Source organism: Bradyrhizobium elkanii USDA 76 (genome assembly GCF_023278185.1).
In the GTDB taxonomy this organism is placed as follows: domain Bacteria; phylum Pseudomonadota; class Alphaproteobacteria; order Rhizobiales; family Xanthobacteraceae; genus Bradyrhizobium; species Bradyrhizobium elkanii.
Genome location: NZ_CP066356.1, coordinates 8,535,429 through 8,590,916, shown reverse-complemented (window position 1 = coordinate 8,590,916; position 55,488 = coordinate 8,535,429). Strand labels below are relative to the sequence as shown.

Sequence of the window (55,488 nt, the reverse complement as noted above, 5' to 3'; positions counted from 1 at the left end):
GAATGATCTCGCCCTTGGCGTCCTTGACGAAGCCGGAATCCATCGGATGCTGGATCAGCGCCTGCACCTCGGTGGTGTCGCCGTTTGACGTGGCGCGCACGCGAATGCTCGATGCCATCTGGTTTATCCCTATTGTTTGCGCATGATCTTGTCGGGAAACCGGTTCCCACTTTTCCGGATCATGCGTGCTCAGCCGCCGCAGCCGCCGACGGTGACCTTGATTTCCTTCTTGGCGCTGTAGAGCTTGCCGCCGGCCTCGACGATCACGGTGACGTTGCTGGTCTTGGCCATCTTGATGCGGTTGGCGATGGTCGGCAGCGTGCCCGCCGGAATCCTGTATGAGGCGACCAGCGAGATCGGATTCTCGCTCACCAGAAACGAGATCGAGGTGACGTCGGCCAGCGTCGTGGTGGCGGAGATCGGCACGACAGCGCCGTTCTCGGCGATCTCCGGCGCATCCATCTTGACCTTGTCCGACGGCTCGGCGGTCTTGCCATAGAGTGCCTTGATCGCGTCGGCCTCGGTTTTCTGCTTGAATGCGTCTTCGGGATATTTGTCGTTGGCGGCGGCGAGCGCCTGCGGCACGTCGAACGGAATGACCCCGAGGCCGATCAGCGCGGCGACGCCCGCGCCCTTCAGCACCATGCGGCGCGCCTTGAAAAATTCGCTGGTCGTGATGTTCATCGAAAAAAATCTCCTCAAGCGACGGTCGCGGCGTCACAGCGTCTGCAGGAAGTCCACCACCGCGTCGATTTCCTTTTCGCTCAATATCCGGTTTCGGCCGAACGGCGGCATCACCGTCTGCGGATTGCGCTTGGTCTCGTCGGTCACGATCGCGATCAGCTCGTCGCGGCTGTATTTGGCCTTCAGGCCGGTCAGCTCGGGGCCGATCGTGCCGGGCAGGTCGCCGCCCTTGATGGCGTGGCAGGTCAGGCAATTGCCCTTGCCGCGGTCGAACGCGAGCTTTTGTCCCTCGGCGGCGGATTGGGCCCGCGCGGGCGCGGCCATGGCGGTGCCTGCCAGCAGCGCCAGGACGAAGGCTGGCTTGGAGAAAGTGGCGATCAAGGACGTTTCCCGGGCTTCAATCTCGATGATCCCATCGCAATATAAAGAGTGGAAAGCACAAAGGCCATCGGCTGGCAACACGGAGAATAGGCGCGTCGCGGCGGGGTTAATGACAGGGCAGCACTCTGCAAAGACGAGATCAAACCCGTCACCCTGAGGAGCGCGAAGCGCGTCTCAAAGGGTCGACGGCCCGACTGTGGCCGATTCATCCTTCGAGGCTCGCAAGGGCTCGCACCTCAGGATGACGGGTTGGGCGGTCTCGCGATGCTAGTTCCGCATTTGCCGGTTGCGGCGGTGCGGTTTACATGCAGCTAACAGGAGAAGCGCGGTGGCGGAATTCGTGGTGGAGTTCGGCAAGGACGGCCAGCCGGTCGAGGCGGACGGTCGGCTCGATGCGGCGGCGTACCATCGCAACCATCAGCCGATCTGGACCGTCCTGAAGGACCACCTCGCCGGCCAATCCGGCGACGTGCTGGAAGCCGGCAGCGGCACCGGCCAGCATGTCGTCTATTTCGCCGGTCAGACGCCCGACATCACCTGGTGGCCGAGCGACCTCCATGCGGCGCACCTGCGCAGCATCGAGGCTTGGCGCGTGCATGCCGGCCTCGCCAATATCCGGCCGCCGCAACCGATCGATCTGTCCGACCCGGCCTGGTCGCCGGCGCCGTCGGACGGCAAAGGTCCGGACCAACTGCTCGCGATCTTCTGCGCCAATGTGATCCACATCGCGCCGTGGCGCGTCGCCGAGGGCCTGTTCGCCGGCGCCGCGCGGCACCTGCGCGCCGACGGCCGGCTGATCCTCTACGGCCCGTTCAAGCGCGGCGGCAAGCATACCGCGCTCAGCAATGCCGTATTCGACACGTCGCTGCGCGAACGCGACGCCGAATGGGGGGTGCGCGATATCGCCGATCTCGAGACGCTTGCGGAAAGCGTCGGGCTCAAGCTCGCCGGCACCTTCGAGATGCCGGCCAACAACATGATTTTGGTTTTTGCCCGCAAGTAGCCGCGCTCAATCGTAAGCCAGGCACCAGCCTGGCCCGCGCGGCGGCCAGGATCTGCCTGGCATAGGCCGCGCGGACGATGCGGAGTTCGGCTTGCGGGTCCATTGTCGCACGCTCCCACGATGTCGCGTGTTGTGTGATTTGACACACAAGTGTGTGTGAAATAGCATACTCCGACGACGGAGGCCAGAATGAAGAGACGGCTTTATCCGGCCGTGCTGGAGCGCGGTCCGCGCGGCGCGTTCGGGGCGTGGTTTCCGGATTTTCCCGGCTGCGTTGCCGCGGGACGATCGCAGGAAGACGCGATCGAGCGCGCCGAGCAAACGCTGGCGCAAACCGTCGACGGCTGGGTCGAGCAGGGCAAGCCATTGCCGGAGCCGACCCCGATCGAGCGCATCGTGGCGCCGAAGGGCTCGGACGTCGCGGCCTTCTTCATGGTCGGCGTCGATCCGCCCGACCCGTCCGAGCGCGTCAACGTCTATTTGCCGAAGAGCCTCATCACACGGATCGACAAGCATGCCGCCGGACTCGGCATGAGTCGTTCGAGCTTTTTCGGTTTCGCCGCGACGCTCGCGCTTGAATGGCACGTTCACAAGCCGCACTTCGTCGGGCCGCGCTCCAAGGTGCACAAGACCGGCGCGCTGCGCGCCGAGAAGCGGCCCGGCAAGAAGCCGGCGCGGTAGAAAGTCTGTCGTCACACCATTGTTCAGCTCTATCACCGTCACCCTGAGGAGGCCGCAACGCGGCCGTCTCGAAGGGTCGACGGCCCGGCTGGTGGCCGTGCATCCTTCGAGACGCGCTACGCGCTCCTCAGGATGACGGTACTGATAGAAGTGCCGGGCTGCTGTGACGTCACTCTGTGAGAGCAAGCGATCCCGTGTGCGCCTCCCGCATGGCCTCGGTCCGTTTGCGCCGGTTGATCCGCCGCGACCCGCTCTCCATAGTGCGCCCGATTGGAGGCTCCCGCCGGGGCTTCGAGGCGGGACGACCGATGATCGACGTGACAGCTGCGGATGAGGCGAGCGACGACGCGCGGGCGCGCAGCAATGTGTGGCGGCTTGCGGCGGCGCAGGCGTTGACCGGCGCCAATTCGGCGGTGATCTTCGCCACCGGCTCGATCGTCGGCGCGACGCTGGCACCCGACGTCTCGCTCGCGACGGTGCCGCTCTCGATGTATGTGCTCGGGCTTGCCGCCGGCACGCTGCCGACCGGCGCGATCTCGCGCGCCTATGGACGACGCGTCGCCTTCATCATCGGCACCTTCTGCGGCACGCTCACCGGCGCGCTCGGCGCCTGGGCGATCCTGCACTCATCGTTCTGGCTGTTCTGCGGCGCGACCTTCCTCGGCGGGCTCTACGGCGCCGTCGCGCAGTCCTACCGCTTTGCCGCCGCCGATGGCGCCAGTGTCGCGTTCCGGCCCAAGGCGGTGTCCTGGGTGATGGCCGGCGGCGTGTTCGCCGGCGTGCTCGGGCCGCAGCTCGTGCAGTGGACCATGGACATCTGGCCGCCCTATCTGTTCGCGTTCTCCTTCGTGATGCAGGCGCTGGTCGCACTGGTGGCGATGGCGGTGCTCTCGGGCGTCGACGCGCCGAAGCCTGCGGCTGCGGACCTGCATGGCGGCCGCCCGCTGCTCGAAATCGCGAAGCAGCCGCGCTTCATCGCCGCGGCGCTGTGCGGCGTGATCGCCTATCCCATGATGAATCTGGTGATGACCTCGGCGCCGCTCGCCATGAAGATGTGCGGGCTGTCGGTCAGCGATTCCAATTTCGGCATTCAATGGCACATCGTTGCGATGTACGGCCCGAGCTTCTTCACAGGCTCGCTGATCGCGCGGTTTGGCGCACCTCGCATTGTCGCGCTCGGGCTGGCGCTCGAGGCGCTGGCCGCCATGATCGGACTGTCAGGCATATCAGTGCCGCACTTCTGGGCGACGTTGTTCGTGCTCGGGATCGGCTGGAACTTCGCATTCGTCGGCGCCTCCGCGCTGGTGCTGGAAACGCACCGGCCGCAGGAGCGTAACAAGGTGCAGGCGTTCAACGATTTCCTGGTGTTCGGCATGATGGCGATCGGCTCGTTCTCGTCGGGACAGCTGCTGGCGCATTACGGCTGGAATGCCGTCAACATGGTGGTGTTTCCGCCGGTGCTGCTCGGCCTTGCCGTGCTGTCAATGGCTTCATTCGCCAAGCGGCGCACGAAATTGCGTGCGGTGGAAGAAATCCCGGATCCCAGCATCTGAACCTTCCCGTTTGAGCGTGGTCTTTTCGGAAAACCGCTTCGCACTTTTCCGGACCATGCTGCTGCCAATTGCTGACACTTCGATCCGTTTCGAAGTGACCGGCTTGCACGGCTCCTTACATCGTGAGAACGGATAGATCCGGTCCTGACGATGTGAGAAGCAAGAGCAAGAAATGGACGCATCCTCACCCACGCTGCATGACGAATCCTCGCTAGGCTATGAGGGCTGGCGCATCGTCGTCGTCTGCTTCCTGCTCGCGACCTTCGGCTGGGGACTGGGCTTCTACGGCCAGAGCGTCTACGTCGCTGAGTTGCACAAGCTGCACGGCTGGCCGGCGTCGCTGATCTCGTCGGGCACGACCTTCTTCTATCTGTTCGGCGCGGCGCTGGTTGCCTTCGTCAGCGAGGCGATCAAGGCGTTCGGCGCGCGCAGCTGCCTGATCGCCGGCACCTTCGCGATGGCGATCGCAGCCGTTGCGATCGGCGAGGTGCGCGAGCCCTGGCAGCTCTATCTCGCCAATGCGCTGCTGGCGTTCGGCTGGGCCGGCACCAGCCTCGGCATCATTACCAACACGCTCGGCCTGTGGTTCGACAAGAAGCGCGGCATGGCGATCAGCCTGGCGCTGAACGGCGCGAGCTTCGGCGGCATCGTCGGCGTGCCGCTGCTGGTGGCGGGGATCGGCACCTTCGGCTTCTCCGGCGCGATGATCGCGGCCGCGCTGCTGCTGATCGTGGTGATGGTGCCGGTCATCCTGATCCTTGTCGGGCGGCCGCCGGCGCATCTGCACGCGGTCACGGCGGCGGCGGCGGCGGACGCGCCGTCGGCGACCCAGGTGCGGGCGCGAGCGCTTCGCGACATCCGTTTCCTCTCGGTCTCGATTGCCTTCGCGCTGGTGCTATTCGCCCAGGTCGGCTTCATCGTGCATCTGATCGCCCATCTCGATCAGGTGATCGGCCGCGAGCGCGCGACGGTGGCGATGGCGCTCTTGACCGCGATGGCCGTGGTCGGCCGCGTCTCGTTCTCCTTCGTGATCGACCGGCTCAACCAGCGGCTGGCATCGGCGCTGTCCTTTGTCAGCCAGGCGATCGCGCTCGCCGTCATCATCAATGTGCACAATGACGTGGCGCAGATCGCCGCCTGCGCGCTGTTCGGCTTCTCGGTCGGCAATCTGATCACGCTGCCGGCGCTGATCGTGCAGCGCGAGTTCGATCCGCGTGCGTTCGGCGTGCTGGTCAGCCTGCTCACCGCGATCAATCAGATCACCTACGCCTTCGGTCCCGGCGTGGTCGGGCTGCTGCGCGATCTCTCCGGCAGCTATTCGCTGCCGTTCTATGGCTGCATTGGCCTGGAGCTGATCGCGGCGGTGACGATCATGACGAAGGGGAAGTAGATTTCCACCTCCCCACCTCCCCTTGAAAAGGGGAGGTCGCTTTGCTCGTAGAGCAAAGCGGGTGGGGATCCGCTCCCTCCACTTGCAGCAGAGCCCGCGGCTGACCCCCATCCCGACCTTCCCCCTTTCAGGGGGAAGGGGAAAAGGGGGGGAGCCTTAGCTGGAACGCGGCGAAGCGCGATCCAGGTTACGAAATGATCCGCGTTGCGGAATTACCCCGCCCGCTGCTTCAGCAGGTCCTCAACGTCCAGCCGTCGCGTGAACATCGCGAGCTTGCCGTCCGCGCTGCGCGGCCATTCGGCCTCGGGGCGATCCCAATAGAGCTCGACGCCGTTCTCGTCGGGATCGCGCAGGTACAGCGCCTGGCTGACGCCGTGGTCGCTGGCGCCGTCGAGCTGGATGCCGGCCGACAGCACCCGGTGCAGCGCGTCGGCGAGCGCCGGGCGGGTCGGATAGAGGATAGCGGTGTGGAACAGGCCGGTGGTGCCCGGCGGCGGCGGATGGCCGCCCTTGCTTTCCCAGGTGTTGAGGCCGATGTGGTGGTGATAGCCGCCGGCCGAGATGAAGGCCGCGTCCGCGCCCAGCCGCTGCTGCAGCTCGAAGCCGAGCACGCCGCAATAGAAGCCGAGCGCCCGGTCGAGATCGGCCACCTTGAGGTGGACATGTCCAATCCGGGTGCCCGCGATGATGGGGGGATTCTGCGGCATAGTCCGGCTCCGTTCGGGTCAGCGCCCTGCATGACGGGCAAGGCTTCTGCCGTTGATATAGTCCGGATTTGCCGAGGACAGAGCGACCGATCCGGAAACGCAAGGTTTCCGGACGCGCCACGCTCGGCGGGGGCCTAGCAGAGCTCCGACAGCTCGCCGCCGGGCAGCTGGAACTCGAACGTGTTCAGCGTCATCGACACCATGGTATAGTAGCCGCACAGGCCGATCACCTCGACCAGCCCGCGTTGGCTCAGCACCTCGATCGCCTCGTCATACAGTGCCTTCGGCAGGCCGTGACCTTCGTGCAGCGCCCTGGCGACGTCGTAGATCACCCTGGCCTTGGGATCGTCGAAGGTCGGCGTCCGGCGCACGCGAATGTCCTCGATGATCTTCGGGTCGAGGCCGCCCTTCAGCGCCAGGCGCTTGTGGGCATACCACTCGTAATGCGCAGTCCAGTGCCGCGCGGTGACGAGGATCGCGATCTCCGACAGTTTTGGGGGAAAGATCGTGTCGAAGCGCAGCACCTCGCCGAGCCGCGTGGCATGCCGTGCCATCTCCGGGCTGTTCAGCCAGGCCATCATCGGCGCCGGTGGCGCGCCGCGCTTGCCGGCGATCGACTCGTCGTAGGTTTCTTTCTGGGCGGCGTTCATTTCGCTAGGCGAAAGCAGTTTCAGCCGCATGTCGGTTTCCTTTTGTTTTTCAATCGTTACGCCATTTCGGCGATACACCCGATCGCGCGCAGTGAGTAGCGACGCCAGAGCATGGCGCGGCCGCGAGGCATATTGAATTCGGCGGCTGCGTAGGTCTAAGGTCGAATCCAATTCGTCGAATTTGACTGGAAACGCACCATGGCTGACCTCGAGAAATTCCGCGCAGAGACCCGCGCCTGGCTGGAGCAGAACTGTCCGGCGGAGATGCGCAAGCCGATGGCCTCGGATGGCGACACTTTCTGGGGTGGCCGCAACACGAAATTCTCGTCTGAAGCGCAGCGCGTCTGGTTCGAGCGGATGCGCGACAAGGGCTGGACGGTGCCGCATTGGCCGAAGGAATATGGCGGCGGAGGCCTCGACGGCGAGGAGGCCAAGATCGTGCGCCAGGAGATGGCTGCGATCGGCGCGCGTCAGCCGCTGACCTCGTTCGGCATCTCGATGCTCGGACCGGCGCTGCTGAAATACGGCACCGAGGAGCAGAAGAAGGAGCATCTGCCGAAGATCACCGCGGGCCTGATCCGCTGGTGCCAGGGCTATTCCGAGCCGAATGCCGGCTCCGACCTCGCCTCGCTGCAGACCCGCGCGGTCGGCGACGGCGACGACTACATCATCAACGGCCAGAAGATCTGGACGTCCTATGCCAACTACGCCGACTGGATCTTCTGCCTGGTGCGCACCGATCCGGCGGCCAAGAAGCATGACGGCATCAGTTTTATTCTCTTCGATATGACGTCGAAGGGCGTGTCCACAAAACCGATCCTCCTGATCTCGGGCTATTCGCCGTTCTGCGAAACCTTCTTCGACAATGTCCGCGTGCCGAAGTCGCATGTCGTGGGGTCAGTCAATCGCGGCTGGGATGTCGCGAAATACCTGCTGCAGCACGAGCGCGCGATGATCTCCGGCATGGGCGAGCGCGGCGTCGGCCGTCCGCTCGGCCAGATCGCCGCCGACTCGGTCGGTGCGGACGCGCAAGGCAAGCTCGACGACGCGCAGCTGCGCAGCCAGATCGCGAGCTTCGAGGTCGACGAGGCCGCGCTCGCCGCCGCCGCGGAGCGCGCGGTCGATCTCGCCAAGGCCGGGCAATCGCATCCGGCGTTCTCCTCGGCGATGAAATATTACGGCACCGAGCTGAACAAGCGCCGCTACGAGATCCTGATGTCGGCCGGCGGCATCGACGCGCTGGAATGGGAGAGCGACCGCTCCAAGGGCGGCGCCCGCCCGCGCGCCTGGCTGCGCACCAAGGCCAATTCGATCGAGGGCGGCACCTCGGAGGTGATGCTCGGCATCGTCGCCAAGCGCATCCTCGATTTGCCGGGTGCGTGAAATCTATCCGCCGTCATGGCCGGGCTTGACCCGGCCATCCACGTCTTTGTCGCAGCTGGCTCAAGACGTGGATGCCCGGCACAAGGCCGGGCATGACGACACTTTAAAGTTCAGCTGAACGACAAACAGTAGATTTATCGGAATCCATCCATGGCCCTCGTCCTCACCGAAGAACAATCCATGCTGCGCGACAGTGCGCGCGGTCTCATCAGCGACAAGGCGCCGGTGGCGCATCTGCGGTCCTTGCGCGATGCCAAGGATGCCACCGGCTTCTCGCGCGACCTCTGGAAGACTTTTGCAGAGATGGGCTTCTCAGGCCTCCTGGTGCCGGACCAGTTCGGCGGCAGCGGTCTCGGCTGCGTCGAGGCCGGCATCGTCATGGAGGAGATCGGCCGCACCTTGATGCCGTCGCCGTTCCTCGCGACCTCGGTGCTCGCCGCCTCGGCGCTGTCGCGCGGCGGCAGCGAGGCGCAGAAGGCGCAGCATCTGCCGAAAATCGCCGACGGCTCGCTGCTGGCGGCGCTCGCGATCGATGAGGGCGCCAAGCATCGCCCGCTGCAGACGAAGTTGCAGGCCACGCGCTCCGGCAACGGCTTCAAGCTGTCGGGCGATAAGGCCTTCGTGGTCGATGGCCACACCGCCGATCTCTTGATCGTCGCCGCCCGCACGGCCGGCAGCGCCGGCGACAAGAACGGGCTGACGCTGTTCCTGGTCGATCCGAAGGCCGGGGGGCTCGCGGTCGAGCGCACCGCGATGGTCGATTCGCACAACGCGGCGCGCATCGTGTTCGACAATGTCGAGGTCAATGCCGACAGCGTGCTCGGCGAGGTCGATCAGGGCTTTGGGCTGCTCGAGGGGGTGCTCAATATCGGCCGCGGCGCGGTGGCGTCCGAAATGGTCGGTCTCTCCGACGAGGTGTTCGGCCGCACCGTGGCCTATCTGAAGGAGCGCAAGCAGTTCGGCAAGGCGATCGGCGAATTCCAGGCGCTGCAGCACCGTGCCGCGCAGCTCTATATCGATATCGAGATCACCCGCGCCGCGGTGTTGAAGGCGCTGCAGGCGCTCGATACGGATGTCGACAAGGCCGCAACCACGGTCGCGGTGGCAAAAGCCCGCGCCGGCACCACCGCGACGCTGGCCGTGCAGGAGGGCGTGCAGATGCATGGCGGCATGGGCATGACCGACCAGTTCGACATCGGCTTCTTCATGAAGCGCGCCCGCGTCTGCCAGGAGCTGTTCGGCGACAGCAATTTCCACACCGACCAGCTGGCGAGCGGCAAGGGTTACTGAGCCGCCGCATCGTCGTCGTCGCATAACGCGGCGTCGCCGCCACGCAACACGCTGTCATCGCTCGGCTCGACCGAGCGATCCAGTATTCCAGAGACAGTCGTGCTTGAGCGGAGAGGCCGCGGCGTACTGGATGCCCCGCTTTCGCGGGGCATGACAGTTGAGGATGCGGTGGCGGCTGTGGCCTAGCTGCGCGACGTTAGCGGATCGGCGGCGCGTACTGGACGCCGCCGGCGTTCCAGAGCTGGTTCATGCCGCGCGGGATCTTCAGCTTGGAGTCGGCGCCGACGTTGCGGTCGTAGACTTCGCCGTAATTGCCGACATGGCGGATGATGCGCACCGCCCAGTCCTTGGTCAGACCGAGATCCTCGCCATAGGCGCCCTCGGTGCCGACCAACCGCATCACCTCCGGCTTCTTCGACTTCAGCGCCTCGTCGATATTCTTCGAGGTGATGCCGAGTTCTTCGGCGTTGATCATGGCGTACAGCGTCCACTTCACGATCATCATCCAGTCGTCGTCGCGCAAACGCACCACCGGCGCCAGCGGCTCCTTGGAAATGATATCGGCGAGGATCGTGTGGTCGCTCGGCTTGGCGAGGTTGAGCCGCAGCGCATAGAGCTGCGAGGCGTCCGATGTCAGCGTATCGCACTGGCCGGAGTTGTAGGCCTTCACGACGTCGTCCAGCTTGTCGAACTTCATCTCCGTGTACTTCATGTTGTTGGCACGGAAATAGTCGGCGAGATTGAGCTGTGTCGTGGTGTTGGCCTGCACGCAGACCTTGCTGCCGTTCAGGTCGAGCGCGGAATCGATGTTGCGCGAGCGCGGCAGCATGAAGCCCTGGCCGTCATAATAGGCGACCGCGGGGAAATAGAGGTCGTAATTGGTCTCGCGCGACATGCTCCAGGTGGAGTTGCGCGAGAGGATGTCGACCTTGCGGTTCTGCAGCTCCTTGAAGCGCTCGCTGGCGTCGAGCGGCACGAACTTCGCCTTCGACGGGTCGTCGAAGATCGCCGACGCGACCGCGCGGCAGAAGTCGACGTCGAAGCCGGTCCAGTTACCCTTGTCGTCCGGGATCGAGAAGCCCGGCAGGCCCTTGTTGACGCCGCACAGCACGTCGCCGCGGCGGACGGTGCGCTTCAGCGTGCGGGTGTCGTAACGCTCATAGGTGAAGGCGGCTGCCGCAACCAGCACGGCGACCGCGAGCCCGATCGTCAGGCCGCCTCGAAATGTACGCATGGGTTTTCTCTCGCGAATGATCGGGGGAAAGCAGGTCGGATGTGGAAAGCAGGCTGGAGGCTACAGTTCGGGCTTCTGCCGGATGATCACCTTGGTGCCGACCGGAACGCGGTTGTAGAGATCGGCGACGTCGTTGTTGACCAGGCGGAAGCAGCCGGAAGAGATGGCGGTGCCGATGGTGTCGGGCCGGTTGGTGCCGTGGATGCGGTACACCGTGGTGCCGAGATACATTGCGCGCGCGCCGAGCGGATTGCCCGGGCCGCCCGCCATGAAGCGCGGCAGATAGGGCTGGCGCGCGATCATCTCCGGCGGCGGCGTCCAATCCGGCCACTCGGCCTTGCGGGTGATGGTCACCAGCCCCTGCCACTGGAAACCATCGCGGCCGACGCCGATGCCGTAGCGGAGCGCGCGGCCATTACCCTGCACCAAATAAAGATGGCGCTCGGCGGTCGCGACGATGATGGTGCCCGGCGCCTCGTTGGTCCGGTAATATACGACCTGCTTCTGCCATTCCGGGTCGAGCTCGTAGCTGTCGTCAGCAACAAGGCCGGGCTCGTCGGCGTCCGGGCGGTTCTGGGCAAAACCCTGCGACGTCGACAGCACGAGCGCCCCCGTCGCGATCAACATCCAGACCAGGTGACGAAACTTCGTCATTGAAAGCTCTCCTTGTTGGCACGCGGCCAAATGGTTGCTCCACCCAAATCGCGCGAACATCAAATCTCAGTGACAGCTTGATGGCAAGTTTAGGGCGAGCCTTGATCTAGATCACTGTAATGGTTCTGTTTTTTATCGCGATGAATAGTCGACGGATGGGCCGGCCACCTCATTTCGGCGCGATCCAGAGTCGCAAGGCGAACGAGATCAGCGCCACGGTGCCGACGCCGCCGAGCCACAGCGCCGCGAACCACAGCAGGCGCTGGCCGAGCGGCCGCTGATTCGGCGCGAGAGCCATTCCCGTTCCGATGGAATCGGAACGGGGCTCTCGATTCTCTTTTTGACGCGTTTTCTTAACGCGAACCGGGATCCACTTCGCTGGAAAACGCTCTGGCGGCATCAGTGGTATCCGTGGCCGGGGCGCACCTTGCCGCGGAACACCCAATAGGCCCAGGCGGTGTAGCCGAGGATCAGCGGCACCAGGATCGAGACGCCGACCAGCATGAAGATCTGGCTGTTGGCCGGCGCCGCCGCCTGCCAGATCGTGATGCTCTGCGGCACGATGTACGGATACATGCTGATGCCGAGCCCGGCATAGGACAGCGCGAACAGCGCCAGCGTCAGGAAGAACGGCTGGTGGTCGTTCTTGTCGCTGAGCGCGCGCAGCAGCAGCGCGGTGACGGCGGCGACCGCGATCGGCACCGGCGCGGTGAGGATGATGTTGGGCCAGGCGAACCAGCGCTGGGTGTACTGCACGCTGAGGAACGGGGTCGCGATGCTGACGGCGCCGATCGCGCACAGCATCGCGACCAACAACATCCAGCTCAGATGGTAGGCGCGGTCGCGCAGCTCGCCCTCGGTCTTCATCACCAGCCAGGTCGCGCCGAGCAGCGCATAGCCGATCACCAGCGCGACGCCGGTCAGGACGCTGAACGGCGTCAGCCAATCCCACCAGCCGCCGGCGTATTGGCGTCCCTCGACATGGATGCCCTGCAGGATGGCGCCGAGCGCGATCCCCTGCGCCAGCGTCGCAAGCAGCGAGCCGCCGGCGAAAGCGAGATCCCATTTGTTGCGCGCCTTCTGGGTCCGCCAGCGGAATTCGAAGGCGACGCCGCGGAACACGAGGCCGAGCAGCATCGCGATCATCGGCGTGTAGAGCGCCGGCATCAGCACCGCATAGGCCAGCGGAAACGCCGCCATCATGCCGCCGCCGCCGAGCACCAGCCAGGTCTCGTTGCCGTCCCACACCGGCGCCACCGTATTCATGATGACGTCGCGGTCGGCCTTTTGCGGAAACAGCGGAAACAGGATGCCGAGGCCGAGATCGAAGCCGTCCATCACGACATAGACGAACACGGCAAAGGCGATGATGAAGGCCCAGATCGTGGCGAGATCGATCATCGCGCGCCCTCCACGGCTGCACCTGCCGCCGGCGTGATGCCGGCGGCGCGGGCGGGAAGATCTTTCGTCGGGCCTTGCTCGCCGGGATGCGGCGGTTGCGCCATCAGCCGCAGGATGTAGATCACGCCCGCGGTGAACACGGCGAAATAGACGATGATGAAGGCGATCAGCGACGAGCCCACCGCCGGCGCCGCCAGCGGCGACACTGAGTCCGCCGTGCGCAGCAGCCCGTAGACCGTGAACGGTTGCCGCCCGGTCTCCGTGGTGATCCAGCCCGCGAGCACCGCGATGAAGCCGGCGGGGCCCATCAGCACCGCGAAGCGATGCAGCAGCGGCGACTGGTACATCATCCCCCGCCAGCGCATCAAAAGGCTGAACAGGCCGAGCCCCATGATCAGGAAGCCGAGGCCGACCATGATGCGGAACGACCAGAAGGTGATCGGCACCGGCGGCCAGTTCTCGCGCGGCACGGTGTCGAGGCCGGCCAGCGGCGCGTCGAGCGAATGCTTCAGGATCAGCGACGACAGTTTCGGCACCTCGATCGCATACTTCACTTTCGCTTCGGCCTGGTCAGGCCAGCCGAACAGGATCAGCGGCGCGCCGTCCGTGTGGCTCTGGTAATGGCCTTCCATCGCCATCACCTTGGCGGGCTGGTGCTCCAGCGTGTTGAGGCCGTGCTGGTCGCCGGCGAGGATCTGGATCGGCGCCACCAGCGTCGCCATCCACATCGCCATCGAGAACATCACGCGCGCTCCCGCCAGATGCTGGTCGCGCAGCAGATGCCAGGCCCCGACCGCGCCGACCACCAGCGAGGTGGTGAGATATGCCGCCAGCACCATGTGCACGAGGCGGTAGGGGAACGACGGATTGAAGATCACCTTGAGCCAGTCGGCGGCGACGAACTGGCCGTCGGCGTTGACGGCATGGCCGGTCGGTGTCTGCATCCACGAATTGGCCGACAGAATCCAGAACGCCGAGATCAGCGTGCCGATCGCGACCATCAGCGTCGCCACGAAGTGCAGCCTGGGGCCGACGCGTTCGAGCCCGAACAGCATGACGCCGAGAAAGCCGGCCTCGAGGAAGAATGCGGTCAGCACCTCATAGGCCATCATCGGGCCGATCACCGGCCCGGTCTTGTCGGCAAAGGCCGACCAGTTGGTGCCGAACTGGTAGGACATCACGATGCCCGAGACCACGCCCATGCCGAACGCGACCGCGAAGATCTTCAGCCAGTAATTGAACAGATTGATGTAGACCTCGCGCTTGGTGGCAAGCCACAGCGCTTCCAGCACCGCGAGATAGCTCGCAAGCCCGATCGAGAATGCGGGAAACACGATGTGGAACGACATCGTGAAAGCGAATTGCGCGCGGGCGAGTACGACCGCATCCCAGCCTTCGAACATCACGCACCATCCATCGTCGACCTGGCGTGGACCTTACCACGTCAGCTGTGACGACAAAGAGGGCGGATTGTCCGACTGAGGCGGGTTGAGTGATCGGCTTGGCGCGGTCTCGGCTCACCCCTCCCCGTTGCGCAGAGGTGAGCTTTCGACGCCGTTCCAGCTCAACCTGATCTCAGGCTTTAGCTGTCGGCATCGAGCAGCCGCGCGACGGTGCGGTCGATCTCGTCGTATTGTCCCTCGCCGGCGTGCTGGAACACGATCTTGCCGTTCTGGTCGATGACGTATTGCGCCGGCCAATACTGGTTGCGGTAGGCGTTCCAGGTCTGCGAATTGTTGTCCTGCGCCACCGGATAGAGGATGCCATGCCGCTTCAGCGCCGCCTGCACGTTGGAGGCCGAATGCTCGAACGGGAATTCCGGCGTGTGGACACCGATCACGACGAGGCCGCGATCCCGGTACTTTGAATAAAGCTGGGTGACGTGCGGCAGCGTGTTGACGCAGTTGACGCAGCCATAGGTCCAGAAATCCACCAGCACGACCTTGCCGCGCAGGTCGGCCAGCTTCAGCGGCTTCGAATTGAACCAGTTGCTGATGCCGGCGAATTCGGGCGCGGTCTGGCTCTGTTCGGTTGTCATGGCGATCGCCCGCGGCACCGGCTGGGCCGGCGCGTCTGACTCGGTGCAGAGGCCGGGAATGACGGCGCCGCCGAGGCCAAGGCCCGCCACCAGGGTGGATACGGCAATCAAGCGCAGGGACATCGATATCTCCTTTGGGCTTACAGGCCGATCTGGCCGTTTGGATAGAACTGGGTCAGCCACGCCACGATCAGCGTGTCGTATTGCAGGTAGGACAGCGCGGCGAATGCGACGATCACGACGCCGAAGCCCTGCTGCAGGCGCGGCGCGATCGGCGCCATGCTGCGCACGCGTGTGGTGACGGCCTGTCCGCCATAGGCAATCGCAAGCATCGGGATCGCGGCGCCGATCGCGTAGGTGACGAGCTGCAGGCTCGCCCACGCCGTGTCCTTCGAGGTCGCGACGATGGTCAGGATCGAGCCGAGCACGGGGCCGGCGCATGGCGTCCACACCAGGCCGAGCGTAGAGCCGAGCACGAAGCCGCCGAACAGGCCCTGCGACGGCGCCGCCCGACCGAGGCCGCCGGCCGCACCCGTGAGCCGTATCGCCAGCCACTCGAACGGCGCCGGCCAGATCATCAGGAGGCCGAAGCCCGCGAGCAGCACGGCCGCGCCGGTCCGCAGCACGTTCGGATCGAAATCGAAGGCGCGCGTGATCGCGCTCAGCAGCAATGCCACCGCAGAGAATGACATCACGAAGCCGAGCGCGATCATCGCGGGCCGCGCCTTGTCGGTCTGACCTATCGATACCCCAAGCAGGATCGGCAGCATCGGCAGGGTGCAAGGGGCGGCGACGGTGGCGACGCCGGCAAGCAGGGCAAGGGCAAGGCTGAGCATCGTCGTCCGTCCATCAGAAGTCCCGGCGCGCCAGAGGGCCGTGTCGGGTACGCCTGATGTTCTTCGCGAGGACGGTTGGGCCGTTACGGCCGCCCGAGCGCCGACGACGTCACGTCAGCGTGAGGCCAATGTCATCCGCTCCGCGGCTCGCGCCACCCAATCGGTGTCATCGCCCGGTCAAGCCGGGCGACGACAGTCATTTTGAGGCCGCAAGTTGCCACGCCAAAAACAGAGCGACCCGGCTGGGGGGCATCCCGGCCGGGTCGTTGGAGGCTACTTGGGAGGTTAGAACGAAGAAGTATCGAAACCGGTTCACTGAAATGGGGTTGGGGTTGCGTCGTTGGATGTAGGTATAGAGGTCGCGTTTTTCCGGGTGATGTCGTCGATTGTTTCAATTGTTTCGTCGCCTGAATTTTTCGGCTTCGTGGACAATTGCCTGAATCGCGCGATCTCCAATCAAGCTATTGAATTTGCTATCCTTTATGCAGCGACGCTGTCCACGCCGGCGCCCCGCAGGAGGTCGGCGAGCTGCTTGCGGGCATAGAACATGCGGGTCTTCACCGTGCTCTGCGGGATCCCGATGATCTCGCCGGCCTCCTCGACCGACTTCTCATGGTAGTAGACCAGATTGATGATCTCGCGGTGGGCCGGCGACAGCTTGGCCACGCAGGCGCGCAGGATCTCGCTGGTGGTGGCGCGATCGAGCGAGGTTTCCGGCGTGTCGGCGCCGTCGGCGATCTCCAGCACGTCGTCCTGGTCGATGTCCTCATGCTTGCGCTGGCGCAGCGCGGTCAGCGCCTTGAAGCGGGCGATCGAGAGCAGCCAGGTCGAGACCTGCGAGCGGCCCTCGAACTGGGCCGCGGTGCGCCAGACGTCCAGGAACACCTGGCTGACCAGGTCCTCGGCCATGGTGGTGTCGCGCACCATGCGGAGCACGAAGCGGTAGACCCGGACGTTGTGACGGGCATAGAGCGTGTGCATCGAGGTGCGGTCATTCTTGGCGATACGCGCGAGCAGCGTTTCATCCGAGGTCGCGCGAGCAGCGTCGATATGCTTCGTGGCTGCAGCGTTGATGGCGATGACGTTCGGCATGACAGGCTCCCAGTTCGCCGTTGGGCGGCGGTTCGTTGGGAGAAACGTTAGTTACGGCCCGTTTCCGGATGTCTGCGCGAAAAGCGGAAAATGGTTTCGTGAACGGGAGAATTGTTTCGTCGCCGGCCGGACGACGAAACATTCGGGACCAAAAAGCCAATAATTTCAATGTGTGGAAAATTCGAACGGCCGGATTCCCGCCGTCGGAACGAATCCGGCGGTCATGACTTCTGGCACTGTCGGGGCTTATTCGGCCGCCTGCAACGAGGGCGTCGCCTTCTTCGGGGCAATCCAGAACGCATCGGGCCGCTCGAACAGGAAATCGGCCCGCGCCGCCAGCGCCAGCCGCCAGATCACGAGCGAACCGGCGACGCCGACCGCGGTCACGATCAGCGAGATCAGGCCGATGTCGTGGATGATGCCGAAGCGCAGCAGAAGGACGCGCGTCGCCGCCATCGGCAGGAAGAAGGCGAGATAGATCACGATCGAATGCTCGCCGCAGAAGCGCAGGAAGCCAAGCCAGTGCGCGCGCGCCAGCAGTGTGCCGGTCACGATGATCGCGCCGGCGCCGGCAAAGCCGAGTGCGAGCGAGACGGCCGGCCATTCGCTCACCTCGAGCGCAACCAGGCCGCCATTGATCAGCGCCCAGAGTCCAAGCCCGAGCAGGGCCAGCGCAGGCCGCGCCCGCGCGCGGTCCGACAGCGCGAACACGTAATCGGCGAGGACATAGCCGGTGTAGAAGTAGACGAAGCGGGAGCAGAATTCGTCGATCACGGTCCAGCCGGTCGCGACATGCGCGCTCTCCAGCGCTGCCGCGATCAGCCAGATCACCAGCGGGTGGACATTGCGCGTGAGCTTGGTGACGACGAAGAAGATCGGCAGCAGATAGATGAACCACAGCGTGCCGAACGGCTCGATGAAGGACTCGAGGTATTGCAGCCCAACCTGGGCCCAGCCGGTCTCGGCGGCCAGCGACGGCGCCTTGAAGCCGAACTGAATCGTCACCCAGAGCACGTAGAAATAGGCGAAATGCATCACCTTGCGGTCGAGATAGGTGCGCCAGTCGCGATCGATCACGACCGACAGGAACAGGCCCGAGATCAGGAAGAAGTCCGGCATCCGGAACGGCTTCGCGAACATCACGACATAATGCATGAATCCGGTCTGCTCGGCGGCCTTCTCGACCCCCAGCACCGAATGCATCATCACGACCATGATGATGCAGATGCCCTTGGCATAGTCGAGCCAATCGACGCGACCGCTCGCGCGCGGGGCGGAACGATCTGTCGCAGCGGCTGTGCCGTTTGTGGTCATCTTTGTCCAGTTCCGGCGTGATCGTGCCCATCATCGGCCCGATCGGTTGCTTTCTCCTTTATTCATACAAATGATGTGCCGGCGAACCTGGGCCTTTCAGCGGGTTTCCCGTAGCCGGCGAATGGTCTAAGAGGCCGGGAAATCCAAGAGAAGAGACCGTTTGTTAACCATGGGACGCACCGGCCCGAGCGCCGTTGCGGTGATGAAAAGTCCTTGCCTCGCCAATTCGATAGTCCGCTGCCGATCGACGCCGTGCTCGACGAGCTCGACCGCACGCTCGAGGGGCACAACGCCGCAGTGCTGGTGGCGCCGCCGGGCGCCGGCAAGACCACGCGCGTGCCGCTGGCGTTGCTCGATGCGCCCTGGGCGAGGGGCAAGAAGATCATCGTGCTGGAGCCGCGCCGCATCGCCGCGCGCGCCAGCGCCGAGCGGATGGCGAAGACGCTCGGCGAGCGTGCCGGCGAGACCGTCGGCTATCGCGTGCGCTTCGGCTCGAAGGTGTCGCGGGCGACGCGGATCGAGGTCGTCACCGAGGGCATCTTCTCGCGCCAGATCCTCGACGATCCCGAGCTGAACGGCGTCGCCGCGGTGCTGTTCGACGAATTCCACGAGCGCTCGCTCGATGCCGATCTCGGGCTGGCGCTGGCGCGCGACGCGCAGACCGGCCTGCGCGAGGACCTGCGGATCCTCGTGATGTCGGCAACGCTCGACGGCGCACGCGTCGGAAAACTGCTCGGCGACGCGCCGGTGGTCGAAAGCGAGGGGCGCGCCTTTCCGGTCGAGACCCGTTACGTCGGCCGCAAGGTCGACGCGCCGCTGGAGCGGCAGATGGCCGAGACGATCGCGGCCGCGCTGCGCGCCGATGCCGGCTCGGTGCTCGCCTTCCTGCCGGGCGCCGCCGAGATCCGCCGCACCCAAACTTTTTTGGCCGAGCGCGTGCACGACGCCGCGGTCGAGATCGTGCCGCTGTTCGGCGCGCTCGATGCCGCCGTGCAGGATCGCGCCATCGCGCCGGCGCCGAAGGGTACCCGCAAGGTGGTGCTGGCGACCTCGATCGCCGAGACCTCGCTGACCATCGAGGGCGTCCGCATTGTGGTGGACTCCGGCCTCGCGCGGGTGCCGCGCTACGAGCCTGACATTGCGCTGACCCGGCTCGAGACGGTGCGCGCCTCGCGCGCCGCGGTGGATCAGCGGCGCGGCCGTGCCGGCCGTACCGAGCCCGGCGTCTGCTACCGGCTCTGGGACGAGCCGCAGACCGCGTCGCTGCCGGCCTACACCGCGCCCGAGATCCTGTCCGCCGATCTGTCCTCGCTGGTGCTCGACCTCGCGCAATGGGGCGTCAGCGATCCCGCGGGCCTTGCCTTCCTCGATCCGCCGCCGGGCCCCGCGCTGAAGGAAGCCAGATCGCTGCTGTCCGAGCTCGGGGCGCTCGACGGCGATGGTCGCATTACAGAGGAAGGACAGAGCCTGCGCGCGCTGGCGCTGCCGCCGCGGCTGGCGCGCATGATCGTGGATTCCGCCCGCTTCGGTATGGGCGAGGAGGCGGCCGAGATCGCCGCGGTTCTGACCGAGCGCGGGCTCGGCGGCGACAGTGTCGATCTCGACGTCAGGCTCGACCAGTTCCGCCGCGACCGCTCGCAGCGCGCATCGAGCGCCCGCAGCATGGCGGCGCGCTGGGCCGCGCAGGTGAAGTCGGCGGCCGGCGAAGCGAGGGATCTCTCCACCGGCGTCATGCTGGCCTTCGCGTTTCCGGATCGCGTCGCCAGGAATCGCGGCAACGGCAGCTTCGTGCTGGCCAATGGCCGCGGTGCCGCCGTCGAGCAGACTGCGGCGCTGGCGCGGCTGCCCTATATCGCGGTTGCCGAACTGACCGGCACGGCCGCGAGCGGCCGCATCCTGCTGGCGGCGCCGATCACCCAGGAGGAGATCGAGCAGCGCTTCGCCGACCAGATCGAGAACGTGGAAGAGGTGACGTTCGACCGCGGCGCGATGGCGCTGCGCGCCCGCCGCAGGCGTTCGTTGCACGCGATCACGCTGTCGGAGGCACCGATGCCGCTACAGCCTTCGGCCGAGACCGCGCGCGTCTTCGCCGACGGCCTGATCGCCGCCGGGCTCGACCGGTTGCCGTGGTCGAAGCACTCCAAGCAATGGCGCGACCGCGTCATGTTCCTGCGCAAGGCCGAGGACGAGAGCTGGCCCGATCTGTCGGACACGGCACTTGCCGCGCGCGCCGACGACTGGCTGGTGGGCGCGCTCTACGACAAGACCGCGCTGAAGGATCTATCCGCCGGTGACCTGTCAGACGCGCTGATGGCATTGCTGCCGTGGGAATTGCGCGCGCGGCTCGATCGCGAGGCGCCGACGCATTTCGAGGCGCCGACCGGAACGCAGCTCGCGATCGATTACGAGGCCGAGCAGGGCCCGACCATTGCGGTGCGGCTGCAGGAGCTGTTCGGGCTCAACACCCATCCCTCGATCGCCAAGGGCGCGGTGCCGCTGGTTCTGGAACTGCTGTCGCCGGCGCAGCGGCCGGTGCAGGTGACGCGCGATCTGCCCGGTTTTTGGCGCGGCAGCTACGCTGCCGTCCGTTCCGACCTGCGCGGCCGCTATCCGCGCCATCCCTGGCCGGAAGATCCCGCCAGCGCGATGCCGACCAGGCGCGTGAAACCGCGCGGGACCTGAAAGCCCGAGAGCAAACGGCATATCGAGAATTGACACGAGTCCGTCATGGCCGGGCTCGTCCCGGCCATCCACGTCTTCCTCTGCTCGAGGGATGCATAGACGTGGATGCCCGGCACAAGGCCGGGCATGACGAACCGAATGTGCTTCTCGCGCTGGCGAGCGCCGGCAAACGGTGGTTAGATTTGCACGCTGGGATGGGATCACGGGCTCGCACATTGGGGAGGCCGCCGTGGAGATCAAGAATCTGGAGATCAAGAACGCATCGCCGTCGCTGTACAACGATGACCTGGCGCCGGCCAGGGAACGCAACTGGGGCGCGTTCAGCATCTTCAACGTCTGGACTTCCGACGTCCACAGCCTCTGGGGCTATTATCTCGCCGCCAGCCTGTTCCTGCTCTGCGGCAGCTTCGTCAATTTCATCCTCGCGATCGGCGTCGGCTCGCTGGTGATCTTCGTGCTGATGAGCCTGATCGGCAATGCCGGCGTGAAGACCGGCGTGCCCTATCCGGTGCTGGCGCGCGCCTCGTTCGGGGTCTGGGGCGCCAACATTCCGGCGCTGGTCCGCGCCGTCGTCGCCTGCTTCTGGTACGGCGCGCAGACCGCGGCGGCCTCGGGCGCGATCGTCGCGCTGCTGACGCGCATCGACAGCTTCAAGGCGTTCCACCAGTCCAGCCATATGCTCGGCCATTCCACGCTCGAGGTGATCTGCTTCGTCGTGATCTGGGCGCTGCAACTGCTGATCATCCAGCGCGGCATGGAAACGGTGCGGCGCTTCCAGGACTGGGCGGGTCCTGCGGTATGGCTGATGATGCTGATCCTCGCGATCTATCTCTGCATCGCGGCCGGCGGCATCTCGCTCACCGCGCCGATCCCGCAGGATGTGCTGCTGGAGAAGACCAAGGAAGCCGGCGTGCCCGGCGTGCCCGGCTCGTTCCCGGCGCTGTGCGCCGTCGCCGCCACCTGGATCACCTATTTTGCCGCGCTCTATCTCAACTTCTGCGACTTCTCGCGCTATGCGCCCGACGTGAGAGCGCTGCGCAAGGGCAATATCTGGGGCCTGCCGGTCAATCTGATCCTGTTCTCGCTGGTCGCCGGCGTCACCACGATCGCAGCGTTCAACGTCTATCACGAGGTGCTGCTGCATCCCGACCAGATCTCGGCGAAGTTCGACAGCTGGTTCCTGGCGCTGCTCGCGGCGGTCACCTTCGCGGTGGCGACGCTCGGCATCAACGTCGTCGCCAATTTCGTCTCGCCGGCGTTCGATTTCTCGAACGTGTTTCCGCGCCATATCGACTTCAAGAAGGGCGGCTACATCGCGGCGCTGATCGCGCTCGCGCTGTATCCGTTCGCCCCCTGGGAGGGCAGCGCCGCCTCGTTCGTCGGACTGATCGGCGCGACCATGGGGCCGATCTTCGGGATCATGATGGTCGATTATTATCTGATCGCCAAAGGTCGCGTGAACGTGCCGGCGCTGTACCAGGAGGACGGCGAATATCGCTTCCAGAACGGCTGGAACGTCAGCGCGCTGATCGCGGCCGCGATCGGCGCCCTGTTCTCGTCGGTGCTGCCGAACTTCACCTCGATCCTGCCGGCCTGGTGGGCGGTCTATGGCTGGTTCTTCGGCGTCGGGATCGCGGGCGCGGTCTATTACGCACTGCGCGTTGCGATGCCGAGCCCGGTCGCCAGGACAGCCTGAGAAGACAGCCTGAGAAGACGGCCTGCAGGCCGGCAGATTGCTGCCCGGGCAGGCGGCCGATGTCATTCGGCCGCTTCTGTGGGCTCACATTAACGCTTCGCTCATCCTTTTCGCCAAAATGGCAGGCTCGTGCCGCCGCCCTCGCTCGCGGCGGGGCGGGCGGCGTGGTGAAATTGCGTGTTCGGTTTTCCGAGTATGGTGTCATGCGTAACCTGATGATTTTCGCGGCCATCCTGATCGGGCTGGGCACCTTCATGGCCCAGATGGCCAGCAAGATGTCGCCTGCCGCCGCGACCACCACAAGGCAGACCGTCGCCCCAGCCGTCACGGCGGCGCAGGCCGGCGCCCGCGCGTTCAGCATTGCGCCCGATCCTCGCGGTCATTTCGCGACCGACGGGCGGATCGACGGTCAGCGCATCAACTTCATGGTCGACACCGGCGCCTCGGTGGTTGCGCTGAACGAGGCCTCGGCTGCGCGCTTCGGCCTGCGTCCGGTGCCGGGCGATTACACCTCGCGCGTGACCACTGCGAACGGCACCATCAAGGCCGCGCGCGCCCGCATCGCCATGATCGAGATCGGCGGCCTCACCGTGCGCGACGTCGACGCCCTGGTGCTGCCGGACGAGGCGCTGTCGGAAAACCTGCTCGGCCTGTCCTTCCTGTCGAAGCTGAAACGCTTCGAATACGCCAACGGCAAATTGTTGCTGGAGCAGTAAATCCAGCCGTTTCGGGGTATCCGCGGCGACGCGATATCGCCGCCATTTCCGCCGTATTTGTCGGCCCCCAGCCCCAGTCTCACCTTTCGCTCGGCCTGCGCATTCGCTAAAGGCTGCGGCGATGTCTTTCTGCATGCGACCATAAGGCCGACCCATGTTTCCGAAGCCGAAATCCGCGCTGGTCCCGAACACCTATGCCTTCGAATCCGAGCCGATGGTGAAGCCGACCGGGTTTCGCGAGTACGACGCGCGCTGGCTGTTCAACAAGGAAATCAACCTGATGGGCGTGCAGGCGCTGGGCATGGGGCTCGGCGCGCTGATCGCTGAGCTCGGCGTCCGCCAAGAGATCGTCACCGGTCACGATTTCCGCGGCTATTCCGCTTCGATCAAATACGCGCTGATCTCAGGCCTGATGGCGGCGGGCTGCAAGGTGCACGACATCGGGCTCGCGGTGACGCCGATGGCCTATTTCGCGCAGTTCGATCTCGACGTGCCCTGCGTCGCCATGGTCACCGCCTCGCACAACGACAATGGCTGGACCGGCGTCAAGATGGGCGCCAACCGTCCGCTCACCTTCGGTCCCGACGAGATGTCGCGGCTGAAGGCAATCGTGCTCAACGCCGAATTCAACAACAAGGCCGGCGGCTCCTATCAATTCCACGAGAATTATCCGGCGCGCTACATCGCCGACCTCACCAGCCGGCCGAAGCTGAAGCGCAGGCTGAAGGTCGTCGCGGCCTGCGGCAACGGCACCGCGGGCGCGTTCGCGCCGCAGGTGCTGGAGGCGATCGGTTGCGATGTGATCCCGCTCGACACCGAGCTCGATCACACCTTCCCGAAATACAATCCGAATCCGGAAGACATGGAGATGCTGCACGCGATCCGCGATGCGGTGCTGGCGCACAAGGCCGATGTCGGCCTCGGCTTCGACGGCGACGGCGACCGCTGCGGCGTGGTCGACAACACCGGCGAGGAGATCTTCGCCGACAAGGTCGGCGTCATGCTGGCGCGCGACATGTCGGCGATCAACGCCAACGCGCAGTTCGTCGTCGACGTGAAGTCGACCGGGCTGTTCGTGACCGATCCGGTATTGCAGAAGCAGGGTGCGAAGACGGTCTACTGGAAGACCGGGCATTCCTACATGAAGCGGCGCACCAATGAGCTGGGCGCGCTCGCCGGCTTCGAGAAGTCGGGCCACTTCTTCTTCAACAAGCCGTTCGGCCGCGGTTATGACGACGGCCTGGTGTCGGCGATCGCGATCTGCGAAATGCTCGATCGCGCCCCCGGCAGGTCGATGGCCGACCTGAAGAACGCGTTGCCGAAGACCTGGTCGTCGCCGACCATGTCGCCGCATTGCGCCGACGAGGCGAAGTACGGCGTCGTCGACGCCGTCGTGAAGCACTTCGAGGCGTTGCAGCAGAACGGCGGGAAGGTCGCGGGCCAGAACATCCGCGACCTCGTCACCGTCAACGGCGTGCGCGTCACGGTCGAGGACGGCAGCTGGGGCCTGGTGCGCGCGTCCTCGAACAAGCCGGAGCTCGTGGTCGTGGTGGAAAGTCCGGTCAGCGAGCGGCGCATGCACGACATGTTCGAGGCGATGGATTCGGTGCTCCGCACGCACCCCGAAGTCGGCGAATACAATCAGAAGATCTGAGCTGGGTGCTTGCCGCGAAGAATGGTGTCATCACCCGCGAAAGCGGGTGATCCAGTATTCCAGAGACGGTCGTGATTGAGCCGAGAGGCCGCGGCGTACTGGATCGCCCGGTCAAGCGGGGCGATGACAGCTGGGAGGTGGCGCTGATGACAGTTGCGGCGCGCTTACGCCGCGGGCACCGGCAGCGCCGTCACCGACTTGATCTTCTCCATCGCGAAGCGCGAGGTGACGTTCTTCAGCGGCACGGCGCTGATCAGCTTCTTGTAGAACACGTCATAGGCCTGCATGTCCGCGACCACGACGCGCAGCATGTAGTCGACGTCGCCGGCCATCCGGTAGAACTCCATCACCTCGGGCATGGCGCTGACGGCGTCGGCGAATTTGCGCAGCCAGGCTTCCGAATGGTCGGCGCTCTCGACCGAGACGAACACCGAAATCCCGAGGCCGATCTTGTTCTGGTCGACCAGCGCCACGCGGCGCAGGATCACGCCGTCGGCCTCGAGCCGCTGGATGCGCTTCCAGCACGGCGTCGACGACAGTCCGACCCGGTCGCCGATCTCGGCGACGGAAAGCGACGCATCCTCCTGCAACACGGTCAGAATCTTGCGATCGATCGCATCGAGGCGGCGGCTGTTGTCATGAAGCTGAATGGCGACATCGGTCATAGAAGAAAGTTCCATATGAAGGTTCAATATCCCTCATATAGAGAAGAATCTTCCAAATCAAGCGATTCGTGGCGGCTCAGGCCGGCTTGGCGTCGGCGTGCTGACCCAAAAACTCTTCAACTTCAGTACGTTGCGGTGCGGCATAAGCACCCCCGAAGCGGGTGCATTTCAGCGCTGCAGCGGCCGAGGCGAAGCGCAGCGCGTCGCGCAGCGGCTGTTTCTCGGTGATGGCAAGGGCAAACGCCCCGTGGAAGACGTCGCCGGCCCCGAGCGTGTCGACGGTATGGACCGGGAAGGCCGGGGTTTCCTCGAGCTCGCCGTTCTCGTTGAGCCAGATCGTGCCCATCGGCCCGCGGGTGCCGGCCAGGAAGGAGGGGGTGAGCTTGGCGAGCTTGTGCAGCGCCTGGCCGTCGTCGGTGACGTCGGCGGTCTCCTGCAGCGGCTCGCTGGAGAACACCAGATGGGACGAGGCGGTGAGCAGCCCCTCCCGCATCGACATCGCGCGGTCGACGTCGACCACCACCGGAATGCCGCGTTTGACCGCCTCCGCGCAAAGCTCGGTGCAGAACGGCGCGCAGCGGCTCTCGGTCAGGATCGCCGCGCAATCCTCCAGCAACAGCTCGGTCGGCGGCAGCTTGACCTTCCAGAGCTCGGGATCGCGGAAGGTGACGATGGTGCGCTCGCCGCTGTCGTCGATCATGATCGCCGAGATCGGGGTGACCAGGTTCGGCATGTGGATCAGATGATTGGTCTCGATGCCTTCCTGGGCGAGCTTGTCGAAGATGTAGCGGCTCGAGGTCTCCTGCGAATCGCCCATCGGTCCGCAGATCGAAGCGCGGCCGCCCAGCCGGACGATGCCGATCGCGGCGTTCAGCGCATTGCCGCCGCAGATCTCGTCGAAATGCGTCGCGTTCTCCTTGGAGCCGCGCGCCGGGACGCTGACGCGAAAGGTCAGGTCGCGCACCGGCAGGCCGATGCAGAGGATGCGGGGCGGGACTTTCGGGGCGCCGTCCTGAAAATTCATGCGGGGATCCGTCGCAATGGTTCCGTTACTGCCAGACCTATTGTCCAGCTTTAATCGGCAGAACGATGTCCGGTTCCCGCTATTTGTCCAACGGGTTCTGGTGGTGCACCCAGCGGCCGAGCAGATGATGGGCAATCGCGAACGGATGCGGGCCGGCGAGCCCGTCGGGATGCTGGCGCTTCAGCATCAGCGACGCCTCGGCATGGTCGAACCAGCGCGCGTCCTCCAGCTCGGTGCGGTCGACCACGATGTCCTCGTTGGTCGCGCGCGCGGTGCAGCCGATCATCAGCGATGATGGATAGGGCCAGGGTTGCGTCATGTAGTAATTGACGTCGGTGCAGCGGATGCCGGACTCCTCGAAAATCTCGCGCCGCACGGCGTCCTCGATGGTCTCGGCGGCTTCCACGAACCCGGCGAGGCAGGAATACATGCCGGGCATGAACTGCTTCTGTCGTCCCAGCAGCACCTTGTCGCCGTAGGTGACCAGCATGATCACGACCGGGTCGGTGCGCGGAAAGTGCTCGGCCTTGCAGCTCGGGCATTCGCGCTTCCAGCCGCCATCCTTCATCGCCGTGCGGGTGCCGCAATTGGCGCAGAAGCCGTGGCGCTGATGCCAGGTCACCATCGATTTCGCCATTGCGATGGCCGAGAGCTGCTCGGGCGGCACCACGCCCTGCATCGCCATGCCGCGCAATTCGGTGATCGCGACGTCGCTGCGTCCGACCAGCTTCTCGGCCGCCTGCGGCGCGATCCCCATGCCGAAGATCGGCGCGGCGTCGCGCAGCCCCAGGAAAATCGTGCCGGGATTGGCGCCAAAGCTGCGGGCTTCCTCCAGCGAGAGCAGTGCGCGGGCGCCACCGTCCTCCTGCTTCACGACCAGCGAGTCGCGATAAATCACATAGGCTCTAGCTTCGCGGTGCCCTTCCAGCGCGAACAGCTTCTCGTCATTGCTGCGCAGATGCGCGGCGCGGTCCAGCACGTGGGTGACGAAGGCCGGCTGGCCGAGCGGAAATGAATCGAATGCGGACATTGAATCTCAACCCAACCAGATCTTGCGGCGAAGCGCGCTGATGAAATTCTGCACTTCCTCGGCGTCATGCGCCAGCGGCGGCATCACGCCCCAAACGGGACGCGGCCATGCAGCGTCGCTGGTGCGGCGCGCGATGACGTGGACGTGGAGCTGCGGGACGAGGTTGCCGAGCGCGGCGACATTCAGCTTGTCGCACTTGGTGACCTCTTTCAGGGCCCGCGAGACGCGGGTGATTTCCGTCATCAGCTGCGCCTGCGCGACTTCGTCGAGGTCGATGATCTCGACCGCGCCGTCGCGCCGCGGCACCAGCAGCAGCCACGGATAATGCGCATCCTTGATGACCAGCACCTTGCACAGCGGCAGGTCGCCGATGTCGATGGTGTCTTTCTTGAGCTGCGAATGCAGCGACCAGTTGGAGGCGGACATGGGGGGCAAATAATGCCTTTCCGTGTTCCCAGACAAGCCCCGCAAAGCCAGCCTTACAAAGCCGGGTCAGGCCGCTTGCTTTCCGGCGGTTTTGGCCCCAAATAGGGACCGGGAGATTGGCGGTGGACGAGCCACTCGCCAACCGGGTCAGGTCCGGAAGGAAGCAGCCCTAACGAGGTCCGGATCGGGTCGCTCGTCAGTCTCCTACCTGTTTTTCCGAGCGAATCGCGCTGGAATGGCGGTCTCCGCGCCCGGCGCTCGATTTTGGCTCCTAATCCGCACGCCGGCTGCAAGAGAAATCCAAGTTGCGGATCGACGCATGAACGACGCTGGCGCCCCCTCCGATAAGCCCGACGGCGCAGGCCAGAGCGGCCTCGACCTTGGCGGCGCGTCCGACGCTGCAAAACCCTACCGCGTTCTCGCCCGCAAATACCGCCCCTCCAGCTTCGAGGATCTGATCGGCCAGGAGGCCATGGTGCGCACGGTCTCGAACGCGTTCGAGACCGGGCGGATTCCGCAGGCCTGGATCCTGACCGGCGTCCGCGGGGTCGGCAAGACCACCACCGCGCGCATCCTCGCCCGCGCGCTGAACTACGCCAAGCCGGACGGCTCGGTGCAGGGGCCGACCATCCACATGCCCGATCTCGGCATCCACTGCCAGGCGATCATGGAAAGCCGGCACATGGACGTGCTGGAGATGGACGCCGCCTCCCACACCGGCGTCGACGATGTCCGCCAGATCAACGACAGCGTGCGCTACGCGCCGGCCAGCGCGCGCTACAAGGTCTACATCATCGACGAAGTCCACATGCTGTCGACGGCGGCGTTCAACGCCTTCCTCAAGACGCTGGAGGAGCCGCCGGAGCACGCCAAGTTCGTGTTCGCCACCACCGAAATCCGCAAGGTTCCGATCACGGTGCTGTCGCGCTGCCAGCGCTTCGACCTGCGCCGCGTCGAAGCCGACGTGCTGATGAAGCATCTCGGCAACATCGCGGCCAAGGAAGGCGTCGAGGTCGAGCCCGAGGCGCTCGGCATCATCGCGCGCGCGGCCGAAGGATCGGTGCGCGACTCGCTGTCGCTGTTCGACCAGGCGATCGCGCATGCCGCGGGCAATGTGAAGGCCGACGCGGTCAGGCAGATGCTCGGCCTCGCCGACCGCACCCGCGTGATCGACCTGTTCGAACAGCTGGCGCGCGGCGATCTCGCCGGCGCCTTCGCCGAATTCCGCGCGCAATATGACGTCGGCGCCGATCCGGTGGTGGTGCTGTCCGACCTGGCCGAGTTCGTCAATTTCGTCACCCGCGTGAAGGTCGTGCCGGGGACGGCAGACAATGTCGCGTTCGGCGAGACCGAGCGGGTGCGCGCGCGTGAATTCGCCGCCAAGCTGTCGATGCGGGTGCTGTCGCGGATGTGGCAGATGCTGCTCAAGGGCATCGCCGAGGTGCAGACCGCGACGCGTCCGGCCGCGGCCGCCGAGATGGTGCTGGTGCGGATTGCCTATGTCGCCGACCTGCCGACGCCGGATGAAGCGATCCGGATGATCGAGCAGAATGGCGGCGGCGCTGCGCCCGCGGCGTCGGGATCCGCCGCCTCGCAACCGTCGCGCGGCACACCATCCTCGGCAATGCCTGCGATGTCATCCCCACCGGTGCGCGCGCCGCAGGCCGCGCCGCGCGCCGATTTCGCCGCGCGTCCGCAGATGGTGGCGCCCGCCGGCGATGCCGCGCCGGCGCTCCGGATATCAAGCTTTCCGCAGCTGATCGCGCTCGCCGGCGAGAAGCGCGACATCATGATGAAGAGCGCGCTGGAGGCCGATGTGCGGCTGGTGCGTATCGAGGACGGCCAGCTCGAGATCGCCCTCGAGCCGAAGGCGCAACGCGCGCTCGTCACCGATCTGTCGCGCAAGCTCGAACTATGGACCGGGCGGCGCTGGACCGTGATCATCTCCAACGAGGCCGGCCAGCCCACGGTGCGCTCGCAGAACGAATTGGCGCGCAGCGAGCACCAGCGCACTGCGGAAGCCGATCCGCGCGTGCAGGAGGTACTGGCGCGCTTCCCCGGCACCAAGGTGGTCGAGGTCCGCCGCCTTGCCGCCGAGGTTCCGGTCGCGGATGCCACCGGCGAAGACCCGATTGAAACTTCCGACAGCGACGACGATTGATATTTGGCGATAGGAACGCAGGCATGGCTGATTTTCTCGGCATGATGAAGCAGGCAGCGCAGCTGCAATCCAAGATGCAGGAGATGCAGGAACAACTCGGCAATGTCGAGGTCGAAGGCATCTCCGGCGGTGGCCTGGTCGCGGTGCGCATGACCGCGAAGATGGAAGTGAAGGGCATCAAGATCGATCCGTCGCTGATGAAGCCGGAGGAACGCGAGGTGCTCGAGGATCTCCTGGTCACCGCGCATGGCGATGCCCGCCGCAAGGCCGAGACCGCGATGCAGGAGAAGATGATGGCACTCACCGGCGGGCTCGGCCTGCCGCCGGGATTTGGTCCGACTTAAATGGCTGCGAGCGTTGCCGGCCCCGAGATTGAACGCCTGATCCAGTTGCTGGCGCGGCTGCCTGGGCTCGGGCCCCGCTCGGCGCGGCGCGCGGCGCTGCATCTGATCAAGAAGCGCGAAGCCCTGATGACGCCGCTGACCGCGGCGCTGCAGGTCGCGATCGAGAAAATCCAGGTCTGCAAGACCTGCGGAAACATCGATACACAAAACCCCTGCACGGTGTGCACCGATCCGCGCCGCGATCCCTCGATCATCGTCGTGGTCGCCGACGTCGCCGATCTCTGGGCGCTGGAACGCGCCAATGCGACCAATGGCCGCTATCACGTGCTCGGCGCGACGCTCTCGCCGCTCGACGGCGTCGGTCCGCAGGATCTCACCATCGATCAGCTGGTGGCGCGCGCGCATGCGCCCGAGGTCAGCGAGATCATCCTGGCGCTCAATGCGACCGTCGATGGCCAGACCACCGCGCATTACATCACCGACCTGTTGTCGGAGGCCAATGTGCGGGTGACTCGACTGGCGCATGGCGTGCCGGTCGGGGGAGAGCTTGATTACCTCGATGAAGGTACGCTATCTGCAGCCATGCGGCAGCGGACGCTGTTCTAACGCGCGATGCCGGCGCCGAGCACGGCGTCGGGCGCCAAGCGATCGGTTACAATCCGAAAAGATCGCACCGAAACAAAATGGTAGGGTGGATGCCGATTCGGGGACGGTCATTCACGCTCTGACGAATCAAGATACGGAACCACTGACAATGACGGCACACCGATTCGGCGTACGCTTGTTCGGCGTACGTTTGGGCTTTGCGCTTCTGGCGGCAACGTTCGCCGCGCCTTGCGCGATCGCGCAGCAGGCCGACGCGCCGCAGAAGCCCGGCAAGATGATCCACGCCGGCGACGTGCTGTCGGGCGAACTCGGCGTCATGAAGGTGCGTGACGCCAAGAACCGCGGCAAGCGCGTCGCGACCTACCAGATCACCAGCGAGCCGCGCCGCCTGCCGCCGCCGAACGGCCTGTGCAATCTCGAAACCGGGCCGGAAACCTTCCAGCTCGTTCCGACCAACGACGCCCAGGCCGCGCAGCTCAAAAGCCTCTCCGGCAAGGCAATCTCGGTGAAGGTCGACGAGGTCGCCTGCGCCAAGGACGCCGGCGAGATGAGCGAAGCCATCGTCACCAAGTGGAGCGTGGTGGCGAAGTAGGGGTCTCAATGGCGATGTCATCGCCCGGCTCGATGCGCCGGTGATGACATCGCGTTGTTTGACATCGAATCGAGAACCATCCGCGTCGTCGTCCTGGCGAAAGCCAGGACCCATTACCCCAACTGTCGGTTATTGCGCGACGCCGAGGCCAGAAGTCCCTTTCACGACCAAGTGCGGTGGTTATGGGTCCTGGCTTTCGCCAGGACGACGTGGAGAGAGTTCGGGCTCGCGTGCGCGACCGGACGACAGCCGGGCTAGACCCTGACCGGCCCCAGCTCGTCGAAATGCCCGCGCCGCTGCAGCCAGGCGAGCAGGATCAGGCTCGGGATCGCGACCAGCACGCAGATCACGAAGAACACTTGCCAGCCGACGGCCTTGGCGACATAGCCCGCGCCCGACGACAGATAGGTGCGGCCGACCGCCGCGAGCGCCGTCAGCAGCGCGTATTGGGTCGCGGTGTGCAGCGGGTTGCGGCACAGTGCCGACAAATAGGCGACGAAGATCACGGTGCCGATCGCGCTGGTGAAATTCTCCGCGGTGATCGCAAGCGCGAGCGCCCATTGATCGACGCCGACATGGGCGAGCCAGGAGAACGACAGGTTCGCGACCGCCTGCAGCACGCCGCCGATCCAGAGGCTGGTCGCGAGCGAATAGCGCCGCGCCACGAAGCCGCCGGCAAAGCCGCCGATCAGGGTTGCGGCAAGGCCAACGCCCTTCACGATCGCCGCGTAATCGACCTTGGAAAAGCCGATGTCGATCACGAACGGCGCGGTCATGGTGCCTGAAAACGCGTCGGTGAACTTGAACAGCACCACAAAGGCGAGCGCGGCGAAGGCGTCCTTGCGGCTGAGGAACTCGGAGAACGCGCCGAGCGCGGCGTGCAACACGCGTTCGGCCGCGTTCTGCGCGTGCGTGGCCGTCTCCGCGCCCTTCGATTGCGCCGGCTCGGTCGCCGCGAGCGCGGTGATGATGCCGATCACGACCAGCACGGCCATCACCACATAGCCCCACATCCAGGCCGACGGACGCGCGAGGCCAGCGGACTCAAAGCCGCTGACGATGAACAGCGCGCCGGCGGTCGAGACCAGCATGCCGACGCGATAGGCCGCGACATAGGACGCCATGCCGGCGGCCTGCTCGCTTTCAGGCAGGCTTTCGACGCGGAAGGCATCGACCACGATGTCCTGCGTCGACGATGCGGTTGCGACCAGCAACGCGGCGAACGCCGCGAACCACGGCGAGCGCGCCGGATCGGCCATCGCCAGCACCAGGATCGCCGCGATCAGCAGCAGCTGCGAGAACAGCAGCCAGCCGCGGCGGCGGCCGAACATCTGCGTGAACAGAGGCACGTGCAGCGCGTCGACCAGCGGCGCCCAGAGGAACTTCAGCGTGTACGGCGTGCCGATCAGCGCCAGCAGCCCGATGGTGCCGAGATCGACCCCGGCCTCCTTCATCCAGACCTGCAGCGTCGAGCCCGACAGCGCCAGCGGCAGCCCCGAGGAGAAGCCGAGCAGCAGCACGATCAGCACCCGCGGCTGCAGGTACACGGCAAGACTGTCGCGCCAGGAGGTGGCGGCGGGCTTCGGCTCCGGCTTTGCAGACGCGTCTGACGTCGCTTCAGGTGCTGTCATAGAGGAGTTGGTAGCAGATTCGGCCCCAAAAAGACTGTCATCGCCCGGCTTGACCGGGCGATCCAGTATCCCAGAGGCCTATCCGCCACCTGCGGCAATTTCGGGATAAAGTCGGGCGATGACATCGATTGGGTGGCGCACGCCGGACAACTTCTAGAAACAACAATCACTCCCCCGCCTGCAGCTTGCGGGGGGCGGGGAACAGGTCGGATGTGCTGCCTTTGACGAAGCGCGGGACCTCGATCGGGGTCTCGGACTTGCTGAAGTCGAGTTCCTCGATGCGGCCGGCGCGTTTCTCGATCTTGTCGGCGGAGATCAGGATCTGCCTGACGTCCTCGTTCACCTGGCCGAAATGGGTCTGCAGCTTGAGCACGCGATCGCGCAGGCGGCCGAGGTCGTCACCCAAGTGCATTACCTCGTTGCGGATCTGGTCGGCGGCGTCGCGAATGCGGGCGTCCTTCAGGATCTGCTGCATCACCTGGATCGCGAGCATCAGCAGCGACGGCGACACCAGCACGACGCGGGCGCGATAGGCCTTCTGGATCACGTCGTCGAAGCCGTCATGGATCTCGGCATAGACCGATTCCGACGGCACGAACATCAGCGCGGTGTCCTGGGTCTCGCCCGGGATCAGGTACTTCTCCGCGATGTCGCTGACATGCTTCAGCACGTCGGCGCGCAGCCGCTGGCAGGCCGATTTGCGCTCCTCGTCGCTGCGTGCATCGTGCAGCGCGGTCATGGCTTCGAGCGGGAATTTCGCGTCGATGCAGAGCGGGCGCTGATCGGGCAGGAACACGACGCAGTCCGGCCGCTTGCCCGACGTCAGCGTGTACTGGAACTCGAACGAGCCCTTCGGCATGCCGTCCTGGACGATCGCCTCCATCCGCGCCTGGCCGAACGCGCCACGCGATTGCTTGTTGGCGAGCACGTCGCGCAGCGTCGTCACCTGGGTGGTGAGCTCGTTGAGGTTCTTGTGCGCGTGGTCGATGATGCCGAGCCGCTCGTGCAGCACGCGCAGCGAATCCATCGTGTTGCGGGTCGATTGCTCCATCGACTGGCCGACCCGGTGGGTCACCGAATCCAGCCGCTCGTTGACGGCGCGGGCCATCTCGGCTTGGCGGCCGGCCAGCGCCTGCGCCATCGCGTCCACGCGTCCGGAGGATTCGCTCTGGGCCCGCAGCATGTCGGCGAGCCGCTCCTCCAGCTCGTCGGCGCGGATGGCCTGGGCCATCGCGAGTTCCGCGCCGCGCCGGCTGGCGCGCGCGATCACCACCGCAATGGCGAGCAGCAGGATCAGCGCCAGCGCCCCAAGGCCGATCAATGCATCGGAGACACGGACCGGAAGGTCGCCAATCGTCAGGAGAATCTCGTTCATGCCGGCAGTTGTAGCCGATTCGCGGCCGGGCGCGAACGAAGAGGGAACGCTTATGGCAAATGCATTCCTGATTTTCCGGGTTAATGCGGGATGAAGAAACGTGGTTAAGGTTGTCCTAACGGGTTCCTGAGCGCATTGACCCCATGAAGTCAGCAGCTTAAATCGCCGCCATGGCATTAAGAGAAATTATCATCCTGCCGGACAAGCAATTGCGGCTGGTGTCGAAACCGATCGAGAAGGTGACGCCGGAGATCCGCAAGCTGGCCGACGACATGCTCGAGACCATGTATGACGCGCCCGGCATCGGGCTGGCGGCGATCCAGGTCGCGCAGCCGCTGCGGCTGATCACCATGGACCTCGCCAAGCGCGACGAGAACGGCGAGACCACGGCGAAGCCGCGCGTCTTCATCAATCCGGAGATCGTTGCGCGTTCGGAAGAGCTGTCGGTGTACGAAGAGGGCTGCCTGTCGATCCCCGAATATTATGAGGAGGTCGAGCGGCCGGCGCGGGTACGCGTGCGATTCACCGATCTCGACGGCAAGGTGCATGAGGAGGATGCGGAAGGCCTCTACGCCACCTGCATCCAGCACGAAATCGATCATCTCAACGGCGTGCTGTTCGTGGATTATCTGTCGAAACTGAAGCGCGACCGCGTCTTCAAGAAGTTCGAGAAGGCAGCCAAGCGCGCGGCGGAGTGACCGTTGCATTTGTCCACCGTCATGCCCGGTCTTGTCCCGGGCATCCACGTCTTCCTTTCTTCACGGCGCCAAGACGTGGATGGCCGGGACAAGCCCGGCCATGACGGATAGTTTGGAGCCAGCGAGAGTAGTTTGATCTCATGCCTCTCCGCCTGATCTTCATGGGCACGCCCGATTTCGCGGTGCCAACGCTGCTGGAACTCGTGGCCCATGGCCATGAGGTCGTGGCGGTGTACACCCGCGCGCCGAAGCCGGGCGGGCGGCGTGGCCTGCAGCTGCAGCCGACGCCGGTCGAGCAGGAGGCGCGCCGCCTTGGCATTCCCGTGCTGACGCCGAAGACCCTCAAAACGCCGGAAGCGCTCGAGGAGTTTCGCACGCACGACGCGGATGCCGCCGTCGTCGTCGCCTATGGCATGATCCTGCCGCAGGCCATTCTCGACGCGCCCAGGCTCGGCTGCTTCAACCTGCATGCCTCGCTGCTGCCGCGCTGGCGCGGCGCCGCGCCGATCAATCGCGCCATCATGGCGGGCGATGCCGAGAGCGGCGTGATGGTGATGAAGATGGATGTCGGCCTCGACACCGGCGACGTCGCGATGGCCGAGCGGCTGCCGATCTCGGACAGCATGACGGCATCCGATCTGCACGACGCGCTGGCGCCGCTCGGTGCCGACCTGATGGTGCGGGCGATGGCGGCGCTCGGGCGCGGCGGCTTGCAGCTGACGAAGCAGAGCGCGGACGGCGTCACCTACGCCGCCAAGATCGAGAAGGCCGAGGCGCGGATCGACTGGACACAGCCGGCCCATGCGGTGCTGCGGCACATTCACGGGCTCTCGCCGTTCCCCGGCGCCTGGTGCGAGCTCACCGGCGAAGGCGAGCCGGTGCGACTGAAGATCCTGCGCTGCGAGCTGGCCAAGCGTTCGGGCGTACCGGGCGATGTGCTCGACGACAATTTTGCGATCGCCTGCGGCGACGGCGCGATCCGGATCCTCGAACTGCAGCGCGCCGGCAAGGCGCCGATGAAGGCAGCGGACTTTTTGCGCGGCACGCCGTTGAAGCCGCCTGCGCGGCTCGGCTGATGCCCCGCTACAAGCTCACCATCGAATATGACGGCACGCCGTTCTCCGGCTGGCAGATCCAGGACACCGCGCCGACGGTGCAGGGCGCGCTGGAGGCGGCGGTCAAGGCGATCTGCGGCGAGGACGTGCGCGTCCATGGCGCCGGCCGTACCGATGCCGGCGTGCATGCGCGCGGCCAGGTCGCGCATTGCGACATCGCCAAGCATTTTCCGCCCGGCCGCTTTCGCGACGGGCTGAACGCGCATCTGCGGCCCAATCCGATCGGCGTGCTCGCGGCTGACGTCGTGCCCGATGATTTCGAGGCGCGGTTCTCCGCGACCAGGCGGCATTATCTCTATCGCATCACCAATACGCGCGCGAACCTCGCGCTCGACATCGGCCGGGTCTGGCGCGTGCCGCGCGCGCTCGATGCTGACGCGATGCATGACGCCGCGCAGCGCCTGCTCGGCAAGCACGATTTCACCACCTTCCGCGACACCGAGTGCCAGGCCAGATCGCCGGAGAAGACGCTCGATCAGCTCGACGTCACGCGCGAGGGCGACGCCGTCAACATCGTGACGTCGGCGCGCTCGTTCCTGCACAGCCAGGTCCGCTCGATGGTGGGTTCGCTGGTGTGGGTCGGCGAGGGCCGCTGGAGCGCCGACGACCTCGCCGCCGCGCTCGCCGCCCGCAACCGCGCCGCCTGCGGCCCCGTGGCGCCGCCGGACGGGCTCTATCTGATGCGGGTGGATTACTAGACTAAAGCATGATCCGGAAAAGTGCGAAGCGGTTTTCCGAAAAGATCATGCTCAAACAAAGAGCTAAAGCGCGATGACGATTCAACCTAATCACATCGCGCTTTAGGCGGAAATGACTTCGCAGGATGGGTGGAGCGAAGCGATACCCATCATCGCTATATCTGGTGCGGGTGGATTAAGTGCGGCCCCAATCCCTACTGTGCATGGGGTTGTTTTCGCTGTTTTTGTCCAGCCGGGCGGCTGGCCTACCCGAAATACCGCTCCAGCACGCCGCGATAGATCTTCGTCAGCTTCTCCAGATCGGCCACCGGCGTGCGCTCGTCGACCTGGTGCATGGTCTGGCCGACCAGGCCGAACTCGATCACCGGGCAATAGCTTGAGATGAAGCGCGCGTCCGAGGTGCCGCCGGAAGTGGAAAGCTCCGGCCTGCGGCCGGTGATCTCCTCGATCGCGGCGACCGCGAGGTCGGTGAACGGGCCGGGCTGGGTGACGAACACGTTCGAGTTCGACGGCATCCAATCGATATGGGCGCGGATGCGGTTGCCGCAGGCTTTGGCCAGCCGTTCGTCGACCAGCTGCCGCAGGCTCTCCTGGGTGTGGTTGTCGTTGTAGCGGATGTTGAACTTCGCCCGCGCCTGGCCGGGGATCACGTTGCTGGCGGTGTTGCCGACATCGACCGTGGTGAATTCGAGGTTGCTGGCCTGGAACTGCGCGCTGCCGCGATCGAGCGGCTCGTCGCTCAGCGCCACGATCAGCCGGGAGATATCCGGCACCGGATTGGAGGCGCGGTGCGGATAGGCGACGTGGCCCTGCACGCCGTCGACGACCAGCGTGCCGGATTGCGAGCCGCGCCGGCCGATCTTGATCATGTCGCCCAGCACCTCGACATTCGAGGGCTCGCCGAGCACGCAATGATCGAATTTTTCGCCGCGCTCGGCGCACCATTTCAACAGCTTGACGGTGCCGTTGATCGAGACGTCTTCCTCGTCGCCGGTGATCAGGAAGGAGATCGAGCCGTTGCCATTCTCTTGTGGCTTGCCGCCATGGTCCTGCAGATATTGCAGCACAGCGGCGACGCTGCAGGCGATGCCGCCCTTCATGTCGACGGCGCCGCGGCCGTAGAGATAACCGTCCTTGACCTCGCCGGAGAATGCGCCAAGCGTCCACGCCGCTTCATCGCCGGGCGGCACCACGTCGGTGTGGCCGGCAAAGGTGATATGCGGCGCCGAAGAACCGATGCGCGCATAGAGGTTGTCGATATCGGCGGTGCCGGGCTCGGAGAAGGTCACGCGGTGGACCTCGAAGCCTGCGGTTTTCAGCAGGTTTTCGAGAACGCCAAGCGCGCCGGCATCGGCCGGGGTGACGGAGGGGCAGCGAACGAGATCGCGGGCAATCGAGACGGCATCACTCATCCGCCTCGCTTAACACGTCACACGGCAGGGGGACCAGCTTTGTGCGGCACGGTATCGAGCTCGCTCTGCTGGTCCCAGCCGCGCGCGGAGCGCGACCCGCTGTCGCGGCCTTGCCGCACATGGGTTTTCCCAAGCGGATTGGGGCCGTAGCGATTGGGGTAGAGCGTGCCGGGTAGAAAGGCGAGCTCGATGAAGCCCCAGACATAAAGCACGAAGACGATCAGGCCCGCGGCCACCACCCAATAGGATTCATCGGGGAGCCGGTCCGAGAACTGGCTCATGAGACCCGGGATCGCGAAGAACGGGACCATCCACCAGCCGCTCTTGTCGCGGTCGTGCAGGCGCTTGATCGAGACAGCGATATAGACCCAAACGAACAAGAACGTTCCGCAGACCTTGACCAGCAATGCCGGCAATCCGGCCCAGCTCAGCGATCTGTAGCGGTCGGGGTCGAAGGCCCGGAAGATGTCGTCGACATTGAAGCTGAACCCGTTCTTGCCGCCAAGACCGGCCGAGACCACCAGTAAGGCCAGGAACAACATCCAGCAGACGATGATCAGCCCTGCGAGCCAGAATTTGGCCCGGTTGTCGCGGCCCTTGAAGCCGAACAGGTAGTTGGCCCAGTCCATGAAAATGAACTCCGGGCTGCGGCAATTCTTCGCGGCCCGGAGTTTTGTCGTCTTGAATGGAGACTTGGTTCGATCTTCCTGGACCCGTCATCCTGAGGAGCGCGAAGCGCGTCTCGAAGGATGAATCGGCCACAGTTGGGCCGTCGACCCTTCGAGGGCCGCTGAAGAAGCGGCCACCTCAGGGTGACGGTGATGGCGCGATTTCCGCGGCGCAGATCAGTCCCGCAGCAGCTCGTTGATGCTGGTCTTGGCGCGGGTGCGCTCGTCGACCCGCTTGACGATCACGGCGCAGGCGGTGGCAGGTCCCGGCTGGCCGTTCTTCAGCGGCTTGGCCGGCAGGGTGCCGGGCACCACGACGGCATATTCCGGGACCTCGCCGACGAAGATCTCGCCGGTCTCGCGATCGACGATCTTGGTCGAGGCGCCGAGGAACACGCCCATCGACAGCACCGCGCCCTTGCGCACGATCACGCCCTCGGCGACCTCCGAGCGCGCGCCGATGAAGCAGTCATCCTCGACGATCACGGGCTCGGCCTGCAGCGGCTCGAGCACGCCGCCGATGCCGACGCCGCCGGAGATGTGCACGCGCTTGCCGATCTGGGCGCAGGAGCCGACCGTCGACCAGGTGTCGATCATGGTGGCTTCATCGACATAGGCACCGAGATTGACGAAGGAGGGCATCAGCACGACGTTGCGGGCGATGAAGGCCGAGCGGCGCACGATCGCGCCCGGCACGGCGCGGAAGCCGGCGTCGCGGAAACGGTTCTCGCCCCAGCCCTCGAACTTCGACGGCACCTTGTCCCACCAGGATGCCTTGCCCGGGCCGCCCGCGATCTGGCCCATGTCGTTGAGGCGGAACGACAGCAGCACGGCCTTCTTCAGCCACTGATTGACCGTCCACTTGCCGCTCGCCTCGCGCTCGGCAACGCGCGCCTCGCCCTTGTCGAGCAGTTCCAGCGCGTGATCGACGGCCTCGCGGACCTCACCCTTGGTCGAGGTCGAAATGCCTTCGCGGGCGTCGAACGCGGTGTTGACGGTGGTTTCGAGGGCGGACAGCGACATCGGGACAATCCTTGGGCGTATCGGGATTATGACGGGAATTTTGCGGGGCTTTTTCGGAATTTGGGGCAGGAGAGTCAAGGCAAACTCATATGCCGCCGAGCGGTCTCTCTTTCTTCCGTCGTCCCGGCGAAGGCCGGGACCCATAACCACAAATCTCCGTTGGGTTGTCGGCTGTGGCCCCAGCGTGCCTCGTCACTAACATTCGGGGTAATGGGTCCCGGCTTTCGCCGGGACGACACCTGTTGAGAGGCTACGGCTTCAGCCGCTGCAAGAAGCCGGTGAGATCGTCCGTGACGTGGTCGACATAAGCGGCGTCGCGGCCTTCGAGCTCCCAGGTCTCGCGCACCACCTCCTGGCTGCCGTCGGGCACGACCAGCACGGTGGTCATGCCGAGCTCATGTGGCACCACGAGGTTACGCGCGAGGTCCTCGAACATCGCAGCCCTCGCCGGATCGACGTCGTGCAGCCTGAGGAACTTCTGGTAGGTCTGCGGCGCCGGCTTCGGCTCGAGATCGGCGGCGACGATGTCGAACACGCCGTCGAAATGGTTGCTGATGCCGAGCCGGCCCAGCACCGCATCGACATGGTCGACCGAGCCGTTGGTCAGGATCAGCTTGCGCCCCGGCAGTTTTGCGATCGCGGCGCCCATCGCCGGATTGGGTTGTAGCGGCGAGTGGTCGATCCTGTGCACATAAGCGAGATAGTCGTCGGCCTGCACGCCGTGCTCGGTCATCATGCCGCGCATCGTGGTGCCGTAGCGCAGATAGTAGTCCTTCTGCAGCCGCCGTGCTTCCTCGGGCGAGATTTTCAGCCAGTTGCTGACGAACTCACCGATCCGCGCATCGACCTGCTGCCACAGGTTGACGTGATGCGGGTACAGCGTGTTGTCGAGGTCGAACACCCAGGTCTCGACATGGCCGAAGCTGCGGGAAGTTTTAGTCATGGCTTTCTCCACGGGGCAGCGCGATCGCCCAGTCCTCCGCCGTCGTCCTGGCGAACGCCAGGACCCATACCGCGGAATCTATCAATGTGGCACGATGCTCGTCGTTCTTCGCCAAACGCAGTCTTGTGGTAATGGGTCCCGGCCTCCGCCGGGACGACAGTGATGTTTGTGACGCCATTGTCTTCATCACGGCATCGCAAAGCGCAGCGTCTTGCCGCCGCTGGTCATGTCGACGGTGGTGAAGCCGAGTGCGGCGAGGCCGCGGGTGGCGCAGTCGCCCTGTTCGTTGATCTCGAACTTGCTTTCGCGGGTGCAGAGCTGGACCCCGCCGCCCCAGTTCAGCGGCTTGTCCTTGATGCGGATGGCGCGGTTGTCGTTGTCGACCGCTTCGGCAAACGAATAGATCTGCTTCGGCGTGCCTGACACGTCCGGATGCAGGCACTTGCCGGGGTCGATGCGATACCAGCCGCGGCTGGTCACCACCTTGCCGTCGTCGGTTGCAACTGCGGCCATCACCTTGTGCGGCGTGTCGTTGCACCAGGTCAGCCCCGATGGCGACGGCTTCTGCACGGCATCGATCATGGTGGCGAAGAAATTCGGCGACTGTACGATGTCGCCGGCGAGCCCGCGGCTCTTCAGGAACGCCGACAGCGCACTCTGGGTCTTCGGCCCGTCGACGCCGTCGATCGGCGCCGCATCGTAGCCCGCGATCACCAAGAGGCGCTGGATGCCGGCGAGCCGCGCCTGCTCGTCGTCATATTCGCTGTCTTCGGCGAGATAGGCGACCAGGTTGCCGTCGTCGGTCTTCGTCGGCGTGATCTGGGTGAATTGCGCGGGCATCTGGCCGGAGCGGCATTGCCGCGCGGCGGCGATCACGAAATTGTCCTGAGCCACGCAGAGCGTGTCGGTGCCGTTCTGCGGGATCGGCGAGGCGCCATAGACGCCGAGCGCCCGCGCATTGAGCAGCACGCGGTCGGCGGTGAGCGCGCCCTGCACCACGACCCGGCAGGTCGCCGGATCGATCCGGAACCAGCCGCGTGTCGCCGTCGCGGCCTTGTCGTCGATGCCGATCGCGGCCTCGATCACATAGCTCATGCGGTTGCAGAGCTTGAGATCAGCATGCGCCGGCGCCGACGAGAACAGGAACGACACCAGCGCGGCCGGCAGCGCCATCGCGAGCCGCGCCGCCGGCGACCGGCGAGGGATCCTCGCCGTGTGTCCCGCGTCTGCCATTACTTATGGATCAGCGTGCCGGTGCCCTGGTTGGTGAAGAGCTCGAGCAGCACCGCGTGCTGCGTCTTGCCGTCGATGATCACGACGCCCTGCACGCCCTGTTCGAGCGCGTAGATGCAGGTCTCGACCTTCGGGATCATGCCGCCAGAAATCGTGCCGTCGGCGATCAGCTTGCGGGCTTCCTTGATCGACAGGTCCGGAATCAGCTTCTTGGACTTGTCGAGTACGCCCGGCACGTCGGTCAGCAGCAGCAGCCGCTTGGCCTTCAGCGCGCCCGCGATCGCGCCGGCGAAGGTGTCGGCGTTGATGTTCAGGGTCTGGCCGTCCTGCGAGGTCGCGAGCGGCGCCAGCACCGGGATCAGCTCATAACCGATCAGCTGATTGAGCAGCGTGAGGTCGACCTTTTCGGGATCGCCGACGAAGCCGAGGTCGATGGCCTTCTCGATGTTGGAATCCGGATCGACCATGGTGCGCGTCGTCTTCGACGCCTTCACCATGTTGCCGTCCTTGCCGGACAGGCCCACGGCCTTGCCGCCGGCTTCGTTGATATAGCCGACGATCTGCTTGTTGACCGAGCCCGCCAGCACCATCTCGACGATCTCGATGGTGGCGGCGTCGGTGATGCGCAGGCCCGCGGCGAATTCCGACTGGATGCCGAGGCGCTTCAGCATGGTCGCGATCTGCGGCCCGCCGCCATGCACGACCACCGGATTGATCGCGGTCTGCTCGAGCAGCACGATGTCGCGCGCGAACGCCTTCGCGGTATCCTCGGCGCCCATGGCATGGCCGCCATATTTGATGACGATGGTTTCCTCGTCATATTCCTGCATGTGCGGCAGCGCCTCGGACAGGATGCGGGCCTGATCGAGCGGGCTGATGTGCTGGTCGGTCATGGGGCTGGTCTCGTCGTCAGCGGAGGGGTGGCGCGGTTCTATCTGATTGGCGGGCAGGGCGCAAAGCGGGAGAGGTATTCGCTCGTATCTGTAGCCCGGATGGAGCGAAGCGCAATCCGAGGTTTGCAGCCGCGGCACGATTCCCGGATTTCGCTTGCGCTCCATCCGGGCTACGGGTCACCGCTTCGGCAACACCGCCGCGACCGCCAGTACCAGCCAGCTCAGGATCAAGAGCGTTCCGCCGGTCGGCGCGGCCATCGGAAACAATCCATGGCCGGCATATTGGCGCAGCACGAGGTCGCCCGCGAACAATGACGCCGCGATGACGAAGCCGGCCGCCGCCACGACTGCGAGCTTCGCATGGATGATCGCACGATCCGCGACCGCGATGGTCGCGACTACGGCGGGTGCATGGAACAGCAGCATCGAGGATGCCGCCGCCAGCCGAGTGGCATCAGGCAGATGGGCCGCGGCCGCCGCCAGCATCACGCCGCAGGCGCCCATGATGGCGGCAAGGCCGATCAGGAGGCGGGATGCGCCGCTCATCGGCGCCGTTCCTCGATCAGGCGCACCATGGCGGCACGCAGCTCCGGCATGCCGTCGCCGGTGCGCGACGAGGTCACCAGCACTTCGGGGAAGGCGGCGGGATGTTTCGCGAGTGTTGCCGACGTGTCGGCGATGACGGTCTTGAGTTCGCCGGCCTTCACCTGGTCGGCCTTGGTCAGCACGACCTGATAGCTGACCGCGGACTTGTCCAGCGTCTTCAGCACGTCGAGATCGACGTCCTTGATGCCGTGGCGCGCGTCGATCAGCACGTAGACCCGCGCCAGTGTCGCGCGCCCGAGCAGGAATTTGTGGATCAGCGCCGTCCATGACGCCACCTTGGTCTTCGGCGCCGAGGCGTAGCCGTAGCCGGGCATGTCGACCAGGCGGAAGCCCGCCTTCTCCGGCCCCTCGAAGAAGATCAGCTCCTGGGTGCGCCCCGGCGTGTGCGAAGTGCGCGCCAGGTTGCTGCGGCCGGTCAGCGCGTTGATCAGGCTCGACTTGCCGACATTGGAGCGGCCGGCAAAGGCGACCTCGAGGCCGGCCATCGGCGGCAGCGTCTCGATCGAGGGCGAGGCCCAGATGAAGCGCCAGTCGCCGGCGAACAGTTTTCGGCCTTGCTCGATCAGCGCCGCATCATGTTCGGTGCTCATGCGAAGGATTCCATCTCGTGGCGGCTGGGCAAAGGCCCAAGGCGGGTCCTTGGCGTAGGACGACCCGGCCATCCAGGTCAACGTCTAGAGCCTCGGTTCTGATTGAATCGAAGCTCCAGCTTCTTGTTTTGACGCGTTCTCTTCCCGCGAATCGTCGCCCACTTCGCTCGAAAACGCGCTGGCCGCCCTCCAATACGTCGATGCCCGGCACAAGGCCGGGCATGACGTGGTGACGAAGCGCTGTTGCTGGAAGCTACGTCGCCTTCTTTGTCTCAGTCGTCACGCTTTTTTTTTGAAACGTCGACTTCAGATTGTCGAACAGCTCCACCTTCACGCCGTTGCGCCGCATGATGTAGCTCTGCTGCAGCACCGACAGCAGGTTGTTCCAGGCCCAGTAGATCACGAGACCCGCCGGGAAGCCTGCCAGCATAAAGGTGAAGATCAGCGGCATCCAGTCGAAGATCATCTTCTGGGTCGGATCCGGCGGCGCCGGATTGAGCTTCATCTGGACCCACATCGTGATGCCCATGATGATCGGCCAGATACCCATCACCAGATAGGAGCCGAAATGCGGTCCGAGCAGCGCGATCGGATCGAACGGAATGAGGCCGAACAGCGTGAACAGATTGGTCGGATCGGGCGCCGAGAGGTCCTTGATCCAGCCGAAGAACGGCGCATGCCGCATTTCGATGGTGATGAACAGCACCTTGTAGAGCGAGAAGAACACCGGGATCTGCAAGGCGACGGGAAGACAGCCCGCGATCGGGTTGATCTTCTCCTTCTTGTAGATCTCCATCATCTCCTGCTGCTGCTTCACGCGGTCGTCAGGATAGCGTTCCTTCAGCGCCTGCAGCTGCGGTTGCACCGACTTCATCTTCGCCATCGAGGCGTAGGACTTGTTGGCGAGCGGGAAGAACAGGAGCTTCACGATCACGGTCACCAAGAGGATCGCGATGCCGAAATTACCGACCAGGCGATAGAACCAGTCGAGCGCCAGGAACATCGGCTTGGTGATGAAGTAGAAATGGCCCCAGTCGATCAGGAGATCGAAATGGTTGAGGCCGAGCTGCTTGTTGTAGCCGCCGAAGCCGACCAGCGGGAAGTTGAGGCCGACCGTGGCGGCCTCCTTCGCGCCGGCGAACAGCCGCCCATTGGCAACGCCGGTGCCGCCGATCGGAATGGTCTGCGCGCCGAGCATGTAGTCGGTCTGGTAGCGCTTGTCGCCGGTGGTAAACCTTGCGCTTTCGAGCGTTGCGGTGGTCTCCGGCAGTAGTGCCGTGGCCCAGTATTTGTCGGTGATGCCGAGCCAGCCGTCGGTGACCTTCGTGAACACGATGCCGCGCGAATTTCCGCCGGTCGAGGTCTTGGCCTCGTCGATGTTCTTGTAGCTGAATTCCTGCAGGCCGTGTTCGCCGAGATAGCCGATCGGGCCTTCGTGCAGAATCGCGTAGCCGGAGACCGGCGGCTTGCCGCCGCGCGAGATCAACCCGAACGGATACAGCGTCACCGGCGCGCTGCCTTGATTGATGACCTCGTCCTTGATGCTGAAGAGGTAGCGATCGTCGATCGAGATGGTGCGGCGGAAGGTCAGGCCCTGGCCGTTCTCGTATTTCAGAATCACCGGGGTGCTCGGCGACAGGCTGTTCGATCCCTCCTGCTGCCAGACGGTTTCGGCGTTCGGCGTCTTCACCGATGAGCCGTTGGCGGTCAGCCACAGGAACTCGGCATAATAAGGCTCGGCCGTGCCCGACGGCGAAAGCAGCACGACGGCCGGCGATTTGGGATCGACCGTCTCGCGGAACTGAACCAGCGAGAGGTCGTCGATCCGGGCGCCCTTCAGCGCGATGCTGCCGGTGACGCGCGGGGTCTCGATCTTGATGCGCGGTCCGGAGGCAAGCACCGTCTCGCGACTGGCGACCGGAGCGTCAGCAGCAGGCGCGCCGGGCGCCGGAGAGGGGGTTGCCGAGGTTCCCGGAGCGGCGCCAGGAGTAGCACCAGGAACTGCACCCGGAGTTGCCTGCGGCGCCGGCTTCTGCAACTCCGCCTGGCGCTGCGCCTCGCGCTGCTTCTCCATCTGCGGCACATTGTAGAAATATTGCCAGGCGATCAGGACAAGGCCGGACAGAATGACGGCAAGGATCGTGTTGCGGTTGTCGGACATCTCTTAGGGTCTCGTCATTCCATTCGGATTGGGCGCGCTTTTGTTACCCGCCTTGTTGGTACCGTCTTGTCGGTAGCCGTCTTGTCGGTAGCCGTCTTGGGCGCAGGCCGGTCGAGGCGGCGCAGCGCCGACCGCAGGTCGTCAAGCATGGTCGCAAAGTCGCGGGTCAGCGCGTCACGACGGCCCACTAGCACATAATCATGGTGCGGCCGCATGAATACGGCGTCGACTTGTCTCATCACTTCGCGAAGCCGGCGGCGGATGCGGTTGCGCTCGGTCGCGGTGCCGTTCTTCTTGGTGACGGTATAGCCGACGCGGATCGGGCCCTGATCGTCGCGGCGGCGGCCCTGCAGCACAAAAGCTGCGGTATTCGCCCGTGCGCCATTGGCAACGGCGAGGAAATCCGCCCGCTGCCTCAGCCGATCCATAATGGGTATCTCCGGAGAGGAGACGTCCGGGCTCAGGCGCTCAGGCGCTTGCGGCCACGCGCGCGGCGCGCAGCGAGGACCTTACGGCCGCCGGCCGTGGCGAGACGGGCGCGGAAGCCGTGACGGCGCTTGCGCACCAGTTTGCTGGGTTGATAAGTCCGCTTCACGGGTAATTCTCCGCTGACCGGGCAATTTGCCGTTGTATTGAGATGGAGTCCGGTGATGCTGGCAGGCCCAAACGAGCCGTTGACGGCCCCAAGGAGCCGCCCCCGGGTCAAGAACCGGGCCATCGCGGACAGTTGGCGCGGCTTATAAGGGAGTGCCCTGTTTTCGTCAATGTCACAGGCCGTCGCAAAAAGGCTTCTTCGAAACGTCGCAATTGGGGCGAATATATCTGATTTCGCGGGGTATTTGACGGTATGGAGACGCTTTGGGGCGTTCGGGGAACCGCCCACATTAGCGATCCGTAATTTGACCGGCTTGGGGGCCGGGCCCCATCTTCCGACCCCTAAGCCAAACAAGGCCTTATCTTGTGGCTCTAACTGACGATCAGGCGACCGCGCAGAAGCAGCGGCCCAAGCCGTCCCCCCGGCTCGGGCTGTCGGGCAAGCTTTTGCTGCTGACGATTCCCCTGGTGATGATCGCCGGGCTCCTGATCTATGTCCCGGCGATCGCCAACTTCCGGATGAACCGGCTCAATGACCGCCTGGCCGCCGCCAATACCGCGGCGCTGGTGCTCGATGCCGCCCCGTCCGGCCTGGTGCCGGATTCGCTGGCGCGGCAGATCCTGACCAGCATCGGCGCCCGTGCCGTCGCCATCAAATTGGGACAGCAGCGCCGGCTGCTCGCCAGCGCCGACCTGCCGGCCGCGATCGACCATGACGTCGACATGCGGACCATGACGGTGTGGTCGGCGATCGTCGATGCCTTCGAGATCATGCTGGAGCATGGCGACCAGACCATCCGCGTGGTCGGACCCGCGCCGGGCCAGGCGCAATTCATCGAGGTTGTGATCGACGAGAAGCCGCTGCGGCAGGCGATGTACCGCTTCTCGCGCAACGTCCTGGTCGTCGCGCTGTTGATTGCCGGCCTGACCGCCGGCCTGGTCTATCTGGCGCTGCATTATCTGTTTGTGCGTCCGATGCGGCGGTTGACCGCGAGCCTGGTCGGCTTCCACGAGAATCCGGAGAGTTCGGCGCGAATCATCGTGCCGAGCCAGCGTGGCGACGAGATCGGCGTTGCCGAGCGCGAGCTGTCGGACATGCAGCGCGACCTCGTCTCGATGCTGCATCAGAAGAGCCGGCTTGCCGCGCTCGGGCTCGCCGTCTCCAAGATCAACCATGATTTGCGCAATCTGCTGGCGTCCTCGCAATTGCTGTCGGACCAGCTCGCCAGCGTGCCCGATCCGCGGGTGCAGCGCTTTGCGCCGAAATTGTTGCGCTCGCTGGAGCGCGCCATCGCCTTCTGCCAGTCGACACTCTCCTATGGCCGCGCGCAGGAGGCGGCGCCTGATCGCCGCGTGATCATGGTGGAGCCCGCGGTCGCCGAAGTGCGGGAGTCGGCGGGGCTCGCGACCGATGTCTCGATCACCTGGATCAGCGCGATCGAGCGCGGCCTGACCATCGACGCCGACCCGGACCAGCTGTTCCGCGTGCTGCTCAATCTGGTGCGCAACGCGACGCAGGCGCTGGAAAGCCGGCCGGCCAGCGACGGCGGCGCGCAGCAGATCCGCATCACCGGCCGCCGCGAGGGGACGGTCGCGATTATCGAGGTCTCCGACACCGGTCCGGGCGTGCCGGCCAAGGCGCGCGAGCATCTGTTCGAGGCGTTCCAGACCTCCGGACGCCCCGGCGGCAGCGGACTCGGCCTTGCGATTGCCGCCGAGCTGATCCGGGCTCACGGCGGCCATATCCACCTGGTCGAGGGCACGATCGGCGCCACCTTCCGGATTTCGATCCCGGATCGTCCCGTGGAACTGCTGTCGATTCGCAGCGAGCGGGCGAGGGCCTGAGGCCGTTCCGGTACTCCGGGGCGGCCAAAGCCGCGCCGAAATTGGCGTTTCCAGACCTTGCCAACTGGACCCGGAGCCTGTAGCTAGAGCGCTCTTTCGCGACGTTCCGGGGCTCCCGGAGCCATGCGGCCTCAAGCCCACCCGCGAAAATGCGCCCGTAGCTCAGCTGGATAGAGCATCAGACTACGAATCTGAGGGTCGGACGTTCGAATCGTTCCGGGCGCGCCATTCACGCAAGTTCCCATTGGTTCGGGCAGCTGATGCGTGCTCGTCTTCAGTAGAATATCCCCGACACTTCTGGATCGATTGCGTTCCACGGCACTCGCTCGGTCCGTGGTCGTAGTTGGAGGGTGAAGAACGCTGCGCGTGTCATTGTCTTCCCTCCTCGGTAAACCGACGCGCGGCCAATCTTGAGCGCCTACGCGATAGCGGACGCTTCCATGCCTTTAGCTTTGAGCGCCTTCACATTGGCGGTGTCGATAGACGCTTTACGGCCTTGGTAGACCCCGCGTGCCTTGGCCTCAGCGATACCCTCAAGCTGCCGCTCTCTGCGGAGGTTGGTCTCGAACTCGGTGAACAAACCGAACATGTCCAGGAAGCACTTGCTCGCTGCTGTGCTGGTGTCGATGGGTGCTCTGTACCGGATCGGAGGCCGGCCCGGAAAAATGCGCCCGCGCGGGTCGGAATCGGGCCGAAGGCGAGGGCCGACCCGTAAAAACCCCGCTTGCCCCGGCCAGAACGTTGAGAAAAAATAAGCTTTTTTAGCTTATAGGCGGCAGGATGTTTTTATTCTTATTTTGTCTGTCCCTTTGAACCGGCGAGTCATCCCTCATGCAGAGTGACATCGCGAACGCCGTATTTTATGCGGCCGTGTTTCTGGGCATCGTCTACACCAGTCGCATCCTGGAAAAAAGGTGGCCGATCGCGGACGTTCCCTACGGCGAGTTTCGCGATGATTGGCTCGCGGTGATCGTGAGCCTCGGGCTGTCGTCCATGCTTGCTCCGATCGCGGCGATCAGCGCTGGCAAGATCGCGAGCTACACCGGTCTCGGCTGGATCAAGCTGCCGACCGACGGTTACTGGTGGTACGTCTCCCTCGCAATCATCGTGGTCGCATTCGATCTCTACAAGTACGCATACCATCGCCTGCAACATGCGATCCCCTTTCTATGGGCGATGCACTCCTTCCATCACAGCGCGAACGGCGTGACGTTCATTACCGGCGGCCGGCATTTCTGGCTGGAGCGGGTGTTGTCCGACGCGTTTCTTCCGATCATGGCGATCCTGTTCCGCATCCCGCCGGACATGGTGATCGCGGTGGGGTTCATCTTCTTCATGCCCGACGCGTGCGCCCATCTCAACGTTCGGATTCCGCTCGGTCGGTATGTGACATGGATCAACAATCCGCAATGGCACCGGATCCATCACTCGGTCCTTCCCGAGCATAGGGACAAAAACTTCGCTGCCTGCTTTCCGCTCCTCGACATTCTGTTCGGCACGGCCTGGATACCGAAGCCGGACGAATATCCTGCAACGGGCCTCGTGCCTGCCGAGCGCGTGGACATCATCAACAGTGTGATCTGGCCAATCCGGCATCTTCGGCATTACTGGCATCGGGAGTCTCGGAATGAATTGGGTTAAGGGTCTTTTGGTGCTCCTCGCCCTGCTGCTGGGTTACGCCGACCTTGAGTCGACGAATGTGATCCTGAGTCTCGGACTGGGTGAGTTGAATCCGTTCATGCATCTGGCGCAGACATGGTTCGGCGTATGGTGGCTGGTGCCCAAGCTTGGTTTGACGTTCGTGGTCACGTGGCTGCTTTGGCGGAGCAACAACGTTTACAACATCGCTCTCGTCGTCGCGTTCTGCTCCACGCCTGTCCTGAACAATCTCGTCATCATCGCGGGCACGAACTGAATCAATCCCTTCGCCGGTTGCCGCAACTGGCGACGTCAGGAGGATCAGTGATGTCGGACAGGTTCGTCGTCGCCTGCATGGTCTGGTGTGCGCTGATCCTGGGGGCTCCGGGAGCGACCGTGCACGCGCAGACGCCGTCGAACTGCAAGGAGCCGCAGACCGGCACCAGCCGCGTCCCGATGCTGTCGCCACCGCTGGCCAATGTGGTGACGGGCACGGGACGGCTGCAATTCTACTCGGCGCCGAACCTGCACTGTCCGATCCGCGGGGTGTTCGTCATTCCAAATGACGCACTGATCGCCTATGCGCAAACCAGGGATGGCTGGTCGTCGGTGATGTACCTCAACCCGGGGACGGGCAACGACGTCTCGGGTTGGGTGAGGTCGGCGAGGCTGAAGGTGACCGGGACCGTCGGACCGAAGTAGCCCGCGACCGGGATCGCGGCGGGCGGGCGGGCTACCCCCGCGCTACACCGCTTGAGCGTTGTCTGCACGATTGTGCTGCGCGCGGCGAGCCGGCCGTGACGCATGTCCGTTGCGGCGATCAATGAATCGCCGCGTACATGATCTTCTCCTCGGTGGCTTCGAGCGCGGAGAATTCCTCGACCACCTTGCCCTGGCGCGAGACCAGGATGCGGTCGGACAGCGCCATGATCTCGGGCAGATAGGACGAGATCACCACCACCGCCTTGCCCTCGTCGGCGAGCTGGTTGATCAGCTCGTGGATCTCGACGATGGCGCCGACGTCGACGCCGCGGGTCGGTTCGTCGAAGATGATCAGCTCGGGCTCCTGCACCAGCGATTTGGCGATCACCACCTTCTGCTGGTTGCCGCCCGACAGCTCGACCACCCTGGCCTCGTCGCCGATGGCGCGAACCTTGAGGCGCTGGGTCCAGGTCTTGCCCACCGAATTGGTCTCGCGCCGCGACAACATCATGCGGCCCCCGGGAAACTTGGAAAGCAGGCCGAGATAGATGTTGCGGGCGATCGAGGCGGTCTCGAAGAATCCCTCGACCTTGCGATCCTCGGTCACATAGGCGATGCCGGCCTTGACCGCCGGTGCCGGTACCCGGTAGCGCACCGGCTTGTCGTGCAGCAGGATCTCGCCGCCGTGGAAGAAGTCGCGTTTCAACACGCCGGATACGATCTTGAAGGTCTCGGTGCGGCCCGCGCCGACCAGGCCGAACACGCCGGTGATCTGCCCGGCAAACACCGACAGCGAATTGTTCTTCACCATCGGCGCCATCTTGAGGTTTTGCACCGTGAGCACGCGCGCCCCCGCCGGCCGGACGCTGGTCTTCCGCGCGCCATACAGCGTGTTGGAGAGGTCGCGCCCGACCATCGCCTGCACGATCGCAGCGCGATCGAATTTCGCGGCGTCGTCGGTGATGACGTGCTTGCCGTCGCGCAGAACGGTGATGCGGTCGGCGAGCAGCAGAGCCTCTTCCAGCGCGTGCGAGATGAAGACGATCGAGACGCCGCGCTTCTTGAGATCTCGGACCAGGTCGAAGAAATACTTCTTCTCCTCCGGCGTCAGCGACGCGGTCGGCTCGTCGAAGATGATGACCTTGGCCTTGTGCAGGACCGCGCGCGCGATCTCCACCATCTGCTTCTTGGCGGCGCCGAGCCCGCCGACGGTCGCGGTCGGCGTCACGTCGAAATTCAGCGATTGCAGGAATTGCTGGGCGGCGATGTAGATGCCGCGCAGCCGGTTGTAGAATTTCTCCTGCCCGAGGAACAGGTTTTGTGCGACCGTCATGGTCGGCACCAGGCTGTTCTCCTGGAACACCATGGCGATGCCGAGATTGCGGGCCTCGAGCGGCGTCCGCGGCGCGACCTCCGCGCCGTCGACACTCATGCCGCCCGAGGTCAAGGTCACGACGCCGGCCATCACCTTGGTCAGCGTCGACTTGCCGGCGCCGTTCTCGCCGACCAGCGCGTGGATCTCGCCGCGGCGCAGGTCGAAGTCGACGCCCTCGATGGCGGGCACGCCGGCGTAAAGCTTGGTGGCCTTGCGCAGGGAAAGCACGGTGTCGCTCATGAGCCGACCTCCTCGGCGAGCCCGGCGAGGGGCAGTTTCAGCACGCGGCCCGGTCCCTTGGCGATCAGCACGAGGTCGTCGCCCAGCTCGAGCGCCGCGACGATGCCGTGATTGACGCCGTCGACCCGGCTGTGCAGCGAGTACTTTGGCTTGCCGTCCTCGCTCAGCCGGATGACGAGGCCATAGGAGCGCGGTGGCGCCCACGGCTTGATCACGCCCATCGTCTTGATGTGGGCGCCCTGCATCGGCTCCTTGAACGAAAACCCCGAGCGCAGCCGTGGCGCCACCCAGTAGGCCGGGTCGATCTCGGCCATCATGCGGCGGCGGTAGGCCGGCTCGCGCAGCACGAACTCGATCAGCTGGGTGCGTGCGGCGAACGCGGTGAGCCAATAGCCGCCGCCCGCGGCCTTCGACAGCCGCGACGGATACACCGGCAGGTGTCCGAGCACGACCTGCGGCGGCCTTCCATTGGAGACGAGGACGAGGCGATGCCGCCAGCTCTCGCTGACCAGCACGCCATCGCCGCGCGCGCAGGCGCCGAAGGCGTAGCCGAGCTTCGAGGCCAGCGGTTGCACCGACCTGGTCCTGGGGTCGAGCCGGAACACGCGGCCGCTTCGGTTGAGCTCCATCAGGTCGCGCGCCCAATCATCGATGCCGCAGCTCGCCGAGCCGTCGGTTGCGATCAGGGTGCCGTCGCCGGCCTGCGTCAGCGCGTTGATCGCGTTGAAGGTGGCGTTGAATGTCGCGCTCGGGTCGCCCGACGAGGGATTGGTATAGAGCCGCACCTCGCGGCCGCCGAGCGCGACCGCGATGCCGCCGCCGGCGAGCGCGCAGAGCGCCGAAATCGGCTGCTCGAAGCGGCGCAGCTCGGTCGCTCCGCTGCCGTCGAGGCGCAGCAGACGCCGGCCGTCGGCGACATAGAGGTTGCGGCCGTCGGTTGCGAGATCCTCTAGCGCCTCGCATTCCAGCAAGGTGGTCGCAGATTCCAGTTTCTGGTTCGGCTTCAGTGCGCCGTCGAACGACGGCACGGTGATGGTGGCCTCGCCGCGGCCGAGAAAGCGGTTGGCGAAATCCCTGACGGCCGCGATCACGACAGCTTCCCCCAGCGCTTGTCATACTGCACGAAGTTCGGGTCCGCGTTCTCCAGCTTGTAGCGGCCGATCCGGTTGTTCATGATGCCGCCGAGATAGAGATAGCCGCGATGCTCGCGCATCGAGGTGATCATCGGATGGTTCTCGCCGCGCAGGTCCCAGAACGATTCGAGGATCTTGCCCTGCTCGTTGAACTTGACGACGCAGCCGGTGTTGATGTTCGGGAACAGCCATTCGTCGACCGGGACGCGCTTGGCCATGCGGCGGCGGAAGCCCGGCATCTTCCAGGCAAGGTCGAGCGAGGGGCTGCGCATGCCGACCAGCGCCAGCCAGTAATTGCCGTCGGAGGCGAGGTTGATGTTGTCGGGATAGCCCGGCAGATTGTCCATCACCACCTCGACCTGGCCCTTCTTCGGCCCCGCGAACCACAGCCGCTTGATCGAGCAGCCGAAGGTCTCGGCGAACAGGATCGACACCCCGTCGCTGGCGACGCAGATGCCGTTGGGAAATTTGAGGCCGCGCAGCGCGGTATGCGTCGCGCCGGTCTTGGTGTCGTAGCAGATGATGCGGCCGTTGCCGCGCGCCTCGAGGCCGTCGATCGGCCATTCGTCCATTTCGTAGCGCACGGTGGCTTCCGAGAAGAAGATCAGGCCGTCGTCGGTGATGTCGAGGTCGTCGGCCAGCCGCAGCCGGCTGTCGTCGTTCACCGAATGCATGCTGCGGTTGGTCTCGTCAGTCGCCTTCTCCACGGTGCCGTCGGGCGTGATGCGGTAAAGGCCCATGCCGCCGATGCAGACATAGAGATTGTCCTGCCGGTCGAACGCCATGCCGAGCGGCTGACCGCCGATATGGGCGAACACCTCCATCCGCTGATAATCGGGCGCATGGAAGCGTATGATGTCGCCATGACGCGAGCCGGCGTAGAGATTGTTGTTGCGATCGAGGATCACGTCCTCCGGCGCCTCGATGCGGCCGAGGCCGATCAGTTCGACGTCGCGCAGCTTGTCGTTCTGCTCGAACGGGCCGCCCTGGCCGATCTCGGTGGCCGGCGGCGGCGGCAGCGCATGATA

General features: G+C 65.1%; 55 protein-coding genes, 1 tRNA gene, 1 other RNA gene and 1 pseudogene (2 of these 58 running past the window's edge). 23 read left to right on the top strand and 35 right to left on the bottom strand.

All coding sequences use genetic code 11. The annotated features are described in order from the left end of the window. The 3 genes from soxZ to soxX form a co-directional block, all read right to left on the bottom strand. Window positions 1-118 carry the beginning of a thiosulfate oxidation carrier complex protein SoxZ gene (gene soxZ / locus JEY66_RS40785; RefSeq protein WP_016848045.1) on the bottom strand. 194 nt of this gene lie to the left of the window's left edge, so 118 of the gene's 312 nt are visible here — the first part of the coding sequence; the start codon lies at window positions 116-118; the stop codon falls past the left edge of the window. A 71-nt stretch (window positions 119-189) separates the two neighbouring features. Further along, window positions 190-684, bottom strand: coding sequence for a thiosulfate oxidation carrier protein SoxY (gene soxY / locus JEY66_RS40780; RefSeq protein WP_016848046.1), 495 nt, complete (start codon window positions 682-684; stop codon window positions 190-192). Window positions 685-717: 33 nt separating this feature from the next. Then, window positions 718-1,008, bottom strand: a complete 291-nt coding sequence (gene soxX / locus JEY66_RS40775) for a sulfur oxidation c-type cytochrome SoxX (RefSeq protein ID WP_050994310.1) — start codon at window positions 1,006-1,008, stop codon at window positions 718-720. A 385-nt stretch (window positions 1,009-1,393) separates the two neighbouring features. Between soxX and JEY66_RS40770 the strand changes: the two genes are divergently transcribed. From JEY66_RS40770 to JEY66_RS40755, 4 genes are all read left to right on the top strand, one after another. Then, a complete protein-coding gene (locus JEY66_RS40770) occupies window positions 1,394-2,068 on the top strand; it encodes a DUF938 domain-containing protein (RefSeq protein WP_016848048.1) in 675 nt (224 codons plus the stop codon). Window positions 2,069-2,257: 189 nt separating this feature from the next. Continuing rightward, window positions 2,258-2,749 carry a type II toxin-antitoxin system HicB family antitoxin gene (locus JEY66_RS40765; protein ID WP_016848049.1) on the top strand — a complete coding sequence of 164 codons (492 nt, stop codon included), beginning with the start codon at window positions 2,258-2,260 and terminating at the stop codon, window positions 2,747-2,749. 308 nt (window positions 2,750-3,057) lie between these two features. Continuing rightward, the gene (locus tag JEY66_RS40760) at window positions 3,058-4,302 is read left to right on the top strand and encodes an MFS transporter (RefSeq protein ID WP_016848050.1); all 1,245 of its coding nucleotides are present in this window, start codon (window positions 3,058-3,060) and stop codon (window positions 4,300-4,302) included. A 172-nt stretch (window positions 4,303-4,474) separates the two neighbouring features. Continuing rightward, complete coding sequence (locus JEY66_RS40755; RefSeq protein ID WP_016848051.1) at window positions 4,475-5,692, top strand: MFS transporter; 1,218 nt, start codon at window positions 4,475-4,477, stop codon at window positions 5,690-5,692. Between the two features lie 212 nt (window positions 5,693-5,904). On the opposite strand, the gene JEY66_RS40750 is transcribed toward JEY66_RS40755, so the two are convergent. Both JEY66_RS40750 and JEY66_RS40745 read right to left on the bottom strand, forming a co-directional pair. Next, on the bottom strand, window positions 5,905-6,399 hold the full coding sequence (locus tag JEY66_RS40750) for a VOC family protein (RefSeq protein WP_016848052.1): 495 nt from the start codon (window positions 6,397-6,399) through the stop codon (window positions 5,905-5,907). A gap of 134 nt (window positions 6,400-6,533) precedes the next feature. After that, window positions 6,534-7,079: a carboxymuconolactone decarboxylase family protein gene (locus JEY66_RS40745; RefSeq protein ID WP_016848053.1), complete on the bottom strand. Its 546-nt coding sequence runs from the start codon at window positions 7,077-7,079 to the stop codon at window positions 6,534-6,536. 168 nt (window positions 7,080-7,247) lie between these two features. On the opposite strand from JEY66_RS40745, the gene JEY66_RS40740 reads away from it, so the two are divergent. Next, entirely contained in the window at window positions 7,248-8,432 is a 1,185-nt protein-coding gene (locus tag JEY66_RS40740) for an acyl-CoA dehydrogenase family protein (protein WP_016848054.1), read from the top strand. 150 nt (window positions 8,433-8,582) lie between these two features. Continuing rightward, on the top strand, window positions 8,583-9,722 hold the full coding sequence (locus JEY66_RS40735) for an acyl-CoA dehydrogenase family protein (RefSeq protein WP_016848055.1): 1,140 nt from the start codon (window positions 8,583-8,585) through the stop codon (window positions 9,720-9,722). Between the two features lie 196 nt (window positions 9,723-9,918). Here JEY66_RS40735 and JEY66_RS40730 read toward each other — a convergent pair whose 3' ends face one another. From JEY66_RS40730 to JEY66_RS40690, 9 genes are all read right to left on the bottom strand, one after another. Further along, a complete protein-coding gene (locus tag JEY66_RS40730) occupies window positions 9,919-10,956 on the bottom strand; it encodes an amino acid ABC transporter substrate-binding protein (RefSeq protein ID WP_016848056.1) in 1,038 nt (345 codons plus the stop codon). 60 nt (window positions 10,957-11,016) lie between these two features. Then, window positions 11,017-11,610, bottom strand: coding sequence for a L,D-transpeptidase (locus JEY66_RS40725; RefSeq protein ID WP_018269487.1), 594 nt, complete (start codon window positions 11,608-11,610; stop codon window positions 11,017-11,019). 169 nt (window positions 11,611-11,779) lie between these two features. Continuing rightward, window positions 11,780-11,908, bottom strand: coding sequence for a hypothetical protein (locus JEY66_RS40720; protein WP_016848058.1), 129 nt, complete (start codon window positions 11,906-11,908; stop codon window positions 11,780-11,782). Between the two features lie 101 nt (window positions 11,909-12,009). Next, window positions 12,010-13,011 carry a cytochrome d ubiquinol oxidase subunit II gene (cydB, locus tag JEY66_RS40715; protein WP_016848059.1) on the bottom strand — a complete coding sequence of 334 codons (1,002 nt, stop codon included), beginning with the start codon at window positions 13,009-13,011 and terminating at the stop codon, window positions 12,010-12,012. Next, a complete protein-coding gene (locus JEY66_RS40710; protein WP_018269488.1) occupies window positions 13,008-14,414 on the bottom strand; it encodes a cytochrome ubiquinol oxidase subunit I in 1,407 nt (468 codons plus the stop codon). Before JEY66_RS40710 ends, cydB begins: the two co-directional genes overlap by 4 nt. A 179-nt stretch (window positions 14,415-14,593) precedes the next feature. Beyond that, window positions 14,594-15,172, bottom strand: coding sequence for a thioredoxin family protein (locus tag JEY66_RS40705; RefSeq protein WP_016848061.1), 579 nt, complete (start codon window positions 15,170-15,172; stop codon window positions 14,594-14,596). Between the two features lie 17 nt (window positions 15,173-15,189). Next, the gene (locus tag JEY66_RS40700) at window positions 15,190-15,885 is read right to left on the bottom strand and encodes a cytochrome c biogenesis CcdA family protein (RefSeq protein WP_016848062.1); all 696 of its coding nucleotides are present in this window, start codon (window positions 15,883-15,885) and stop codon (window positions 15,190-15,192) included. A gap of 480 nt (window positions 15,886-16,365) precedes the next feature. Next, the gene (locus tag JEY66_RS40695; RefSeq protein ID WP_016848063.1) at window positions 16,366-16,977 is read right to left on the bottom strand and encodes a sigma-70 family RNA polymerase sigma factor; all 612 of its coding nucleotides are present in this window, start codon (window positions 16,975-16,977) and stop codon (window positions 16,366-16,368) included. A 246-nt stretch (window positions 16,978-17,223) separates the two neighbouring features. Then, window positions 17,224-18,291 (bottom strand): acyltransferase family protein, encoded by a 1,068-nt coding sequence (locus tag JEY66_RS40690; RefSeq protein ID WP_018269489.1) that lies wholly within the window; start codon window positions 18,289-18,291, stop codon window positions 17,224-17,226. 213 nt (window positions 18,292-18,504) lie between these two features. Here JEY66_RS40690 and hrpB point away from each other — a divergent pair, with 213 nt between their 5' ends. The 4 genes from hrpB to JEY66_RS40670 all read left to right on the top strand — a co-directional run bounded on the left by hrpB (window position 18,505) and on the right by JEY66_RS40670 (window position 25,039). Further along, entirely contained in the window at window positions 18,505-20,973 is a 2,469-nt protein-coding gene (hrpB, locus tag JEY66_RS40685) for an ATP-dependent helicase HrpB (RefSeq protein WP_018269490.1), read from the top strand. Window positions 20,974-21,217: 244 nt separating this feature from the next. Further along, window positions 21,218-22,669 carry an NCS1 family nucleobase:cation symporter-1 gene (locus JEY66_RS40680; RefSeq protein WP_026192133.1) on the top strand — a complete coding sequence of 484 codons (1,452 nt, stop codon included), beginning with the start codon at window positions 21,218-21,220 and terminating at the stop codon, window positions 22,667-22,669. A gap of 203 nt (window positions 22,670-22,872) precedes the next feature. Further along, a complete protein-coding gene (locus tag JEY66_RS40675; RefSeq protein WP_018269491.1) occupies window positions 22,873-23,385 on the top strand; it encodes a TIGR02281 family clan AA aspartic protease in 513 nt (170 codons plus the stop codon). A 154-nt stretch (window positions 23,386-23,539) separates the two neighbouring features. Beyond that, entirely contained in the window at window positions 23,540-25,039 is a 1,500-nt protein-coding gene (locus JEY66_RS40670) for a phosphomannomutase/phosphoglucomutase (protein ID WP_018269492.1), read from the top strand. Window positions 25,040-25,203: 164 nt separating this feature from the next. On the opposite strand, the gene JEY66_RS40665 is transcribed toward JEY66_RS40670, so the two are convergent. The 4 genes from JEY66_RS40665 to JEY66_RS40650 all read right to left on the bottom strand — a co-directional run bounded on the left by JEY66_RS40665 (window position 25,204) and on the right by JEY66_RS40650 (window position 28,184). Continuing rightward, window positions 25,204-25,704 carry an Lrp/AsnC family transcriptional regulator gene (locus JEY66_RS40665; RefSeq protein ID WP_016848075.1) on the bottom strand — a complete coding sequence of 167 codons (501 nt, stop codon included), beginning with the start codon at window positions 25,702-25,704 and terminating at the stop codon, window positions 25,204-25,206. Window positions 25,705-25,780: 76 nt separating this feature from the next. Further along, window positions 25,781-26,728 carry a sugar kinase gene (locus JEY66_RS40660; RefSeq protein WP_016848076.1) on the bottom strand — a complete coding sequence of 316 codons (948 nt, stop codon included), beginning with the start codon at window positions 26,726-26,728 and terminating at the stop codon, window positions 25,781-25,783. Window positions 26,729-26,807: 79 nt separating this feature from the next. Continuing rightward, window positions 26,808-27,758, bottom strand: coding sequence for an NAD(+) diphosphatase (nudC, locus tag JEY66_RS40655; RefSeq protein ID WP_016848077.1), 951 nt, complete (start codon window positions 27,756-27,758; stop codon window positions 26,808-26,810). A 6-nt stretch (window positions 27,759-27,764) separates the two neighbouring features. Further along, window positions 27,765-28,184 (bottom strand): HIT domain-containing protein, encoded by a 420-nt coding sequence (locus JEY66_RS40650; protein ID WP_016848078.1) that lies wholly within the window; start codon window positions 28,182-28,184, stop codon window positions 27,765-27,767. Window positions 28,185-28,295: 111 nt separating this feature from the next. Between JEY66_RS40650 and ffs the strand changes: the two genes are divergently transcribed. The 5 genes from ffs to JEY66_RS40625 all read left to right on the top strand — a co-directional run bounded on the left by ffs (window position 28,296) and on the right by JEY66_RS40625 (window position 31,887). Continuing rightward, window positions 28,296-28,392: signal recognition particle sRNA small type (ffs, locus tag JEY66_RS40645), an RNA gene on the top strand. Window positions 28,393-28,503: 111 nt separating this feature from the next. After that, entirely contained in the window at window positions 28,504-30,345 is a 1,842-nt protein-coding gene (locus JEY66_RS40640) for a DNA polymerase III subunit gamma/tau (protein WP_016848079.1), read from the top strand. Window positions 30,346-30,368: 23 nt separating this feature from the next. After that, window positions 30,369-30,689, top strand: coding sequence for a YbaB/EbfC family nucleoid-associated protein (locus JEY66_RS40635; protein ID WP_018269493.1), 321 nt, complete (start codon window positions 30,369-30,371; stop codon window positions 30,687-30,689). Next, the gene (gene recR, locus JEY66_RS40630; protein WP_016848081.1) at window positions 30,690-31,295 is read left to right on the top strand and encodes a recombination mediator RecR; all 606 of its coding nucleotides are present in this window, start codon (window positions 30,690-30,692) and stop codon (window positions 31,293-31,295) included. 148 nt (window positions 31,296-31,443) lie between these two features. Next, window positions 31,444-31,887 (top strand): hypothetical protein, encoded by a 444-nt coding sequence (locus JEY66_RS40625; protein WP_370143863.1) that lies wholly within the window; start codon window positions 31,444-31,446, stop codon window positions 31,885-31,887. A gap of 254 nt (window positions 31,888-32,141) precedes the next feature. On the opposite strand, the gene JEY66_RS40620 is transcribed toward JEY66_RS40625, so the two are convergent. Both JEY66_RS40620 and JEY66_RS40615 read right to left on the bottom strand, forming a co-directional pair. After that, entirely contained in the window at window positions 32,142-33,518 is a 1,377-nt protein-coding gene (locus JEY66_RS40620; protein ID WP_016848083.1) for an AmpG family muropeptide MFS transporter, read from the bottom strand. A 166-nt stretch (window positions 33,519-33,684) separates the two neighbouring features. Continuing rightward, window positions 33,685-34,893 (bottom strand): DNA recombination protein RmuC, encoded by a 1,209-nt coding sequence (locus JEY66_RS40615; RefSeq protein WP_016848084.1) that lies wholly within the window; start codon window positions 34,891-34,893, stop codon window positions 33,685-33,687. 170 nt (window positions 34,894-35,063) lie between these two features. Between JEY66_RS40615 and def the strand changes: the two genes are divergently transcribed. The 3 genes from def to truA all read left to right on the top strand — a co-directional run bounded on the left by def (window position 35,064) and on the right by truA (window position 37,404). Then, window positions 35,064-35,591, top strand: a complete 528-nt coding sequence (gene def, locus JEY66_RS40610) for a peptide deformylase (protein WP_016848085.1) — start codon at window positions 35,064-35,066, stop codon at window positions 35,589-35,591. Window positions 35,592-35,731: 140 nt separating this feature from the next. After that, window positions 35,732-36,667 (top strand): methionyl-tRNA formyltransferase, encoded by a 936-nt coding sequence (fmt, locus tag JEY66_RS40605; protein ID WP_016848086.1) that lies wholly within the window; start codon window positions 35,732-35,734, stop codon window positions 36,665-36,667. Next, window positions 36,667-37,404, top strand: a complete 738-nt coding sequence (gene truA / locus JEY66_RS40600) for a tRNA pseudouridine(38-40) synthase TruA (protein ID WP_016848087.1) — start codon at window positions 36,667-36,669, stop codon at window positions 37,402-37,404. Before fmt ends, truA begins: the two co-directional genes overlap by 1 nt. A 245-nt stretch (window positions 37,405-37,649) precedes the next feature. Here truA and dapE read toward each other — a convergent pair whose 3' ends face one another. The 11 genes from dapE to rpmH form a co-directional block, all read right to left on the bottom strand. After that, window positions 37,650-38,816 carry a succinyl-diaminopimelate desuccinylase gene (dapE, locus tag JEY66_RS40595; protein ID WP_016848088.1) on the bottom strand — a complete coding sequence of 389 codons (1,167 nt, stop codon included), beginning with the start codon at window positions 38,814-38,816 and terminating at the stop codon, window positions 37,650-37,652. Between the two features lie 17 nt (window positions 38,817-38,833). Continuing rightward, on the bottom strand, window positions 38,834-39,445 hold the full coding sequence (locus tag JEY66_RS40590) for a DUF805 domain-containing protein (RefSeq protein WP_018269495.1): 612 nt from the start codon (window positions 39,443-39,445) through the stop codon (window positions 38,834-38,836). A 216-nt stretch (window positions 39,446-39,661) separates the two neighbouring features. Beyond that, window positions 39,662-40,507 (bottom strand): 2,3,4,5-tetrahydropyridine-2,6-dicarboxylate N-succinyltransferase, encoded by an 846-nt coding sequence (dapD, locus tag JEY66_RS40585; protein ID WP_016848090.1) that lies wholly within the window; start codon window positions 40,505-40,507, stop codon window positions 39,662-39,664. A 250-nt stretch (window positions 40,508-40,757) separates the two neighbouring features. Further along, window positions 40,758-41,450, bottom strand: coding sequence for a pyrimidine 5'-nucleotidase (locus JEY66_RS40580; RefSeq protein WP_016848091.1), 693 nt, complete (start codon window positions 41,448-41,450; stop codon window positions 40,758-40,760). Window positions 41,451-41,636: 186 nt separating this feature from the next. Further along, a complete protein-coding gene (locus JEY66_RS40575; protein WP_016848092.1) occupies window positions 41,637-42,623 on the bottom strand; it encodes a DUF1036 domain-containing protein in 987 nt (328 codons plus the stop codon). 59 nt (window positions 42,624-42,682) lie between these two features. After that, complete coding sequence (argB, locus tag JEY66_RS40570; RefSeq protein ID WP_016848093.1) at window positions 42,683-43,576, bottom strand: acetylglutamate kinase; 894 nt, start codon at window positions 43,574-43,576, stop codon at window positions 42,683-42,685. A gap of 177 nt (window positions 43,577-43,753) precedes the next feature. Further along, window positions 43,754-44,122, bottom strand: a complete 369-nt coding sequence (locus JEY66_RS40565) for a DUF423 domain-containing protein (protein WP_018269496.1) — start codon at window positions 44,120-44,122, stop codon at window positions 43,754-43,756. Beyond that, window positions 44,119-44,772, bottom strand: a complete 654-nt coding sequence (gene yihA / locus JEY66_RS40560; RefSeq protein WP_016848095.1) for a ribosome biogenesis GTP-binding protein YihA/YsxC — start codon at window positions 44,770-44,772, stop codon at window positions 44,119-44,121. Before yihA ends, JEY66_RS40565 begins: the two co-directional genes overlap by 4 nt. A 253-nt stretch (window positions 44,773-45,025) precedes the next feature. Further along, window positions 45,026-46,933: a membrane protein insertase YidC gene (yidC, locus tag JEY66_RS40555; protein WP_018269497.1), complete on the bottom strand. Its 1,908-nt coding sequence runs from the start codon at window positions 46,931-46,933 to the stop codon at window positions 45,026-45,028. A 14-nt stretch (window positions 46,934-46,947) separates the two neighbouring features. After that, on the bottom strand, window positions 46,948-47,361 hold the full coding sequence (gene rnpA, locus JEY66_RS40550; protein WP_018269498.1) for a ribonuclease P protein component: 414 nt from the start codon (window positions 47,359-47,361) through the stop codon (window positions 46,948-46,950). Window positions 47,362-47,393: 32 nt separating this feature from the next. Further along, the gene (rpmH, locus tag JEY66_RS40545; protein WP_008542748.1) at window positions 47,394-47,528 is read right to left on the bottom strand and encodes a 50S ribosomal protein L34; all 135 of its coding nucleotides are present in this window, start codon (window positions 47,526-47,528) and stop codon (window positions 47,394-47,396) included. 365 nt (window positions 47,529-47,893) lie between these two features. On the opposite strand from rpmH, the gene JEY66_RS40540 reads away from it, so the two are divergent. Together JEY66_RS40540 and JEY66_RS40535 are read left to right on the top strand one after the other, a co-directional pair. Next, window positions 47,894-49,372 (top strand): sensor histidine kinase, encoded by a 1,479-nt coding sequence (locus JEY66_RS40540; protein ID WP_018269499.1) that lies wholly within the window; start codon window positions 47,894-47,896, stop codon window positions 49,370-49,372. A gap of 151 nt (window positions 49,373-49,523) precedes the next feature. Beyond that, window positions 49,524-49,600, top strand: a tRNA-Arg gene (locus JEY66_RS40535). Between the two features lie 190 nt (window positions 49,601-49,790). Here the strand turns inward: JEY66_RS40535 and JEY66_RS40530 are convergent. Further along, window positions 49,791-50,003, bottom strand: a pseudogene (locus tag JEY66_RS40530) (recombinase family protein); the annotation flags it as partial. 341 nt (window positions 50,004-50,344) lie between these two features. On the opposite strand from JEY66_RS40530, the gene JEY66_RS40525 reads away from it, so the two are divergent. Genes JEY66_RS40525 through JEY66_RS40515 form a run of 3 tightly spaced genes read left to right on the top strand, consistent with a single transcriptional unit; the run spans window position 50,345 to window position 51,712 of the window. Then, complete coding sequence (locus JEY66_RS40525; RefSeq protein WP_240536740.1) at window positions 50,345-51,013, top strand: sterol desaturase family protein; 669 nt, start codon at window positions 50,345-50,347, stop codon at window positions 51,011-51,013. Next, entirely contained in the window at window positions 51,000-51,287 is a 288-nt protein-coding gene (locus JEY66_RS40520) for a DUF5658 family protein (RefSeq protein ID WP_225161514.1), read from the top strand. The genes JEY66_RS40525 and JEY66_RS40520 overlap by 14 nt, the downstream gene beginning before the upstream one ends. A gap of 50 nt (window positions 51,288-51,337) precedes the next feature. Beyond that, window positions 51,338-51,712: a hypothetical protein gene (locus tag JEY66_RS40515; RefSeq protein WP_016848121.1), complete on the top strand. Its 375-nt coding sequence runs from the start codon at window positions 51,338-51,340 to the stop codon at window positions 51,710-51,712. A gap of 118 nt (window positions 51,713-51,830) precedes the next feature. Here the strand turns inward: JEY66_RS40515 and JEY66_RS40510 are convergent, their stop codons facing one another. The 3 genes in view from JEY66_RS40510 to JEY66_RS40500 are tightly spaced (each overlapping or abutting the next) and all read right to left on the bottom strand, a layout consistent with a single transcriptional unit that may run on beyond the window. Then, window positions 51,831-53,327, bottom strand: a complete 1,497-nt coding sequence (locus JEY66_RS40510) for a sugar ABC transporter ATP-binding protein (protein ID WP_016848122.1) — start codon at window positions 53,325-53,327, stop codon at window positions 51,831-51,833. Beyond that, window positions 53,324-54,418, bottom strand: a complete 1,095-nt coding sequence (locus JEY66_RS40505) for an SMP-30/gluconolactonase/LRE family protein (protein WP_018269500.1) — start codon at window positions 54,416-54,418, stop codon at window positions 53,324-53,326. The genes JEY66_RS40510 and JEY66_RS40505 overlap by 4 nt, the downstream gene beginning before the upstream one ends. After that, on the bottom strand, window positions 54,415-55,488 hold the 3' portion of the coding sequence (locus tag JEY66_RS40500; RefSeq protein WP_018269501.1) for an ABC transporter permease. 1,050 nt of this gene lie beyond the right edge of the window; only the last 1,074 of its 2,124 coding nucleotides appear in the window; the start codon falls outside the window, past its right edge; its stop codon occupies window positions 54,415-54,417. The genes JEY66_RS40505 and JEY66_RS40500 overlap by 4 nt, the downstream gene beginning before the upstream one ends.

Bases quoted from the DNA above. Each gene is read 5' to 3' on its own strand.
- dapD (WP_016848090.1), bottom strand. From the start codon at position 40,507: ATGTCGCTGTCCGCCCTCGAAACCACCGTCAACACCGCGTTCGACGCC.
- JEY66_RS40765 (WP_016848049.1), top strand. From the start codon at position 2,258: ATGAAGAGACGGCTTTATCCGGCCGTGCTGGAGCGCGGTCCGCGCGGC.
- soxX (WP_050994310.1), bottom strand. From the start codon at position 1,008: ATGGCCGCGCCCGCGCGGGCCCAATCCGCCGCCGAGGGACAAAAGCTC.
- JEY66_RS40515 (WP_016848121.1), top strand. From the start codon at position 51,338: ATGTCGGACAGGTTCGTCGTCGCCTGCATGGTCTGGTGTGCGCTGATC.
- recR (WP_016848081.1), top strand. From the start codon at position 30,690: ATGGCTGCGAGCGTTGCCGGCCCCGAGATTGAACGCCTGATCCAGTTG.
- JEY66_RS40700 (WP_016848062.1), bottom strand. From the start codon at position 15,885: ATGCTCAGCCTTGCCCTTGCCCTGCTTGCCGGCGTCGCCACCGTCGCC.
- rnpA (WP_018269498.1), bottom strand. From the start codon at position 47,361: ATGGATCGGCTGAGGCAGCGGGCGGATTTCCTCGCCGTTGCCAATGGC.
- JEY66_RS40675 (WP_018269491.1), top strand. From the start codon at position 22,873: ATGCGTAACCTGATGATTTTCGCGGCCATCCTGATCGGGCTGGGCACC.
- JEY66_RS40710 (WP_018269488.1), bottom strand. From the start codon at position 14,414: ATGTTCGAAGGCTGGGATGCGGTCGTACTCGCCCGCGCGCAATTCGCT.
- JEY66_RS40745 (WP_016848053.1), bottom strand. From the start codon at position 7,079: ATGCGGCTGAAACTGCTTTCGCCTAGCGAAATGAACGCCGCCCAGAAA.
- yihA (WP_016848095.1), bottom strand. From the start codon at position 44,772: ATGAGCACCGAACATGATGCGGCGCTGATCGAGCAAGGCCGAAAACTG.
- cydB (WP_016848059.1), bottom strand. From the start codon at position 13,011: ATGATCGATCTCGCCACGATCTGGGCCTTCATCATCGCCTTTGCCGTG.
- JEY66_RS40640 (WP_016848079.1), top strand. From the start codon at position 28,504: ATGAACGACGCTGGCGCCCCCTCCGATAAGCCCGACGGCGCAGGCCAG.
- JEY66_RS40665 (WP_016848075.1), bottom strand. From the start codon at position 25,704: ATGACCGATGTCGCCATTCAGCTTCATGACAACAGCCGCCGCCTCGAT.
- JEY66_RS40670 (WP_018269492.1), top strand. From the start codon at position 23,540: ATGTTTCCGAAGCCGAAATCCGCGCTGGTCCCGAACACCTATGCCTTC.
- JEY66_RS40520 (WP_225161514.1), top strand. From the start codon at position 51,000: ATGAATTGGGTTAAGGGTCTTTTGGTGCTCCTCGCCCTGCTGCTGGGT.
- JEY66_RS40695 (WP_016848063.1), bottom strand. From the start codon at position 16,977: ATGCCGAACGTCATCGCCATCAACGCTGCAGCCACGAAGCATATCGAC.
- def (WP_016848085.1), top strand. From the start codon at position 35,064: ATGGCATTAAGAGAAATTATCATCCTGCCGGACAAGCAATTGCGGCTG.
- soxY (WP_016848046.1), bottom strand. From the start codon at position 684: ATGAACATCACGACCAGCGAATTTTTCAAGGCGCGCCGCATGGTGCTG.
- dapE (WP_016848088.1), bottom strand. From the start codon at position 38,816: ATGAGTGATGCCGTCTCGATTGCCCGCGATCTCGTTCGCTGCCCCTCC.
- JEY66_RS40590 (WP_018269495.1), bottom strand. From the start codon at position 39,445: ATGGACTGGGCCAACTACCTGTTCGGCTTCAAGGGCCGCGACAACCGG.
- JEY66_RS40625 (WP_370143863.1), top strand. From the start codon at position 31,444: ATGACGGCACACCGATTCGGCGTACGCTTGTTCGGCGTACGTTTGGGC.
- JEY66_RS40690 (WP_018269489.1), bottom strand. From the start codon at position 18,291: ATGACCACAAACGGCACAGCCGCTGCGACAGATCGTTCCGCCCCGCGC.
- JEY66_RS40635 (WP_018269493.1), top strand. From the start codon at position 30,369: ATGGCTGATTTTCTCGGCATGATGAAGCAGGCAGCGCAGCTGCAATCC.
- JEY66_RS40735 (WP_016848055.1), top strand. From the start codon at position 8,583: ATGGCCCTCGTCCTCACCGAAGAACAATCCATGCTGCGCGACAGTGCG.
- JEY66_RS40730 (WP_016848056.1), bottom strand. From the start codon at position 10,956: ATGCGTACATTTCGAGGCGGCCTGACGATCGGGCTCGCGGTCGCCGTG.
- JEY66_RS40720 (WP_016848058.1), bottom strand. From the start codon at position 11,908: ATGGCTCTCGCGCCGAATCAGCGGCCGCTCGGCCAGCGCCTGCTGTGG.
- argB (WP_016848093.1), bottom strand. From the start codon at position 43,576: ATGACCGACCAGCACATCAGCCCGCTCGATCAGGCCCGCATCCTGTCC.
- JEY66_RS40660 (WP_016848076.1), bottom strand. From the start codon at position 26,728: ATGAATTTTCAGGACGGCGCCCCGAAAGTCCCGCCCCGCATCCTCTGC.
- JEY66_RS40565 (WP_018269496.1), bottom strand. From the start codon at position 44,122: ATGAGCGGCGCATCCCGCCTCCTGATCGGCCTTGCCGCCATCATGGGC.
- yidC (WP_018269497.1), bottom strand. From the start codon at position 46,933: ATGTCCGACAACCGCAACACGATCCTTGCCGTCATTCTGTCCGGCCTT.
- JEY66_RS40620 (WP_016848083.1), bottom strand. From the start codon at position 33,518: ATGACAGCACCTGAAGCGACGTCAGACGCGTCTGCAAAGCCGGAGCCG.
- JEY66_RS40650 (WP_016848078.1), bottom strand. From the start codon at position 28,184: ATGTCCGCCTCCAACTGGTCGCTGCATTCGCAGCTCAAGAAAGACACC.
- fmt (WP_016848086.1), top strand. From the start codon at position 35,732: ATGCCTCTCCGCCTGATCTTCATGGGCACGCCCGATTTCGCGGTGCCA.
- JEY66_RS40740 (WP_016848054.1), top strand. From the start codon at position 7,248: ATGGCTGACCTCGAGAAATTCCGCGCAGAGACCCGCGCCTGGCTGGAG.
- JEY66_RS40580 (WP_016848091.1), bottom strand. From the start codon at position 41,450: ATGACTAAAACTTCCCGCAGCTTCGGCCATGTCGAGACCTGGGTGTTC.
- JEY66_RS40575 (WP_016848092.1), bottom strand. From the start codon at position 42,623: ATGGCGCTGCCGGCCGCGCTGGTGTCGTTCCTGTTCTCGTCGGCGCCG.
- JEY66_RS40705 (WP_016848061.1), bottom strand. From the start codon at position 15,172: ATGTCCCTGCGCTTGATTGCCGTATCCACCCTGGTGGCGGGCCTTGGC.
- truA (WP_016848087.1), top strand. From the start codon at position 36,667: ATGCCCCGCTACAAGCTCACCATCGAATATGACGGCACGCCGTTCTCC.
- JEY66_RS40760 (WP_016848050.1), top strand. From the start codon at position 3,058: ATGATCGACGTGACAGCTGCGGATGAGGCGAGCGACGACGCGCGGGCG.
- JEY66_RS40510 (WP_016848122.1), bottom strand. From the start codon at position 53,327: ATGAGCGACACCGTGCTTTCCCTGCGCAAGGCCACCAAGCTTTACGCC.
- JEY66_RS40755 (WP_016848051.1), top strand. From the start codon at position 4,475: ATGGACGCATCCTCACCCACGCTGCATGACGAATCCTCGCTAGGCTAT.
- JEY66_RS40725 (WP_018269487.1), bottom strand. From the start codon at position 11,610: ATGACGAAGTTTCGTCACCTGGTCTGGATGTTGATCGCGACGGGGGCG.
- nudC (WP_016848077.1), bottom strand. From the start codon at position 27,758: ATGTCCGCATTCGATTCATTTCCGCTCGGCCAGCCGGCCTTCGTCACC.
- JEY66_RS40615 (WP_016848084.1), bottom strand. From the start codon at position 34,893: ATGAACGAGATTCTCCTGACGATTGGCGACCTTCCGGTCCGTGTCTCC.
- JEY66_RS40750 (WP_016848052.1), bottom strand. From the start codon at position 6,399: ATGCCGCAGAATCCCCCCATCATCGCGGGCACCCGGATTGGACATGTC.